The sequence below is a fragment of the Pseudomonas sp. ICMP 8385 genome (genome assembly GCF_002699915.1).
GTDB lineage: Bacteria > Pseudomonadota > Gammaproteobacteria > Pseudomonadales > Pseudomonadaceae > Aquipseudomonas > Aquipseudomonas gessardii.
In genome coordinates this window covers 1-48,692 of record NZ_LKBY01000118.1, presented here as the reverse complement: position 1 = coordinate 48,692, position 48,692 = coordinate 1, and the positions used below count along the sequence as shown (strand labels likewise).

Sequence of the window (48,692 nt, the reverse complement as noted above, 5' to 3'; positions counted from 1 at the left end):
CTCGGCGTCGGCGAAGGTCATCTGCTTCATCGGGAAACTCGGTGGGTGGGGTCGCGGTATTTTGCCAAATCAGAAAGTCTTTTTCAGAGTTTCCATAGGAGGAAAGATATGTATGCCAGTCACCCTTTCGCGCTTTGCCACCTCCAGCACGTCCTCCGCAACCTGCGGCTGTCGGCTTTCAATCACTGAAGTCCCACCGAAATACAGCGGCATCAAGATGTTGTACACGCCGTAGTCGGACGCCAATGTGGAATAGCTGAGGATCACGTCGTCTGGCGTGTTGTTCAGGTAGGTCGTAACACTCGTTGTCGCTGCGACCATGATGCGATGGTTGACGACCACACCCTTTGGGTTGAATGTCGAGCCGGAAGTATAGAAGATCGACGTGACGCAAGTGTCGTCCTGCAGCTCGGGAAGCGTCGTGTCTAGGGTTTGTAGCGCTGATACTGCTAGGTCAAGAGAGATGACCTTCGGGTGCTGCGTCTCTTCGTTACCGATAAGTATGATGCGTGTTAAATCGGTTTCCAGGCACAGCGTTTCCAGCGCCTCGAAAGGATGGGTGATCAGAACCCTGGCACCTGTGTGCTTGAGTTGATACACCAGTTTTTCGCGACTATAAGTCGGGTGTGTTGCGGCTGTAATCGCACCCACATGCAGTACTGCCAGGTAGGCAGCGATCAGGTCGATGCAAATAGGTGAATACAGTGCTACCCGATCGCCCGGTTGAACGCCGTTAGCCATCAGAACATGGGCAATTTTTAGTGTCCGAGCGTGAAGCTCCTCATAGCTGTAGTGGACCGCATCCAGGGCAATAGCACACTTGTCCGGATAGTTGATGGCATTCTTTTTGATGACGTCGTGATATAAGGGCATAAACGGCTATCCGTCTTCAAAAGCATGTAAAAAATAAAAAATGGTGCTATATAGCGAATGTTTGCATTAAGTGAGTGGCTTGTTAGTGAGGGTGTAGAGGAGAGCAGTTTGGTTGTGAGCGGTGGGTGTGCAGTGTCGCATGATATTAATTCCTTTGGTATGAAGTTTAAAGTTTGTTCGCGCATTGGCTTTCACCGAAAGCGCATGGGTGGTTTTATTGGTATTGCTGGGCTATCAAATAGTAGAGATGTTTTTTATCTGTCATTGCGGGGTGAAAATATAGATTGCGAGACAAATAAATGTTAGTGGTGAAATTTCCCAAGTTGCCGTGAGTGAATCCTGTCAGAAAAGTCTGCATTGAGTTGTCGCGCGGCTTGAGCATGTAGCGATTTGCCGGGTTAAAAAATATGAGCGAAATGTTAAAAACTTTTAAAATTATGAAGTTTTTTGAATGCTTCGAGAAAAGTAGATTTTCGCCGTGTGTATTAACTTTTCGGCCCCTATGCCATCTATAATACCCGCTCTTGAATCCGCCTCTACACACTGAGAAATTATGGAAAACTTGGGTCTTGGCAAGGTATTGCTCGTTGAGGACGATGAGAAGCTGGCAGGGTTGATCGCCCATTTCCTGTCCCAGCACGGTTTTGAGGTGTCGACCGTGTATCGCGGTGACCAGGCGCTGGCCGCCTTCCTTGCCTTCAAGCCCAAGATCGTCGTCCTTGACCTGATGCTGCCTGGCCAGAGCGGTCTGCATGTGTGCCGCGAGATCCGTAATGTGTCCGACACCCCCATCGTGATCCTCACCGCCAAGGAAGATGACCTGGACCATATCCTCGGCCTGGAGTCCGGTGCCGATGACTATGTGATCAAACCGATCAAGCCGCCGGTGTTGCTGGCGCGCCTGCGGGCCTTGCAGCGGCGTCAGGTACCGGAGCCAACCGTGCGTGGCGCCCTGGCGTTCGGCCGGCTGGCGATTGACCGCAGTTGCCGGGGGGTGAGCCTGGGTGACGAGCAGATCGACCTGACCACCATGGAGTTCGAGCTGCTGTGGTTGCTGGCCAGCAGCGCGGGCAAGATCCTGTCGCGCGACGATATCCTCAACCGCATGCGCGGGATCGCCTTCGATGGGCTCAACCGCAGTGTCGATGTGTATATCAGCAAGCTGCGCAACAAACTCAACGACAACCCCCGTGAGCCGGTGTGCATCAAGACCATCTGGGGCAAGGGCTACCTGTTCAACCCGTTTGCCTGGGAGGTCTAGCCTGATGCTGCGCCTGTTCCTGCGTCTGTACATCATCCTGGCCCTGGGCCTGGCCGGGGCGATCTGGCTGGTGAACTACACCTTCGACGAATTGCTGCCCGAGGCCAACGAAACCTACAACCGCGAAGCCATGCGCGGCCCGGCCTATGGCCTGGTGGAGCAGTTGCGCCCGTTGCCGGCTGGCGCGGCCCGCGAGGCACGCCTGGCCGAGCTGCAACAGCACTATGGCTTGCGCCTGGGCTTTATTGAGCGCAACGCGGCGGGCCTCGACCCCCGCGAGCAACAATTGCTGGCTGATGGCAAGTTGGTGGTACGCGGCGATTTCATGGAGTTCATCACCGAAATCGACGGTGGCGCGCAACTGCTCCAGGTCAAGCTGCCGGAGGAGCCGCGCTGGCTGTACCTGTGGGCCTATATCCTGTTGGGCCTGTGCCTGGCCATCGTCCTGTATTTCTGGGTGCGTCCGCATTGGCGCGACCTGGAGCATATCCGCCTGGCGGCCCAGCGCTTCGGTGACAATGACCTGGGCTCGCGCATCCTGTTGCCGCGCCGTTCAAGCGTGCGCGAGTTGGCCGGGCACTTTAACCAGATGGCCGAGCGCATCGAGCACCTGATTGCCAACCAGCGCGAGCTGACCAATGCGGTGTCCCATGAATTGCGCACGCCCATTGCGCGCCTGTCGTTTGAACTCGACCAGCTCAAGCAGGAAGCAGACCCACGCCAGAGCCGCGCGTTGATCGGCGACATGTACGCCGACCTTGGCGAGCTGGAGGAAATGGTGTCCGAACTGCTGACCTACGCCAGCCTTGAGCGTGGCGCGACACAGGTCACCCGCGAGAGTATCGAGGCGCAAAGCTGGCTCGACAGTGTGATCGGCAGCGTGGCCCTGGAAGCCGAGGCCGAAGGCGTGCAGTTGTCGCTGCGCACCTGTGAAGTCGATTTTATCCAGATCGAACCACGGTTTATGGCGCGCGCGGTGATCAACCTGCTGCGCAATGCCATTCGTTACGCCGAGCAGCGGGTGGAAGTGTCGTTGGTCAAGTTCGGCAGTGGTTATGAGGTACGCGTCTGCGATGACGGCCCCGGCGTGCCCGAGGAAGGCCGGGAGAAAATCTTCCAACCCTTTATGCGCCTGGACGCCAGTCGCGACCGCCGCACCGGTGGCTTTGGCCTGGGCCTGGCGTTGGTACAGCGGGTCAGCCAATGGCATGGCGGGCAGGTGCAGGTGTTGGATTCGCAGTGGGGCGGGGCGTCGTTCCGCATGACCTGGGCTTATGCCGACTGATCTTCTCAAAACCTGTGAAGATCAAAAAATGTGGGAGCAAGCCCACTCCCACATTTTTGATTGGGTTATCCAATCAGAAAGTGTAGTTCAACACGCCCATCACCGAGGTTTGCACCCGGCGCTCGACAATCGGGCTTTTACCCGCATCCCCCGACAAATATTGCACATCCAGCAAGGTCGAGAACGTTGTGTGGTCGCCCAACGGCACGCTCCAATCGAGGCTCAAGCCGCGGCTGACCATCCCACCCTTGGCGTCATACGCGCGAAAGCGGCTGCGCGCGGCCTGGCCAGGTGTCACCCCATACCAGGTCTGCACATAGTTGCGGTCGCCAAAGCGGCTGTTGAGGCTGGCGTCCACGGTGCCATAGTCGCCGTCATACAGGTGGGTGCCGATGCTCAGTTCCAATGAGGTAAAGGCCTTGCCGCTGTCTTTCTTGTCATCTTCTTCCAGAGCATGTTCCAGGGTCGCGCCCAGGATTGCCGCGCCCAGGGTATAGCTGGCACTGATCCCAAACTGCGGCCGGGACTTTATAGTGCCCATGCCCTTGAGTCGATCGGAGCCCTGGTGGCCGCTTTTCTTGCGGTCCTTGCGCCCGTCGCTGGCGCCGACATAGGCACTGAAACTGAGGGTGTCATCCTCATAACCCCAGCCCAACCCCGTGTCGGTATCGAGAAAAATCCCCCACGGGCTGACAATGTTTGCGCCAAGCACGGGCGCGGTCATCCGCTCAGTGCTGCCGCTGTAGCGCGGCAGGCTGGCCGCCCCGGCGTGCAGGCTGTATTGCCAATCTGTGGCGGCTGACAGTTGGGTGCCGGTGAGCAGGCACACAGAAGTGGCAGCGAGGTAGATCGTTTTTGAACGCATGATGGCCTTCGTCGTTCCAGGAAAGGCTTGAATCCTAGGGACGGCGTAGGCAGGGGTCTTTGACAGCTTTGTCAGGAAACTGTCAAAGACTGTTAAGCCGGTGGCCTCAGCGTCGCAATCAGTGCGCGGATCGCCCCCGGCAGGGCATCCAGTTCGCGTACCAGGATGCTGCGCTCGCGCACCGCCCAGGGTTCATCGAGCTTGATCGTCACCAGTTGCATGGTCCGACTGTGCCGCACGGCGGCGGACTCGGGGATGATGCCGATACCCACCCCGGCTTCGACCATCCGGCAGATGGCTTCAAAACTCGACATCTGGATACGCAGGGACAGTTGTTTGCCCAGGCGCTCGACGTGTTCACGCAAGAAACTGAGCAAGGTGCTGCCTTCGTGCAGGCCGATATGCTGATAGGCCAGGGTCTGTTCCAGGGTCACTGACGGCTGGTTGGCCAGGGGATGGCCCACCGGCACCGTCAGCACCAGGTGGTCGGTGCTGAAGTGCAAGACCTGCAAGCCCGGCGCCTGGACGGGGCCGGCGATGATGCCCATGTCGCTGGTGCCGTCGAGCACGCCGCGCACGATGTCACGGGACAGGCGTTCTTGCAGGTCCACCGTCACGCCGGGGCGCTGGGAGAGGAAGCCGGCGAGGATTTCCGGGAGAAACTCGGTGACCGCCGTGGTATTGGCAAAGATGCGGATATGCCCGGCGGAGTCGGCGCCATATTGGGTGAATTCGCTTTTCAGGTAATCGACCTGGCGCATGATCAGCCGGGCGTGATGCAGCAGTCGTTCCCCGGCCGGGGTGATTTCCACGCCACGGCTGTCGCGGTACAGCAGGCGCGTATCCAGCTGGCCCTCCAGGGCCTTGATCCGTGCACTGGCGGCCGCCGGCGAGAGAAACGCGCGCTTGGCGCCCTGGGTCAGGCTGGGGGATTCGGCGATATGGATAAACAGGCGCAGATCGGCCAGGTCGAAGTGCATGCAAGGCTCCCGGGTAAAGACAGCGGCGTTCAGCATAACCGAACGCTGGTTTATTGAAATGCAAATTCTCAGAACGGCCAGGCGCTTGCATGATCCGGGGCAGACACTCACTGCCCGAGGACCTGCCCCCGATGAGCGCCACTGATTGGATTGGCCGAAGCGAAACCGCCCACGACCACCTGAGCCGCAACCTGCTCAAACGCATCGCCGCCACCTTCGGCGAGGCCGTGCCGGACGACGGTGCGGCTCTACCGCCGCTATGGCAGTGGTGCTTTTTCCAGGACCCGCTGGCGGAAAGCGCCCTGGGCGCCGACGGCCACCCGGCCCGTGGCGGGTTCCTGCCGCCGGCCGATAACCGCAACCGCATGTGGGCCGGTGGGCGTATCGAGTTCCTGCAGTCCTTGCGTGCCGGTGAGGCGGCCACCCGCGTGTCGACCATCACCCAGGTCGAGGAAAAGACCGGGCGCAGCGGTTCGCTGCTATTTGTCACCGTGCGCCACGACTACGCCCAGGATGGCCGCCTGGCCATCCGTGAGGAACAGGACATCGTCTACCGCGAGCCCACGCCGCCCAAGGCTGGCAGCGGCGAGGCCCTGGCCCGGGGCGACTGGTATGAGGCGATCGACCCCACGCCAACCCTGCTGTTTCGCTACAGCGCCGTGACCTTCAACGGCCACCGTATTCACTACGACTACCCCTACGTGACCGGCACCGAAGGCTATGCAGGGCTGGTGGTACATGGGCCGCTGATCGCCACCTTGAGCCTGCGTGCTTTTTGCCGGGCACACCCCGACGCCACCTTGCGCCGTTTTGCCTATCGCGGCGTGCGCCCGTTGATTGCGCCGCAGCCGTTCGAGGTGGGCGGGCGGGTGACGGCGGCCGGTGTCGCCCAGCTGTGGGCCGGTAACGCTGACGGCCTGGCGCAGCAGGCTGAAGTGCATTTTGAATAATCCAGGAACAACAGGCGGAGAGCCGTTAATGAACCCCAATGACAACGAAGAACTCAACGCCATCCGCGAAGGCGTGCGCGCCTTGTGCGCTGAATTCGATGCCGCGTACTGGCGCAGAATCGATGAAGAAAAGGGCTTCCCCGAGGCTTTCGTCAAGGCCCTGACGAAAGCCGGCTGGCTGTCGGCGATGATCCCCGAGGAGTACGGCGGCTCCGGCCTGGGCCTGGCCGAAGCCTCGGTGATCCTCGAGGAGGTCAACCGCTGCGGCGGCAACTCCGGCACCGTCCACGGGCAGATGTACAACATGTTCACCCTGTTGCGCCATGGCAGCGCGGCGCAAAAGCGCTTCTACCTGCCCAAGTTGGCCAGCGGCGAATTGCGCCTGCAGTCCATGGGCGTCACCGAGCCCACCACCGGCACCGACACCACCAAGATCAAGACCACCGCGATTCGGCGCGGCGACAAGTACGTGATCAACGGGCAAAAGGTGTGGATCTCGCGGGTGCAGCATTCTGACTTGATGATCCTGCTGGCGCGTACCACGCCGCTGGCCGAGGTGAAGAAAAAGTCCGAAGGCATGTCGATCTTTTTGGTGGACCTGCGCGTGGCCATCGGCAACGGCCTGACCGTGCAGCCCATTGCCAATATGGTCAACCACGAGACTAACGAGCTGTTCTTCGACAACCTCGAACTGCCCCTCGACAGTCTGATTGGCGAGGAGGGTAAGGGCTTCAAATACATCCTCGACGGCCTCAACGCCGAACGCACGCTGATCGCCGCCGAATGCATCGGCGACGGCCGCTGGTTTATCGAAAAGGCCAGTGCCTATGCCCGCGACCGCGTGGTGTTTGGCCGGCCCATCGGGCAGAACCAGGGGGTGCAGTTCCCGATTGCCGAGGCCCATATCGAAATCGAGGCGGCGGACCTGATGCGCTGGCGTGCTTGCGAGGAATACGACCGCGGCGCCAATGCTGGGGCCAGCGCCAATATGGCCAAGTACCTGGCGGCCAAGGCGTCCTGGGAAGCGGCCAACGCCTGCCTGCAAACCCATGGCGGCTTTGGGTTTGCCTGCGAGTACGACGTGGAGCGCAAATTCCGCGAGACGCGCCTGTACCAAGTGGCGCCGATCTCCACCAACCTGATCCTGTCCTACGTGGCCGAGCATCTGCTCGAACTGCCACGCAGCTTCTGAGGGCCTGCGCATGAGCCATACCCAAGCCTTGTGCCGGTTCCTCGCCGAGTTGCATGACGCGCAATTGCCCGACGCGGTGCTGGCGCGTACCGAAGAGCTGTATCTGGATTGGCTGGCCTCGGCGCTGGCCAGCCAAGGCTCGCACCCGATTCCCTTGTTCGAGCGCTATGCGCAAAAAATGGGCCCAGCCACCGGGCCTGCGCAGATAATCGTCAACGGCGCCAGCAGCAGCGCGTATTTTGCCGCGCTGGTCAACGCCGCCTCGTCGCACCTGGTGGAGCAGGATGACCTGCATAACAGCTCGGTGCTGCACCCGGCGACCGTGGTGTTTCCCGCCGCCCTGGCCGCCGCGCAAGACCTCGGCAAGTCCGGCCGCGAGTTGCTGTTGGCCGCGGTGGCCGGGTATGAGGCCGGGATTCGCATCGGCGAATTCATGGGCCGTTCCCACTACCGTATCTTCCACACCACGGCCACGGTCGGCACCCTGGCGGCGGCGGTGGCGGTTGGCAAGTTGCTGGACTTTAACGAGGAGCAATTTATCAACCTGCTCGGCAGCGCCGGCACCCAGGCTGCCGGGCTCTGGGAGTTCCTGCGTGATGCCGCCGATTCCAAGCAGTTGCACACGGCCAAGGCGGCGGCGGATGGCTTGCTGGCCGCGTACCTGACGGCGGATGGCCTGAGCGGTGCGCGCAATATCCTTGAAGGCGAGCAGGGTTTGGCGGCGGGCATGTCCAGCGATGCCGAGCCGAGCAAATTGTCTGCCGGCCTCGGTAGCCGCTGGGCGCTGCTGGAAACCTCGTTCAAGTTCCATGCTTCGTGCCGCCATACCCATCCGGCCGCCGACGCGTTGCTGGACTTGATGCAGCGCGAAGGCCTGGGCGCTACGGACATCGCCAGGGTCGAGACCCGCGTGTATCAAGGCGCCATTGATGTGCTCGGCCGTGTGACCGTGCCCGTCACCGTGCACCAGGCCAAGTTCTCCATGGGCACCGTGCTCGGCCTGATTGCCGTGCATGGCAAGGCCGGGCTTACCGAGTTTCATCAGTGGGCCCTGAGCGATCCCGCCGTCGCGGCGTTCCGCGACAAGGTCAGCATGACCCTCGACCGCGCCGTCGATGACGCCTATCCGCAGCGCTGGCTGGGCCGCGTCACCGTGACCTGCGTCGATGGCCGCACGTTGCACGGTGCGGTTGACGAGCCCAAGGGTGACCCCGGCAACACCCTGGACCGTGGGCAGTTGGCGGACAAGTTCCTGCGCCTCTGCCAGTTCAGCGGCGCCCGCACGCCGGCCCAGGCCCGCGCCTTGATCGAAAAAGCCTGGAACCTGCGCAACGCCGCATCCATGGCCCATTGGCTTTGAGGAATTGTCATGACTGCTAATCAACGACCGCTGGACGGCATTACCGTGGTCAGCCTGGAACATGCGATTGCTGCACCGTTCTGTACCCGCCAACTGGCTGACCTGGGGGCGCGGGTGATCAAGATCGAACGCCCGGGCAGCGGTGATTTCGCCCGTGGCTACGACGAGCGCGTGCGCGGCCTGGCCTCGCATTTTGTGTGGACCAACCGCTCCAAGGAAAGCCTGACCCTGGACCTCAAGCAGGCGGAGGCCGGCGCGATCCTCGACACCTTGCTGGCCGAGGCCGACGTGCTGGTGCAGAACCTGGCACCCGGTGCCGCAGCCCGGATGGGGCTGTCGTTCGAGGCCTTGCAGGCGCGCTTTCCACGGCTGATTGTCTGCGATATTTCCGGCTACGGCGAAGGCGGGCCCTATGAGAAAAAGAAAGCCTATGACCTGTTGGTCCAGAGCGAGGGCGGTTTTCTTTCGGTGACCGGTGGCCCGGGTGAAGATCAGATGGCCAAGGCCGGTTGCTCCATCGCGGATATCTCCGCCGGCATGTACGCCTACAGCGGCATCCTGTCGGCACTGCTGCTGCGCGGCAAGACAGGCAAAGGCAGCCGCATTGACGTGAGCATGCTGGAAAGCCTGGTGGAGTGGATGGGCTACCCGATGTACTACGCCTTCGACGGTGCCCCGCAGCCACCACGGGCCGGCGCGGCGCATTCGACGATCTACCCCTACGGGCCGTTCCCCACCGGCGACGGCGGCACGGTGATGCTCGGTTTGCAGAACGAACGCGAATGGGCGGCGTTCTGCGACAAGGTACTGCTCACCCCTGCGCTGGCGACGGATGAACGCTTCTCGGCCAACTTCAAGCGTTCGGCCAACCGCGAAGGGCTGCGCCAGATCATTGTCGACAGCTTTGCCCAACTGGACGCCGCAGCCGTGATCCAGCGCCTGGAACACGCGCAGATCGCCAGTGCGCGGGTCAACGATATGCAAGGCGTGTGGGACCACCCGCAACTCAAGGCCCGCGACAGCTGGCGTGAAGTCGACAGCCCGGCGGGGTCGCTGCCGGCGCTATTGCCACCGGCGCGCAATGCCGCGTTTACCCCGCGGATGGATGGCGTACCGGGGCTGGGGCAGCACAGCCAGGGGATTCTCCAAGCGCTTGGCTACTCGGGTGAAGCCATCGACAGCCTGCGGGTACGCGGCGTTATCTAATCAGGAGTGCAGTGATGTCGTTGATTCGTTCTGCCTTGTTCGTGCCGGGCAGCCGCCCCGAGCGCTTTGCCAAAGCGCTGGCCAGTGGTGCCGATGCGGTGATCGTGGATTTTGAAGACGCGGTGGAAGAACCCCTCAAGCGCCAGGCCCGGGACAACCTCGGCGGGTTTTTAACGGCCAACCCCGAGGCCTGCGTGTGGGTACGCATCAATGCCCCGGAACACGCCGAGCACTGTGCCGATGTGGCGTTTTGCAAAGCCCACGGCAATGTGGCCGGGGTGCTGCTGCCGAAGGTGGAGAGCGCCGCCCAGGTGGCCGTGGTGGCCGCCGCCGGCAAACGCATCTGGCCGATTATCGAAAGTGCGCGAGGTTTGCTGGCGGTGGCTGAAATCGCCCATGCTTCGCAGGTCGAGCGCCTGTCGTTCGGTGGCCTGGACCTGGCGCTGGACCTGAACCTGAGCAGCCCCTCGGCGGCGGCGAATTTTGCCCTGGATCAGGCGCGCCTGGCGCTGATCGTGCACTCGCGCGCCGCCGGCCTGGTGGCACCGCTGGACGGCGTACACCCGGCCATCGACGACCCCGAGGGCCTGCGCCGCTCGATCCGACATGCCTATGAAATGGGCTTTGCCGGGGCGCTGTGTATTCATCCCAAGCAGGTGCCGGTGATCCATCAAGCCCTGGCGCCGAGTGCGGCGGACCTGGCCTGGGCCCAGCGGGTGGTGGAAGCCGGCGCCCATGGGGCTGGGGCCTACCAGATCGATGGGCAGATGGTGGATGCGCCGGTGTTGCTGCGGGCCCAAAGGCTGCTGGCAGCACAGCCCTGACAGACCACGCCAGCTCGCACACGGGATAGGCATGGCTCCCAAGGCTGGTGTTCGGCTTGGCCGAACGCAGGGTTTAAAAATTTGAAATTCACTACACGCCTCACATCAGGCACCTTGCCTGACACCACCACAACAATAAAAAGGTGATACCCATGCTCAAGCTTTCTCGGGCGCTGTTGTGCGCCGCCACGTTGTTTGCCGCAGGTCTGGCCCAGGCGGCCGATCCGATCGTCATCAAGTTCGCCCATGTGGTAGCGGAAAACACCCCCAAAGGCCAGGGCGCGCTGCTGTTCAAGAAACTTGCCGAAGAGCGCCTGGCGGGCAAGGTCAAGGTCGAGGTGTACCCCAACTCGTCGCTGTTCGGTGACGGCAAGGAAATGGAAGCGCTGCTGCTGGGCGACGTGCAGATGCTGGCGCCGTCCCTGGCCAAGTTCGAGCAATACACCAAGCAGGTGCAGATCTACGACCTGCCGTTTTTGTTCAACGACCTGGCTGCCGTCGACCGTTTCCAGGCGGCCGAGGGCAAGCAACTGCTGACGTCGATGCAAGACAAGAACATCCTCGGCCTGGCCTATTGGCACAACGGCCTCAAGCAACTGTCGGCCAACAAGGCCCTGCATGAACCCAAGGACGCCCGCGGCCTGAAGTTCCGCGTACAGGCCTCCAGCGTGTTGGAGGAGCAGTTCAAGGCGATCCGCGCCAACCCACGCAAGATGAGTTTTGCCGAGGTCTACCAGGGCTTGCAGACTGGCACGGTCAACGGCACCGAAAACACTTGGTCGAACTATGAAAGCCAGAAGGTCAACGAGGTGCAGAAGTACTTCACCGAATCCAACCACGGCCTGATCGATTACATGGTGATCACCAACGCCAAGTTCTGGAACGGCCTGGCGCCGGAGATGCGTAGCGCCCTGGAGCAGATCATGGGCGAGGTCACCGTCGAGGTGAACAGGCAGGCCGAAGCGCTGAACCAGTCGGCCAAGCAGAAGATCATCGACGCCAAGACCAGCGAAATCATCGAATTGACCCCCGAGCAACGCCAGCTCTGGCGCGAAGCCATGCGCCCGGTGTGGCAGAAGTTCGAGGGGCCGATTGGCGCTGACCTGATCAAGGCCGCGGACGCGTCCAACCACTGATCGCCTGCGCGACCCCGACCCAATGTGGGAGCGGGCTTGCCCGCGATGGCGGCGTCTGAGCCCGCCGAGAGGCCGTTGATGCCCCATCGCGGGCAAGCCCGCTCCCACATGTTGCGACCCCTTTCCCTGTAAGCGAGGTTTTGCCATGCAATCCCTAAGGCGCGTCTGGGAGCACCTGGAGGAGGGTTTTATCGCCTTCCTGCTGGCCGCCATGACCCTGGTGACGTTTGTCTACGTCATGCTCAACAACATCTACACCCTGTTTTTTGCCCTGGCCGACAAGTGGGCCTGGAGCAGCAGTTTTTTCAACGCCCTGGGCGACGGCACCATGACCTGGGCCCAGGACATGACCTGGAGCGTCGCCCTGACCAAGGCGATGTTCGGCTGGCTGATTTTCTTCGGGATTTCCTATGGCGTGCGCACCGCCGGCCACCTGGGGGTCGATGCCCTGGTGCGCCTGACGCCGCGCCGGGTCCAGCGCCTGCTGGGAATGCTCGCGTGCCTGTGCTGCCTGGCCTACGCCGGGTTGTTCATGGTGGCCAGCTACAAGTGGGTGAGTGCGGTGCTGGTGGCCGGGATCGGGGCCGAGGACCTCGATCATTTCGGCCTGGAAGTGGGGCATATCGCGCTGATCGTGCCGATCGGCTTTGCCCTGGTGTTGATCCGCTACCTGGAAATTTTCTACCGCCTGTTTACCCACCGCCAGGTCGGGTTGGGGCTGGCCGACGAAGCCGGTGAAGCCAGCAAGTTGGCCGGTAGCCATGAGGAGCGTGACTGATGGCCGTTCTCTGTCTGTTTTTACTGCTGTTGGTGTTCATGTTTCTCGGCGTGCCCATCGCGATTTCCCTGGGGTTGTCGGGGGCGATGTCGATCCTGATGTTCAGCCAGGACTCGTTAAGCTCTCTGGCGATCAAGTTGTTCGAAACCAGCGATGCCTACACCTTCCTGGCGATTCCGTTCTTCCTGCTGTCGGGGGCGTTCATGACCACTGGCGGCGTGGCGCAACGCTTGATCGATTTTGCCAACGCCTGTGTCGGCCATATCCGTGGCGGCCTGGCGATTGCCGCGGTGCTGGCGTGCATGCTGTTTGCCGCGCTGTCCGGTTCATCGCCGGCGACGGTGGCGGCGGTGGGGTCGATTGCCGTGGCCGGTATGGTGCGCTCCGGTTACCCCAAGGAGTTTGGCGCCGGGATCATCTGTAATGCCGGGACCCTGGGCATCCTGATTCCGCCTTCCATCGTGATGGTGGTGTACTCGGCGGCGACGGAAACTTCGGTGGGCAAGCTGTTTATGGCGGGGGTGATCCCCGGCTTGCTGCTGGGCCTGATGCTGATGATCGCGATCTACATCGTGGCGCGGATCAAGAAGCTGCCGGCACAACCCCGGGCGACCTTTGCCCAGTGGCTGGGCTGTGCCCGTCGCGCGTTCTGGGGCCTGTTGCTGCTGGTGATCATCCTCGGCGGTATCTACAGCGGCATGTTCACCCCCACTGAAGCAGCAGCGGTGGCGGCGGTGTACTCGGCGTTTGTCGCGCTGTTTGTGTACAAGGACATGCGCTTGAGGGATTGCCCCAAGGTGCTGCTGGAGTCTGGGCGCCTGTCGATCATGCTGATGTTCATCATCGCCAACGCCATGCTGTTTGCCCATGTGCTGACCACCGAACAGATCCCGCAGGAAATCACGGCCTGGGTCATCTCCGAAGGGCTGACGCCGATCGGCTTCTTGCTGATGGTCAACGTGGTGCTGTTGATTGCCGGCAGCTTCATGGAGCCCTCGGCCATTGTGCTGATCCTGGCGCCGATCTTCTTTCCGATTGCGATGAAGCTGGGCATCGACCCGATTCACCTGGGGATTGTGATGGTGGTGAACATGGAGATCGGCCTGGTGCATCCGCCCGTTGGCTTGAACCTGTTCGTGACCTCGGCGGTGACCGGCCTGACCCTGGGCCAGACCATCCGCGCGGCGATGCCCTGGCTGATGATCCTGCTGGCGTTCCTGGTGCTGGTGACGTACGTGCCGTTTATCTCACTGGCGCTGCCGCAGTGGTTGGGCATGTAGCCCAGCGCCCAAACGCCGCACCGCCTCCAGACTTGATTTCAATCAAGGGCTCACTGGCCACCTGCCACCTACCATCGACTTCATATTCCGGCCGTTGAAGTCAGTGAGCCCATGAACCGCCCCAAGCCCTCGACCCTCGCTACCCTGGCTGCAAGTCCCGTTACCTGGCTGGTTGTCCTGGTGCTGCTGTTCAGCCTGGCCGGCCCGGCCCAGGCCAAGTCCTATGGGGCGATCGAACAGCAGCGCATCGACAAGATCTTCCCCCAGGCCGACGCCATTTCCGCCGCCAAAGGCCCGTTCAAGGTGCGCACGCTGTCGGCCAAAGGCGCGGTCATCGGCTATGTGTTCCAGAGCCTGGATGTGGTGGACATCCCCGCGTACTCCGGCAAACCGATCAATACCCAGGTGATCCTCGACCCGGCCGAGGTGATCCGTGATGCCTATGTGCTGGAGCACCACGAGCCGATCCTGTTGATCGGCATTCCTGAGGCCAAGCTGCATGACTTCACCGCCCGCTACAGCGGGATCAACGTCAAGCAGCGGGTGGTGGTGGGGCATTCCAGTGACAGCCAGGCGGTGACCGTGGATGCGGTGGCCGGTGCCACGGTCACGGCGATGGTGGTCAATGAGGTGATCATGCGCGCCGCCCACGAAGTGGCGGTGTCGCTCAAGCTGATCGAGGACAAGGCCAGCACCGCGCAGAAAGTCGCGCTGGTGCGCGCTGACCTGTTCGAGCCGGCCAACTGGGCGCAGTTGACCGGCAATGGCGCGGTGCGCCGCTTGCACCTGACGCGCGGCCAGGTGGATGCCGCCTTCAAGAGCACCGAGGCCGAAGGCGTGGACGTGGCGGGGGCGGGGCAGGTCGACGAGACGTTTATCGACTTGTATGTGGCCGATCTCAACGCGCCGACCATCGGCCGCAACCTGTTGGGCGAGGCGCAATACCGCGTGCTGATGCAGGGCCTCAAGCCCGGCGAGCAGGCCATCGCGGTGCTGGGACGCGGGATTTTTTCGTTCAAGGGCTCGGGCTATGTGCGCGGCGGGATTTTTGATCGGGTGCAGTTGCGTCAGTTTGGCAATGTCATCAGCTTCCGCGATATGGACCACCAGCGCCTGTACGACGTGTTCGCCGAGGGCATGCCCGAATTTGATGAAATGTCGGTGTTTATCGTGCGCCCCCAGGCCGGGTTCGACCCTGGCTCGGCGTGGACCCTGGAGCTGCTGGTGCGGCGCCAGACCGGCCCGGTCAGCGGCACCTTTACCAGTTTTGAATTGCCGTACCAGATGCCCGAGGCGTACCTGGAACGCCCGTTGCCGACTGCCGCCGAACAGGCCGCCATCGACGAAGCCAACCGGCCGATGTGGCTGACGATCTGGTACCAGAAACAGTGGCAGGTCCTGGTGCTGGGCGCGGCCCTGGTGCTGTTGACGGTGATTCTGTTTTTGCAGGACAGCCTGGCCCGGCGCCCGCGCCTGTTGCATTGGGTACGCCGTGGCTACCTGCTGTTTACCGTGGTGTTTATCGGCTGGTACGCCCTGGTGCAGTTGTCGGTGGTCAATGTGCTGACCTTTGTGCATGCGCTGTTCCAGCAGTTCCGCTGGGAGCTGTTCCTCACCGACCCGCTGATCTTCATGCTCTGGGTATTCACCGCCGCCAGCATCCTGCTGTGGGGCCGGGGTGTGTTCTGTGGCTGGCTGTGCCCGTTCGGAGCGTTGCAGGAGTTGCTCAACGAGGCAGCGCGCACGCTCAAGGTGCGCCAGTTCGAGCTGCCGTTTGCCGTGCATGAGCGGCTGTGGGCGATCAAGTATTTGATCCTGCTGGGGCTGTTTGGCTTGTCCCTGGAGTCGATGGCCACTGCCGAGCGGTTTGCCGAAGTGGAGCCGTTCAAGACCGCGATCACCCTGCATTTCGACCGCCAGTGGTGGTTCGTGCTGTACGCGGTGGCACTGCTGGTGATCAACCTGTTCACGCGCAAAGTCTACTGCCGCTACCTCTGCCCGCTGGGCGCGGCGCTGGCGATCCCGAGCAAATTCAGGCTGTTTGACTGGCTCAAACGGCGCAAGGAGTGTGGCGATCCGTGCCAGTTGTGCGCCAAGGAATGTGAGATCCAGGCGATCCACCCCGACGGCCATATCAACGCCAATGAATGCCACTACTGCCTGGATTGCCAGATGACCTGGCACAACGACCACAAATGCCCGCCCCTGATCAACCAGCGCAAGAAACGCAACAAGGCCGCACCCACCCCTGGGCAATTGATCCCGGTGGTGCAGGTGGCGGTGCCTGAATGACGGCCTTGGGCACTCACTTTTCCCATCTGGAGCACATCATGAACGACAGCGAAGCGAAAAAGCCCGGGGCCACCCCGGAACCTGAAGGCATGAGCCGGCGTGGCTTCCTTGGCACTGGCGCCGTCACCGGCGCGGTGCTGGCAGGGGCCTCGGCCATCGGCGGTACGGTGTTTACCCGCGAGTCCTTTGCGGCAGCGGCCAAGGAGGCGAAGTCGAAGATCCATGTGGGCCCAGGTGAGCTGGACCAGTACTACGGGTTCTGGAGCGGCGGCCACCAGGGTGAGGTGCGGGTACTGGGTGTGCCGTCGATGCGTGAATTGATGCGTATCCCGGTGTTCAACGTCGATTCCGCCACCGGCTGGGGCCTGACCAACGAGAGCAAGCGCATCCTGGGCGAGGGCGCGAAGTACCAGAACGGCGATTGCCATCACCCGCACTTGTCCACCACCGATGGCCGCTACGACGGCAAATACCTGTTTATCAACGACAAGGCCAACACCCGCGTGGCGCGGATCCGCCTGGATATCATGAAGTGCGACAAGATCGTCACCGTGCCCAATGCCCAGGCGATCCACGGTCTGCGCCTGCAAAAGGTGCCGTATACCAAGTATGTGTTCTGCAACGCCGAGTTCATCATCCCGCACCCCAATGACGGCCACACCTTCGACCTGCAAGACAAAAACAGTTTCACCATGTTTAACGCCATCGACGCCGAGAAGATGGAAATGGCCTTCCAGGTCATCGTCGACGGCAACCTCGACAACGCCGACATGGACTACACCGGCAAATACGCGGCGGCCACCTGCTACAACTCGGAGAAGGCCTCCGACCTGGGTGGCATGATGCGCAACGAGCGCGACTGGGTGGTGGTGTTCAACATCCCGCGCATCGAGGCGGCGATCAAGGCCGGCAAGTTCATCAACCTCGACGGGGTCAAGGTGCCGGTGGTGGATGGGCGCAAGGGCGACGATGGCAAGGACAGCGAATTCACCCGCTATATCCCGGTGCCGAAGAACCCCCACGGCTGCAACACCTCGCCGGATGGCAAGTACTTTATCGCCAACGGCAAGCTGTCGCCGACCTGCACCATCATTGCCATCGACAAGCTCGACGACCTGTTCAGCGACAAGATCAAAGACCCGCGTGGCGTGGTGGTCGGCGAGCCGGAACTGGGCCTGGGCCCGCTGCACACCACCTACGACGGCCGGGGCTTTGCCTACACCACGCTGTTTATCGACAGCCAGGTGGTCAAGTGGAACATCGCCGAAGCCATCCGCGCCTACGGCGGCGAGAAGGTCAACTACATCAAGCAGAAGCTCGATGTGCATTACCAACCCGGCCACAACCACGCCTCGCTCACCGAAACCCGGGATGCCGACGGCCAATGGCTGATGGTCCTGAGCAAGTTCTCCAAGGACCGCTTCCTGCCCACCGGCCCCCTGCACCCGGAAAACGACCAGTTGATCGACATCTCGGGCGATGAAATGAAACTGGTCCACGACGGCCCGACCTTCGCCGAACCCCACGACTGCGTGATGGCGCGGCGCGACCAGATCAAGACCAAGAAAATCTGGGAGCGCAACGACCCGTTCTTCGCCGAAACCGTGGCCATTGCGGCCAAGGACGGGATCAAGCTGGAGACCGATAACAAGGTGATCCGCGACGGCAAGAAAGTGCGGGTGTACATGACGTCCATGGCACCGACCTATGGCCTGACGGAGTTCACCGTCAAGCATGGCGATGAGGTCACGGTGACCATCACCAACATCGACCAGATCGAGGACGTGACCCACGGCTTTGTCATGACCAACCATGGCGTGAGCATGGAAATCAGCCCGCAGCAGACCTCTTCCATCACCTTTATCGCCGACAAACCGGGGCTGCATTGGTACTACTGCAGCTGGTTCTGCCATGCGCTGCATATGGAGATGGTGGGGCGGATGTTGGTCGAGCGCACTTAACGGCGAGCACCAACCAATGTGGGAGCGGGCTTGCTCGCGATGGCGGTGTGTCAGCCAGGAATTACTTGACTGATCCACCGCCATCGCGAGCAAGCCCGCTCCCACACCAGATTTGTGTCGCTCCACAGATTGGGCTTTGATCAAAAGGAATACTCCGTGGCTCGACCCCTTACGTTATTGATCGGGTGTGTGTGGCTGCTGTCTTCGGCCACAACCAGTGCCGCTGTAGTGCCCATCACCGACTTGCCGTTGGTCGCCGCCGGCCCGCAGCACTGGCGCCTGCCCGCCGGCGACTACCAGGGTTCCTACAGCATCGACCAACCCCTGCAACTGACCTGCGAACCCGGTGCGGTGATCCATAGCCAGGGCCAGGGCAACAGCCTGTTGATCAACGCGCCCGACGTCACCGTCGAGGGCTGCACCTTCCTCGATTGGGGCCACGACCTCACCGCGATGAACGCGGCCATCTTCATCCAGCCCAAGGCCCACGGCGCGCTGGTCAAGAACAACCGCTTGCGCGGCCAGGGTTTTGGCGTGTGGGTCGATGGCACGGCGGATGTGAGCGTGATCGACAACCAGATCCAGGGCGACCCGGCCATGCGCTCCCAGGACCGGGGCAATGGCATCCACCTGTACGCGGTCAAGGGCGCGCGGGTGATCGGCAACCAGGTGCGCGATGCCCGCGACGGCATCTACATCGACACCTCCAATGGCAACCTGCTGCAAGGCAACACCCTGGAAGACCTGCGCTACGGCATCCACTACATGTTCGCCAATGACAACCAGGTGCTTGGCAACATCACCCGCCGCACCCGCACCGGCTATGCCCTGATGCAAAGCCGCAAGCTGACGGTGATCGGCAATCGCTCCGAGCAGGACCAGAACTACGGGATCCTGATGAACTACATCACCTATTCCACCCTGCGCGACAACGTGGTCAACGACGTGCGCGACGGCACCACCGGCGACACCATGATCACCGGGGCCGAAGGCAAGGCGCTGTTTATCTACAACTCGCTGTTCAACAGCATTGAACACAACCACTTCGGCCGCAGTGCGGTGGGTATTCACCTTACGGCAGGCTCCGAAGACAACCGGCTTGCCAACAATGCCTTTGTCGGCAACCAGCGCCAGGTCAAGTACGTGGCCACGCGCCTGCAGGAATGGTCGGCGGATGGCCGCGGCAATTACTGGAGCGACTACCTGGGCTGGGACCGCAATAACGATGGCCTGGGGGATGTGGCCTACGAGCCCAACGATAACGTCGACCGCCTGCTGTGGCTGTACCCCCAGGTGCGCCTGCTGATGAACAGCCCCGGCATCGAGTTGTTGCGCTGGGTGCAGCGGGCGTTTCCGGTGATCAAGTCGCCGGGGGTGATGGACAGTCATCCGCTGATGAAAGACCCCACGCTTTCCCTGCTCAAGGAGCCCGCATGATGCCTGTCGTCGAAATCGAAGGCGTGACCCAGCGTTATGGGCCCGCCACTGTGCTGCATGACTTGAGCCTGAGCCTGGCGCCCGGGGAGGTGCTGGGGCTGTTCGGCCATAACGGTGCGGGCAAGACCACCAGCATGAAACTGATCCTCGGTTTATTGCAGGCAAGCAGCGGCCAGGTACGGGTGTTTGGCCGCGCGCCCAGTGATCCCCAGGTGCGCCGGATGCTCGGCTATCTGCCGGAAAACGTCACGTTCTACCCGCAACTCAGCGGCCTGGAGACCTTGCAGCATTTTGCCCGGCTCAAGGGCGCGCCGATGAGCCAGGTCTTGACGTTGCTGGAAGACGTCGGCCTGACAGCGGCGGCGCGGCGGCGGGTCAAGACCTATTCCAAGGGCATGCGCCAGCGCCTCGGCCTGGCCCAGGCCCTGCTGGGCGAGCCGCGCCTGCTGCTGCTCGACGAGCCCACCGTGGGCCTCGACCCGATTGCCACCCAGGACCTGTATCGCCTGCTCGACCGCCTGCGCGGGCAGGGCACCAGCATCATCCTCTGCTCCCATGTGCTGCCGGGCGTGGAGGCCTATATCAACCGTGCAGCGATCCTCACCCAGGGCCGCCTGCTGGCCCTCGGCACCCTGGCGGCCTTGCGCGAAGAAGCCGGGCTGCCAACCCTGATCCGCAGCAGCGGCCTGCAACGTGCGGCGCTCTTGCAAAAACGCTGGAGCGAGGCCGGCCACGTGACCCAGCGCTGGGGCGCGCAAGGGCTGCAAGTGGCGGCGTTCAATGGCAATAAACTGGACCTGCTGCGCCAGTTGCTGGACCAGGACAGCCCCAGCGATGTGGAAATCGTCGTGCCGTCCCTGGAAGACCTGTATCGCCATTACATGGATAGCCCTGTGGAGCGTGCCCAATGACGCCGATCTGGAACATGGCCCGCAAGGAGTTCAGCGACGGCCTGCGCAACCGTTGGTTATTGGCCATCAGCCTGCTGTTTGCGGTGCTGGCCATCGGCATTGCCTGGCTCGGCGCGGCGGCGTCCGGGCAACTGGGCTTTACCTCGATCCCGGCGACCATCGCCAGCCTGGCTAGCCTGGCGACTTTCCTGATGCCGTTGATTGCGCTGTTGCTGGCCTATGACGCGATTGTCGGCGAGGACGAAAGCGGCACCTTGCTGCTGTTGCTTACCTATCCCCTGGGGCGCGGGCAGATCCTGCTCGGCAAGTTTGTCGGGCATGGGCTGATCCTGGCGCTGGCGACTTTTATCGGTTTTGGCTGCGCCATGCTCGCCATCGCGCTGCTGGTGGATGACGTCGAATTCAGCCTGCTGCTCTGGGCCTTTGGCCGCTTCATGCTGACCTCGACTTTGCTTGGCTGGGGCTTTTTGGGGCTGGCGTATGTGTTGAGCAGCGTTTCGGCGGAAAAGTCCACGGCGGCTGGGTTGGCCCTGGGGGTGTGGTTCTTTTTTGTCCTGGTCTTTGACCTGGCGTTGTTGGCGCTGCTGGTGCTCAGCGAAGGCCAGTTCAGCCCGACGCTGTTGCCCTGGCTGCTGCTGTTCAACCCGGCGGATGTGTACCGGCTGATCAACCTGTCGGGCTTCGATGCCGGCCCCGCATCGGTCGGCGTGATGGCCCTGGGTGGGGACCTGGCGCTGCCGGGGGCGGCGTTGTGGTTGTGCCTGGTGGCGTGGGTCGTCGGGCCGCTGGCCTGGGCCTATTGGCTGTTTGGGCGGCGCGCGGCATGATTTTTTTATCGGTGGAGCAAATAAGCATGAAAATGGGATGGGTGTTGCTGTTGAGCCTGCTGCTGATGGGGTGTGACAAACCGGTAGCGGCGGGGGCAGGGGATGGGCCGGTGGCGTTCCATCCAGCGGATGAGTGCCATGTGTGCGGCATGGTGATCAGCGAATTCCCAGGGCCCAAGGGCGAGGTGGTGGAGCAGGGCGCGGCGAAGAAATTCTGCTCGACCGCAGAAATGCTCGGCTGGTGGTTGCAGCCGGAAAACCATCATGCCCCGTCAAAACTGTATGTGCATGACATGGGGCGCAGCCACTGGGAGACCCCGGACGATGCCCATCTGATCGATGCCAGGACCGCGTACTACGTGCTCGGCACCGGGCTCAAGGGCGCCATGGGCGTGGTGCTGGCCTCGTTTGCCGAGCAGGCGGTGGCGCAGAAAGTCGCGGCCGATACCGGCGGGCGGGTGCTGCGCTTCGAGGAGATAGACCTGGCACTGTTGCAGCAGCCAAGTGGCATGGCCCATAGCGGTCATTGAGACTGCCCCGCTCCCACAGCCTATCGGTTGACCAACTTCGCCGGCAACGCAATCACCAGCAAACAACTGAGCAGCAGGCTGGCGGCAAAGAACCACATGGCCCCGGCGCTGCTACCGGTGATGTCGATGGCCAGGCCCATCAACGAGTTGCTGACCAGCCCGGCGATGTTCGCCAGGGAGCAGGCCAGGGCAAAGCCGGTGGCTGCTGCGGTGCCGGTGAGGAAGGTCGCCGGCAGGCTGAAAAACACCGGCACTGCGCCGAGGATCGCCGCCGACGCCACGGCAAACAGGGCCACGGTAGCGACCACGTTATGGGTGAAGAACGTGCTGCCGGCCATGGCCACGGCGCCCACCAGGAACGGCACGATAATGTGCCAGCGGCGCTCGCGGTATTTGTCGGAACTGGCGCCGATCAGCAGCATGCCGGCCAGCGCCGCCAAGCTGGGCAGGGCGGTGAGCAGGCCGATCTGGAAGGTGTCGCTGATTCCCGCGTTGCGGATCAGGGTCGGCATCCAGAAGCCCATGGCGTAGGCACTGAGCAGGATCGAAAAGTCGATCCCGCCGAGCATCCACACCTTGAGGTTGAAGAACCCATCGTGAAAGCGCCGTGGGCTGTGGCCGGCCTGGCTGTCATCGGCGTGCAACTGCTGTTGCAGCAGGGTCTTTTCGGCGTCAGACAACCATTTGGCCTGGTGGTAGGTATCGGGCAACGCCCAGAGCGCCAGCACCCCCAACAGCACACTGGGCAGTGCTTCAAGCAGGAACAGCCATTGCCAGCCACGCAGGCCGCCCATTTGGTCGAAGTGGCCCATGATCCAGCCGGACAACGGCCCGCCAATCACACTGGACAGTGGCAGGCCGATCATAAACAGTGCAATCACCCGCCCGCGGCGATGGGTGGGGAACCAGGTGGTCAGGTAATACAGCACCCCCGGTAGGAACCCGGCTTCGGCGACGCCGAGCAAAAACCGCAGCACATAGAACTGGGTGGTGGAGGTGACCAGCAGCGTGCAGGCCGAGAGCAGGCCCCAGGTGATCATGATGCGCGCAATCCAGATCCGCGCGCCGACGCGCTCCAGGATCAGGTTGCTGGGCACTTCAAACAGGATATAGCCGACAAAAAACAGGCCGGCGCCCAGGCCGAACGCGGTTTCGCTGAACTGCAGCTGGTCTTGCATCTGCAGCTTGGCAAAACCGATGTTGATGCGGTCCAGGTAGGCCGCCAGGTAGCAGAAACACAGGAAGGGAATCAGCTTCCAGGTGATCTTGTGGTACAGCGCGTGGATGGGGTCGGCGACCGTGGGCATCGGTGTATCTCAGGGCAAGGAGGAGGGCGGGGCGAATATAGCATTCCGTCACCGACACGCTCTGTCTGAAAAGCGCCACTTGGCTGGGGTTGGTGTGCGAAAGAGGCTACGTTTAACGCTTCCAATAAACAGAGTATCCACGGATGAACTACCAACCCTTTACCCGAACCTTGATCGCGACGGCCCTGGTCCTCACATTCAGCGGTGTGCAGGCGGCCTCCCAAGCCCCGGTGGCCGGTGAAAACGGCATGGTGGTGACGGCCCAGCATTTGGCGACCCATGTGGGCGTCGATGTGTTGAAGGCCGGCGGCAACGCTGTGGATGCGGCCGTGGCCGTGGGTTACGCCCTGGCGGTGGTCTACCCGGCAGCGGGCAACCTCGGCGGCGGTGGATTCATGACCGTGCAACTGGCGGACGGGCGCAAAACCTTCCTCGACTTCCGCGAAAAAGCCCCGTTGGCGGCCACCGCCGATATGTACCTGGATAAAGACGGCAATGTCGTCCCCGGCCTCAGCGCCAAAGGCCACCTGGCGGTCGGCGTACCCGGCACCGTCTCCGGCATGGAGCTGGCCTTGAGCAAATACGGCACCCTCAAGCGCGCCCAAGTAATCGCGCCGGCGATCAAGCTCGCGGAAGATGGCTTTGCCCTCGACCAGGGCGATATCGACATGCTGCACAGCGCCACCGAAGAGTTCAAAAAAGACCAGGACCTGCGCGGCATCTTCCTCAATAAGGGTGAGCCACTGCAGGTCGGGCAGAAGCTGGTGCAAAAAGACCTGGCGCGTACCCTGCGGGAAATTTCCGCCAAGGGCACCGATGGCTTCTACAAAGGCTGGGTGGCCAAGGCCATCGTTGACTCCAGCCAGGCCGGCAAGGGCATCATCGCCCAGGCCGACCTGGACAACTACCAGACCCGCGAACTGGCCCCCATCGAGTGCGACTACCGCGGCTACCACGTAGTCTCGGCGCCACCACCCAGCTCGGGCGGCCTGGTGATCTGCCAAATCATGAACATCCTCGAAGGCTACCCCATGGCCGAACTGGGCTACGGCTCGGCCCAGGGCACCCATTACCAGATCGAAGCCATGCGCCACGCCTACGTGGACCGCAACAGCTACCTGGGCGACCCGGATTTTGTAAAGAACCCGGTAGCCCACCTGCTGGACAAGGACTACGCGGCCAAACTGCGCGCCGCCATCGACCCGCAAAAAGCCGGTGACTCCATGGCCATCAAGCCCGGCGTTGCGCCCCATGAAGGCAGCAACACCACCCATTACTCCATCGTCGATAAATGGGGCAACGCGGTGTCGGTGACCTACACCCTCAACGACTGGTTCGGTGCTGGCGTCATGGCCAGCAAGACCGGGGTCATCCTCAACGACGAAATGGACGACTTCACCGTCAAGGTCGGCGTGCCCAACATGTACGGCCTGGTCCAGGGCGAAGCCAACGCCATCGCCCCCGGCAAGGCGCCCCTGTCGTCCATGAGCCCGACCATCGTCACCAAAGATGGCAAGGCGGTGATGGTCATCGGCACACCGGGCGGCAGCCGCATCATCACCGCCACCTTGCTGACCATCCTCAACGTCATCGACTACAAGATGAACATCCAGGAAGCCGTCAACGCCCCGCGCTTCCACCAACAGTGGATGCCCGACAGCACCAACCTCGAAACCTTCGCCCTGAGCCCCGACACCCAGAAAATCCTCGAAAGCTGGGGCCACAAATTCGCCGGCCCCCAAGACGCCAACCACCTGGCCGCCATCCTCGTCGGCGCCCCGTCCCTGGACGGCAAGCCGGTGGGTAACAACCGCTTCTATGGCGCCAACGATCCACGGCGCAATACCGGGCTGTCACTGGGCTACTAAGCGCAGACAGGGCAGGGGCCAGCCGCCCCTGTTCTGCTTCATAGAAGAATATTTTTTGAAATCAAGGGCTTGCCAGCCTCGGCAAATCAGTACATAATTGCCGCCATCGAACGCACTGAGGTATAAAAAACTTCAATGTTTTCAATGAGATAGAGTAGAGGCAAGCTTACATAGCCCACTCAAGTTTATAGGCGGTGAATGTCAGTGGTTTTGGCATTGATCGTTTGAGGCCGAGTAGCAAAATGGTTATGCAGCGGATTGCAAATCCGCCTACGCCGGTTCGATTCCGACCTCGGCCTCCACTCTTGAAAGCCCCGTAGATTAACGTCTACGGGGTTTTTTATTGGCTGTTGGAAAGTGCGGGCGTACCAAAACATTTGGGCTTGCGTACCAAAACTTTTCTATTTCGTAGGTGTAAGCGCGCGTCGGATTTGGCACCGCTTGACGGGTGATTTGGCACTGCCTGACACCGTCCAGGCTATGAAATTGCGCGAGATGTTTGGCACTCGCACTGTCTCAACCGTCTTATTCAGTTTGACTAGCGAGCCAGTTGGGTGGATTTGGGCGCAGACCGACGCTTGGAAAACCGTCTACTGTCGGCCTCTCAGGAGAGGGGGGCAGGGTGGGCGGTTACAGTCTGCTTGCAGGCGAAGGACTGGTGGCAGCTACTGTCTGAGGATTAAGGGGCACTGCTGAGGATTCGTACAGGGCGGTTTAATATGATCCTACTGAAATATCACACAGCATATTTCAGGCGATACTCAGTTGGTGTCAGTCCTAGCTCCCGGCGAAAGGCTCGACTAAAAGCTACATCAGAGTCATAGCCCAGATCTTCCGCTATTTTTGATACTCGTTGGTTTGAAGACCTGAGGCGTTTTCCTGCGAGCTGCATTCTCCAGCGAGTCAAGTATCGCATCGGTGAGTCTCCAACCATCCGGCCAAATTTATTTGCAAAATTTGATCGCGATTGGCCGACCTCAAGAGCGAGTTTTTCTACAGTCCAATCTGCTCCAGGCTCTGAGTGCAGTAATGCAAGGGCGTGGCCGACCATTGAATCGCGTAATGCCGCAATCCAGCCCGTGATCTCGGCAGGAGCGGTGAAAAGCCAATTTCGGATTGCCCAAATAAACATCAGGTCAATGATCCTAGACAACATAATCGCACTCCCTATTGACGGGAGCGCCATCTCTTTTTGCATCGCTGCGACCGTCAGCGCCAACCACTCTTTTGATCCAAGCGTGTCAGGCTCAATACTTGGTCTGCTTGATACATGCAAAAATTTTGGTAGGCCCAACATCAACGCTTGGCCACCTACGCTATCAAACTTGAAAAATCCACTCGTGATTTTTTTAGTAGGTTCTGGACAAGCGTGTTCAGCGTTCTCCGATGAAACGCCTTGAAACTGGATGCAGTGACTGATGCCACTTGGGGCGAAAATTATGTCCCCCGGGGAGAGGGAGATCGGCTCCTTGGTATCATGAGGATAAAGCAGAAAAACTCCGTGATGGACTATGTGAAAATAAGCGATTTCTCCATTAAATATCTGTTTTTCATCGGTTTTATATTGTCGATCAGGAAGCAGTTCACTGCACATTTCAGCTTTGCTGAATATATCAAAAAAGACATCGGCAGCCGGGTCTCTAATGTCCTTTTTGAAAGGTACGGAGTCATGGCGTTTTAGCACGTTCTTTGGCGTTTTAGTCATGGTAAATAGTTTCCTCTCGCCATAATAATCCTCCGGCCAAGAGAGTATAGCGAAGGTCAGCGGCTGATTTGGGCTGCTAAACCGATCCAGAGTGCCTCTGGCGTTGATTGATGGCGTATCACGCCATTCTATGCGCTTCCGCTATGCGGATGTTTTTACTGACAGGTAGAGGGGTCGAGCAATGAGTGATAAACCTACGATTTTGCTGGTACACGGCTTTTGGGGCGGTGCAGCACATTGGAGTAAGGTAATTGTTGAACTGGCTCGCAAAGGTTATACGTCCATACATGCAGTTGAAATGCCTCTGACTTCCCTCGCCGAGGATGCTGAGCGTACTCGCAAGATGATTGCCCAACAAAAGGGGCCAGTTTTGCTTGTGGGACATTCGTACGGCGGTGCTGTTATTACTGAAGCGGGTGATCAGCCTAACGTGATCGGGCTCGTTTATATTGCAGCATTCGCTCCTGATGCGGGTGAGAGTCCTGGTGAAATTACGCAGCGAAACCTGCCTCAAGCAGCTGCCAACCTTGAGCCTGATAGCGACGGTTATCTGTGGGTAAAACCGGATAAGTTCCATGAGAGCTTTTGCCAAGATCTATCAGACAGTGAGGCCTTGGTCATGGCGGTGACCCAAAAAGCACCACTGGCTAGTGCCTTCGGTGACAAAGTTACGGCCCCCGCATGGAAGAAAAAGCCATCGTGGTATCAGATTTCCAGCGAAGACAGGATGATTGATCCCGTAAATCAGAGATTAATGTCAGCAAAGCTCAATCCAAAGAATCTGATTACTTTAGCGACCAGCCATGCTTCGTTGGCGACAAGACCCTTTGAGGTCGCCTCGTTCATTGATGACGCCGCAGTGGCAGCGTCGAACCTATAACTTTAAGTGAAAAGGGGCAGATTTATTTATCTCTGATAAATCTGCCACAATTTCTCTCACTGCCGCCAACTCAAGGCCAAAAACTACTTACTCCCCCTATTGCAGCGGAACATAAATATCCGTTTGCCATTGATCCATCGGCGTCTGGGGATAGGTGCTCAGGTAGTTGAAAAACAGTGGCTGGTCACGCAGTTCCTCTCCACTGGTAGGAAGCCAGTCGCGGTAAATCGGGTAGATCGTTTCGCCAATATGATCCGGTGACCCCGCGTGTCGCACCACAACGCAGCGCCCGCCAGGAATGACGAGCTCGTGCACGCCGAACTCATTCGGCGCCACCGCCTCATGAATCTCGCCGCAGATTGCGAAGCGGAATGCTTGGGGAGGTGTTGTGTCGGGGTTGTTATAGGGAATGCCGAAGGTACGACTCGATGCCTGCGGCGACTGACCGCTCTGGATTCGCCATTCGATGAACTTGCGCACACTCTCATTGACGAGCCCGGGAGGGCCGCAGTGCTCAAGCGCTGCTACTTTGACCTCGGGGAAATCCACGATTCTTACTTGCATGATGATAGTCCTGGAAAAGTGAGGGATTGCGAAGACCGTATTCCAGACCTGCCAGTTCGGTTCCTTGCTAAATGCACTCGGTGTCATGCCGATCGCCCGCTTGAACGCCCTGCAAAATGCCTCGGGGCTTTCAAAGCCGGCATCGAGTGCCGCGTCCAGCACCGAGTGATCCGCAAGGGCCGCCAGGCGATGTGCCGCGCGGCGTAGGCGCATCAGTTGCACATAACGTGAGACCGGCACGCCAACGAACGCGGTGAATTGGCGGTGGAAGTGAAATGCCGAAAAGTTTGCCACACGGCTCAACGTCTTCACCGACAGGTCACCTTCGAGATTGCCATCAATGTAGGCGAGCACGGCGTTGAAGCGTTTTGTGTAAGCGCAATGGGGCGGCAGGTCAGACACTGGAAAAGCTCCTGGAAGTACGGTCGCCAATAGAGTCGACTATAGCGACGTAAGGGGGCCTAGCCGAGTTTGCTCAAGGCATGAGGCTGGCCCACCGTGGCGGGGACGTCGAACAGCCTACGCAACAGGTACTGGATGTGTTGTGGGGGGAGTACGTGTCAAAGACAGGAGCGTTTCGACCCAAAGCCTTCAGTCGACCTGAGGGCATGGGTTGAAGAGTATGTACCAGTGGGCTGCGGAGTCGAGATGGATGTGTTTCTGCTTTTGAGGCAAGAAGGGTGTATCAAGCGTGCCCAGTGCTATTGAAACCCAGTTGGCAAACTCGCCTTGAGACCGTGACCAGAACAATGCCGACCCGCACTGCGTGCAAAACTCGCGTACTACCGTCTTTGACGATGCATAAGTTTTGATATGGACGGAGCCACCAACTATGCGCAGCGCGCTATGCGGAACACTGCCGTAAGAAGCAAATGCTGCCCCATGACCTTTGCGGCACTGGCTGCAATGACAATGAATCACTGCTTTCGGTGTGGCGGATAGCTCGTAACTGACGGCTGTGCATAGGCAGCTTCCCTGGTACACCTTTGTCATACGCTCTTCCATTGATGCGAAAAACGCCAGCGTAACCGGCGCAGTCTAATCAGTCGACTGACCGCTTTCTTCCGATTTTATTGAAGAGGTCGTTCCCCTGTGTGGCTTGCAGCAAAATCTCTTCATTGTCCGGCGGGAGCTTACACAGCATGATGGGGGCGAGGAGCGACTGTTTTACTCATGCAACCTTGAAGATCGCATCCCGGCTAATACGGTGAAAATGCAACAGAGGGACATAAGGGGGGGCGGATTTATTTATCGAAAAAAGTGGCCTGTTCTCCGAAAATAAATCTGTCCCGTTTTTATAGTCCCGTTTTTATACAGCCTCCAGAGCATTTCATCTGGCTTAGATCCTTCCTCGCCACTCTGGCGGGACGGCCTGGAGGGAATTAGCTCGAAGCCGCTCCAATAGCGACGGGCCTCACGGGAGATTGAGCACCCCCTTTGATCTTCAAGGGCAGGACTATTGCGCAAGATGACCAGACCTGGTTTTCTGCCAGTTCGTCCAGCTTGGCGTTCTGGATCTGATAGATGCCCGCCTGAGTCAGATTGTTATGGTGGATAGCGAAGGGGAGCCCCTTAGGTGTTCCCTCCGGTTGTTTCGTGCCGTCGAGCATGCCTTTTGGAGCTGGGTCAGTGAACGGGTTATCCAAAGCGACTGCCACGATTTCATGCTGCTGCAAATAAAGCGCTGCGTCATAACCGAGCCCCGGGCCCTGGGTGTAATACTTTGCTGGAGCTTCATCCCAGTTCTTACCCCAGCCTGTGTAAATCAGCAGCATATCTCCGGGCAGGAGACCTCGTTTGGCCAGCCCTTGTGCTTTTAGCATGCCTTCGATATCAGCCTGGCTGATAATCTGATTGTCGTTGAGACGCTTGCCATTATTCAGGTAGCGAGCGGCATCCAGCAAGATGGCGGAGGTTACAATGGGCGGGACTTTTTCGATTCCCAGGGCTTGGAGCCTTGAATCATCGGTAGGTTTGATCTGCTGATGTGTCCAGCCTCCGTAGTATTTGAGTTTGTCTTTTGGAAACTCACCCTTGCCATCCCATATGAATGGAAGATACCCGAAGTGGCCAAGGGCATCGATCTGAGTGCCTTGCCCCCCGATATTTCCTTGGACCGATTCGGTGTTGAAGCCGTGGCGAGTATTAGGTAGGCCATGCGGGGCATCAAAGCGATACTGTTCGTTCTCGGCGAACTTCGCTTGTGGCATCTCATTGGCCCGCTCGTGAGAGAGTTCAAAAGCTTTGGCGCCTGGTTTTTCTAACTCAAGCGCGCAACGCGCCCAAGTAGCAGTACCGAGATGACGGGCCATGCCGATCTGATCTTTTAGGTTTTCGGCCAGAGCGGGTGTCGATATTATTGGAAGAATAGACAGCCCCAGCCCCCAAACTGAGATGCCAAACTTCCTCTTTACGCTGCTCATGACGATCTCCTCTAGGTGAGTCGCCAAGGTAGACAAAAATACTCAGGAAAAAAATAACAATAAACTTAATTATGTTCTAAAGATTTCTTATTAATTGATAAACAACTGCCCCGGATGCGTGTCTCAAATTCGCCGACCAGGAGGGAGCTAGTTTCCTTGCGGAGATTATGGATATACCATCTTACGGGGTCTTGTAGTAACCTTTTAAATGACGATAGAGTTTTGCCAAGTTTAAAGTCTTTAATTTTATTAATTTAACTGCCGCTAGGAATTGAATGGCAGCGTTGATTTTTTTGTCGCCGACGATGGCGAAAATTTTGATTTCGTCTTTGTGGTTTTTATATCAAAAAGGAATTCTCATATTCCTTTAAGCTATAAGACGGAAGGTTGATATTTTGGGGTTGACGAGCTTTCCTGGAGGAATTACGTTTGGCGTAATTCGATTACGAAAATGAAAAAGGCTGTTTAGATTAAAAACCTGTAAGCGATTTCACCCGTCCCATGCCATGCGGTAACCCTAAAAAAATAAAAGGTACCTTGCGATGCAGAATCAGATTGTCAGTTTTCGTACTGCGCTTGGCGCTAGTCCGATGTCCCGTTACCAGCTTGTTTTGCTCCTTCTTCTGCTTTATTCCGGTCGCGTTATTCATTTTGAAAGTCCGATCCTCTGGAGAGAAACCTACTGAGGAAGGCGTGCTCGCGCCCTTATCGCTGGAATCGACAAAACCCTGCCCCGACTCATACCGTACAACTTGATGTTATTTGGATGAGTATTCCGTGTATTCGCATGTTGTTCGGGATGCGGCCATTTTTATCGCTTGATCGTCGAGAATAAAAACAATGACCTTCTTTCGTTGTGTATCTGCGCGTCCGCTTACTTTGCTGATAACCCCGTTGTTTTTTACCCTGACGGTGCCTCAGGCCTTTGCGGATTTTATCAGTGACAGTAAAGCCAGCATCGATATGCGTAATTTCTACTTTAACCGCGACTTTCGCCAGCCGACTGCCACACAATCCAAGCAGGAGGAGTGGGCACAGGCATTTACATTGCGCTATGCCTCCGGTTACACCTCGGGCCCGGTGGGTGTGGGGCTCGATATGATTGGCCAGTTGGGCATCAAGCTGGATTCGAGCCCAGATAGAGCCGGCAGTGGACTACTTCCTCGGGGGCGCTCAGCACCGCGTCGAGCGCCTGACGATTTCGGACGCTTAGGGCCCACCATCAAGTTGCGTGCTTCAAACAGTCAATTGAAGGTCGGTACGCTGATTCCCAGGCTTCCCACTGTGCTGGCCAACGACACCCGCCTGATACAGCAGACCTATCGGGGGGCTCATCTGAACAGTTCTGAGATTGATGGACTGACGTTGGATTTTGGCCGCCTGGACAGGGTCAGTCAGCGCGACTCGTCGAATGCAGAAAAGATGACCATCACCACGGGAGGAGCCAAGGGGATTGTGGTAGGCAAGAGCAGTGATCGTTTCGACTTTGCAGGGTTGACCTACCAGTGGCAGCCAAGGCTCGCAACGGGGCTGCACTATGGCCGGTTGGAGGGGCTCTATGAGCAGAAGATTATCAATCTGGTGCATACGTTGCCCATTGCCCAGGGCCAGGTCCTGAAAACCGACTTACGCTATGCTTGGGCCAAGAATGGGACCAACAGCAACGTTGATAACCGGGCTCTGGGTGGGATGTTTACTTATACTTTGGATAGTCATGCATTTACGGTTACCTTCCAGAAAATGAATGGGAAAACGGGGTATCCCTATCTGGGTAATGGCGATCCATTCTTGGTTAACCTCGTGCAAATATCTGAGTTCGCCAACCGTAATGAACGTTCGATGCAAGCCCGCTACGAGTATGACTTTACCGCCCTGGGGGTTCCTGGCCTGACCTTTATGACTCGTTATGTGAAAGGGGATAGCATTGAGTTGGGGGGCGGTCTTCCCGAGGGTTCGGAGTGGGAGCGCAATACCGACCTGGGTTACGTGATTCAAAGCGGTCCAATGAAAAATGTGGGTATCAAATTGCGCAACGCAACCGTGCGTTCCCGCAATTTTGGTAGCGATATAGATGAGAACCGTTTGATCTTTAACTATACGTTGGCGCTGTGGTGAAACTGATCACGTGAAAACGTGTTGATTTTTTAAAGAGTGAAGACTGCCCCCATGCTGATGAAAACGTGTCGATCAGCAAGCGGGTCGCAACGGATGTCACGAAAACCCATAAACGTCAGCCCACAGCCTGCAACCATTCAAGCAGTTTCATTTCCACGCTACCCGGCTTAGGTGCGGTAGGCGAGAGTAGGCAGTACTGCGAGCCATCTTCAACAAATCCCAATGGCGCGGCTAACACACCGCTTTGGATATCGTCGCGCACCAAGTGCCACGGGCCAATGGCCACTCCAAGGCCTGCAACAGCCGCCTGGATGCTGAAGTAAAAGTGCTCAAATGGTTGCATGTCCATGGCCGGAGTGGGCAGTCCTTTTGCACTGGCCCACTCTTGCCAAGCCGTAGGCCGGCTCGTCGTCTGCAGCAGCGGGGCTGAGGAGAGCAGGGCTTGCCTGCGTTTGCCAAACCACTGCTCGGCCTTTTCCGGCCGGCACACTGGGCCGACCTTCTCTGGGAATAGGGGCTCGGCATGGTAGTCGGCAGGTCGGGGGAAGTCGTCCCGGCGAATGGCCAGGTCGATCCCCTGGTTGAATGAGAAGGGGCCACCGCCGGCAACCAGGTGAATGTCCAGCCCTTGATGATGGGCCTGGAAGTCGCTCCAACGAGGGATCAACCAGCGCATCAGCAGCGTTGGCTCGCAGGACAAGACCAGCTGGCGGGTTCGCCGGGCATCGGTGCGTATCCCGCGCACGGTCTGGTTTATCAAGCCAAGCCCTTCACTGACCGCTTTTGCCAGGCGTCTTCCGGCCTCGGTCAAGAACACCCTTCGGCTGCGCCGCTCGAACAGATCAACGCCCAAATCCTCTTCCAGCAGGCGCACTGCGCGGCTAATGGCACCAGGGGTCAGGTGCAGTTCGTCAGCCGCACGGGCGAAGTTTTCGAGGCGGGCGGCTGATTCAAAGCAGCGCAATGCAAGCAGAGACGGCATGCGGCTCTCAGAAATCAGTGAGTTGCAGTCACTATTTCCTTCAGGAATCATCGTTATTACCCAGGCATAAGATCTGTAAATATTGCGTCATACGACCAATAGATCAAAGGGTACAACATGGGCGAATGGATAGCAGTAATCACCATCACACTCCTTGCATGCATCAGTCCGGGGCCAGATTTCGCCATGGTATCGCGCAACGGATTGCTCCTGTCTCGACGGGCAGGGGTGTTCACCGCTGTGGGAATTGGCCTGGGGGTGCTTGTCCACGTGGGCTACACGCTGCTTGGGCTCGGGGTGGTGCTGCAACAGACACCTTGGTTGTTCAATGTATTGAAGCTGGCTGGAGCGGCCTATCTCGTCTACTTGGGCATCAAGATGCTTCGCTCCAAGCCGGCCCTTGAACCGTTGGACGCCGCGCCACCGGCTATGTCGGATCTGGCAGCGCTGCGTACGGGGTTTCTGACGAATGCGTTGAATCCGAAAACATCGATCTTCATCGTCAGCCTGTTCATGGGGGTAGTACGAGCAGACACCCCGTTGACCGTGCAAATGGCCTATGGGTTATTTATCGCTGGCGCGCATGTGCTGTGGTTCAGCCTTGTCGCGCTATGTTTCTCGGCCGGGATGGTGCGCGAACGGTTAATGGCCGCGCGACATTGGATTGATCGCATCTTTGGCGGCCTGCTTGTGGGCTTCGGGATCTTACTGACAGTGACCCAGCGTTCCGGTTGAGTTGGATGGAACTTGGGGCTTGAGAAGCGCGGCCATTATTCGCAGCGGTCTGGCCTTTATGCCGTGGCCTGGAGATCGCCGCGATGCACGATATGCACTTTGTTCCCGTCCGGGTCCCGCAGATAGGCGCCATAGTAACCGTCGCCATAATGCGGGCGTGGGCCGGGCTCGCCGTCATTGAGTCCACCCGCCAGCACTCCGGCGGCATAAGCCACATCGACGGCATCGGGAGAGGGGGCAGAGAAAGCCACCATGCTGCCATTGCCCGCTGTGGCGTCCTGGCGGTTGTAAGGGGAGTAGACATAGAAACGTGGCATTGGGCTGCCTGGGGTGATCCAGCAAGCGGAAGAGGGCCCGTCATCCGGGGTCACAGGGCGGCGGCACAGGCCCAGTGGGATCAATACGGCATCGTAGAATGCGGCGGCTTTATCCAGGTCGTTGGTGCCTACGGTGATGTGGCTGAACATGCTGACTCCTTGAGGGCTGTAGGTGCGCGACAGCCAGGGTTTTCAGATGACAGCACCATAGCAGAGCGGGGTTGAACCATCCAGAGTACTAGGCTCATCGCAGCAGCTCCCACATGGATCTTTATTGCAGGTTGTCAGCGGCCTTGAGTGGGGAACTTGGCGGAACACCCTCCAAATTGTATCTCTCGATCTACCCCTAGCTGTACGGGGCGAGGCGTCACAGAACGCTCTACTGTCAGGGCAACAATAATTTGCCCGGATAACGCCCCATGTTGATGTCCACCAGCCTGCTGTCGGCCTTTGCGCTGTTTGCCTTCGTCTCTTCGATTACCCCTGGCCCCAATAACACCATGCTGTTGGCGTCGGGGGTGAACTTCGGTTTTCGCCGTTCGATTCCCCATGCCCTGGGGATCAGCGTGGGCTTTATGGTGTTGGTGATTTCGGTCGGCCTGGGCCTGGGGGAGGTGTTCAAGGCATTGCCTTGGGCGTACACCGCGTTGCGTTATATCGGGGCGGCGTACTTGTTGTACCTGGCGTGGAAGATTGCGACCTCCAGCGCGATGTCAGACGACACGGACGGCAAGCGCAAGCCCATGACCTTTCTTGCCGCCGCGGTGTTCCAATGGGTCAACCCCAAGGCCTGGGTCATGGCGTTGGGGGCGATCACCACCTATACACCGGCTGAAGGTTACTTCACCAACGTGCTGGTCATCGCCGTGGTGTTTGCCGTGGTCAACCTGCCCAGTGTGTGCGTGTGGGCCGGGTGTGGCACCGGTTTGCGCAATATCCTGCGTGAGCCTCGCTGGTTGAAAATCTTCAACGGGTCGATGGCGGGGCTGTTGGTGCTGTCGTTGTACCCGATGTTTTTTGCCGGCTAAAGAGCCGAGGCCTTTGCGGGCCAGGGCTCAGACCGGTGAGATGGTGGCAAGCAGGCCGATCCCGATGGTCAGTGCCAGAAACCCAAACAGAAAAAGTGCCATCTTAGCCATGGGGCCTCCAAAAGGCAGAAGGGTGGCAGGAGGGTTCCTGCCGATGAGCCATTGTCGGGGTTGTGGGCTGTTCGGTACAGATGCAGCTGATAAAGAAAAAAGCGTATCAGATGCAGCTTGCAGGCTGGTGTGCCGGGGTTTGGGCTGGGGCCTGGAGGTGCTGATCAGACCGTCCGGGCCCCCTTGGGCGTTCTTGGGGCGGGCTCAGCGGCAGGCAGGATGTATTTGAGCCATTCCGTGCGGCGCGGGCCTGGCAGGTCCGGCGTCAGGTCGGCGCCCGTCGCTTCAGCCTCATCGATGGGGTAGCAATTGTCACTGCTGCGCCGGCCATCGGGGTAGACAATAAACCCCCCGCGCCCGCTGTCACAGTCGTGCAGATACACCGGCGACAGTTCTCGCTGCTTATCAATGCGCGCATTCAAATGCATGATATAGGCGCCCATCGCAATCGATACCCCCATAATCACCCCCAGGCATATCACCACCTGCCAGGTGTAACGGGTGCCGCTATCGGAAGGCATTGGCGCCACAGCACGGAGCTGCCTGCTCGATGCTCGTGCCCAGCAGAAACCGGCTGCCTTCCCCCCGATGCCCGCGAGCGGGCAGGACGCTGGCCATCAGGGCGAAGAGAATCAAGGCCAGCAGGACTCTTTTGACCATCGAGTAACGGTTCATGACGGTGATGACCTCTGGATAGGAAGAGGCCAGCTTAGAGAGTGGCGGGTTAACGCGAGGTAAACATCCACGGGAAATCGCGCGACTTCCGTTATCCTTCAACCCTCTGCGCAACACCTGTCCGAGGGGACGTTCCCGTGCATATTCATCTGTTGCTGGTCGAGGACAACCTTGACCTGGCCACGACCATCATCGAATACCTGGAGATCAGCGGCATGGTCTGCGACCACGTCAGCAATGGCCAGGCCGGTCTTAACCTGGCACTCGACCAGCATTACGACGTGATCCTCCTGGACATCATGTTGCCGCGCCTGGACGGCCAGCAAGTGTGCGAACGGTTACGCGCGCAAGGCAGCCAGACGCCGATCCTGATGCTCACTTCACTGGACGCCCTCCCGGACAAGCTCGCCAGCTTTGCAGCAGGCGCCGACGACTATCTGGTCAAGCCCTTCGAGCTGGCCGAACTGGTCGCCAGGATTCGTGCCCTGAGCATGCGCCGCAGCAGCCAGACCAGCCGCCTGCAAGTGGACGACCTGGTGATGGAGCTGACGACCCGCACCGTCAGCCGCGCCGGGCAGGTACTGCATTTGTCGCCCATCTGCTGGACCTTGCTGGAGTACCTGATGCGCGCCAGCCCTGAACCCGTGCCCCGGGAACGCCTGGAAACCACAATCTGGGGCGACGAACCGCCGGACAGCAATACCCTCAAGGTCCACATGCATCGGCTGCGCAAGGCGGTCGACAAACCCTTCAACCGGCCGTTGATCCACACCCTTCCCGGGGTCGGTATTCAGGTCAAACCCCATGCGTAACGGCCTGAGCCTGAAGTGGGTGATCAGCGGCAGCTTCCTGTTCCTGATTGCCGTGGTGTTACTGATCTACAGCCAGCTGCTGCCGGTATACACCGTGCGCGGCCTGCTCTACACCGCCAGCGCGATGATGGAAGAGGAGGCCCGGTATTTCGTCAGGCACTACGAGAAGGACCCGACCACGCCACCCCCGCACAATTACTTCTTCGAGTCCGTCATCGGCAAGGAAGCCTTGCCGGCCAGTGTGCGTGAGTTGCTCAAGGCACCGCCGAGCATGTCCTTCGGCGCGGTCCAGGTCTTTGGTGATACCGACTCCGATGACGACGACACAGAGGTCCGGGCGGTCCTTTCCCAGCCCCTGGGCGACGGCAAGACCCTGTATATGTATGACATCGACCATGATCACGAAGAGGGTGGCGAGGTCGAGACGCCGCTGTCCGACGCCTACTTTGACCAGGTCCTGCAAGGCGTCGTGTTTATCAGCCTGGCGGTGTTCGTGCCGGCGCTGATCATCATCGCCCTGTTGGTCTGGTGGCTGGTGCGGCCGCTGGGGCGCCTGGCCCAATGGTCCGGCACCCTGAAAAACCCTGATGCCATGGCCTGCAAACGCCCGGATTTCAGCTTCAAGGAGTTCAATACCCTGGCCGACGCCCTGGCCCAGAGTGTTGAGCAAGTGCAGGCCGCCAGCCAGCGCGAAGGGCGCCTGTTGCGCTACACCAGCCATGAACTGCGAACCCCGCTGGCGGTGCTCAAGGCCAATATAGAACTGCTGACCCTGCAGGCCGGCGGTGTCCTGCCACCCGCCCTGCAACGTATTGAGCGCTCGGTGCTGAATATGCAGCTTATCGCCGAGACCTTGCTGTGGATGAGCCGCGAGCGCCCCGAACCGTTGCCGCAGGAAGACATTGACCTGAGCGCGTTGGTGGGCGAGTTGATTGACAAACATCGCTACCTGATCGGCAACCGGGATATCGAGCTGCTTGTCGACATCCACAACGAACCCTGCCGACTCCCCCCCACCGCGTGTCGCATCGTGATCGGCAACTTCCTGCGCAATGCGCTGCAATACGCGGAAGAAGGCCAGGTAGAAATCAGCTTCGACTATCCCCGGTTGGTGATTGCCAATCACGTCCGGGAGGCCAAGCCGCGGGAGGAGTCCAATGATTTCGGTTACGGCCTGGGGCTGCAATTGATGCGTCAGTTATGCGCAAAATTGGGTTGGCAGATTGAGGTGATCCTTGAGCAGCAGCGTTTTACGGTGATTCTTGAGTTCACGAGTTTGCAGGGCGGAACAGGTAGTAAAGTTGTGGGGCGCACAGGTGCGTAACGCTGGGAACCAGGCCATCAATAGATGGGCGGCGCCGATGCGGTCGTGTCACAACGTGCTTGAGGGTAAGTTCTCACAGAGGTAAACCGTGTCATAGGTGTAGGCAACCGTTAATGGGTGCTGGGAGATGCCTTCTGCGACGATGACCTTGGTGGGTGGTTTGACGGAGTGTAGTTTCACGGCACCTTGACATACCGATTCGGCTTTTTGCTGACACGGGGTGGCGTCCGTAGGGATGCTGCTGGAGCAGATCACCGACACCCGTCGCGTGGCGTCTTGGCTTACCGTCTTGGGCGGTTCTTGAGCGCAGCCAGAAAGAGACAACGGTATCGTTGTCAGCAATACGCCCATTCTGGCAACGGTTCTGAAAAAACCAGGCATATTCCTCATGGTCAGCCTCACTGCGTTATCGTCATGCTTGCGGTGGCTCGGGTAGACCCGTAGCGAATCCGTGAGTAAACGGGATCGGCATAACTGAATTCAAGGACCGTGCCGATGAACATCAGATCCGCCCTTTGACTCGCAAAAAAGCTTGCGTAACTGACTTTTTTCCTCGGCATCAACCTCGGACGTGGCGTAGATCAACGGTGAAAGTGTTAGACCCAGTGCGCCCAGCATCAGCAGGTATGAGGCGTTCATAATCCATTCCTTTGATGAAGTGAGACCTGATGTGAACCTATCACTGACACTCGGCTGTTTTATGACAAAAGCTCGCGTGTTGCTACGCCGTACACGTGAAAAACGCTTGGCAGGACGCCGGATGATGGGAGTTGCAGAGAGGGGTCTAAAATTGCGCTGCGGAAAAGATAAGGGCCTGTATGAAGTTCATCATGCAAGCCGACGACCGAGACCTAATCCTACTCAAGGCCTGTCAGGCCTATAGGCGCGAAACAACAGTCTGAAAAGAAGTGAGCCGGGCGGATGCGTTAACATCCAGACCGGCTAGCCATTCGGGGCACTAGCCTAGGAAAGTATTAATATAGGTTCGGTAGTACTTGCTATTGATCTCAAAGGCTAACTTGACCTTTACTTACCGGCCTCTGCCTATTAGCTTGATCGTGACTTTGTGCAAAAACTTTTGAGGATATGGTAGTTGTGTGGTAAATGGTCACCGTAATAAGAGACCACATCTCCAACGACCATAAATGGTGTAAATCCTTCATAGCCACCTTCTGCGCCTTTATAATTTACATACCCACAGACTCCTTCATAGCTTTTACCGCTAGCGAAGCGCCCCTTGAATTTGTAAATAGTTTCAAATTTCGCGGAGTCAGGGTCTGATATACGTCTGAGCAGCTTTCTTTTTGCATCGGCGATTTCGGTCTTGCTTGCAATAGAGTGCTCGACTGTGGGGGGAGCGGGTGGCGCTGGGGGAGGAAGAAGTCCGCATCCTGTAAGTGCAAGAGTGAAACCAGCTATGGTTATTTTCTTTAACATTTTCCAGAATCCTTTTTCTAGTGCTTTAGCGCCGAAGCACATGGCCGCCTGTGTCACGATGGTATTGGCGTAGAAGTCTCTTATGTATAGTACGAATGTGCTAGGTGGCCCTTTGCCTCATGTCCAGGGTGTGAAGCTATTGTCTTCAAAAATAACGGCAAAGGACCGCCCCTATGATCGCTTTTACAAGGCATCTCCTACCTGTCGCATTACTGTGTAGTGCCCTCTCTGCCCAGGCGAGCGAAGTGCTGAAGGGCGACTTCTGGGTCGTTCACCACCAAGGTGCCTTGGGCAAGAATCAGGTGTTCATCGCAGACGGCGACCCCACTCACATCGTCAATCGCCCAGGTGGCGCGAAATCATTGGGTGTCTATCAACTTTACGAAGAGCCCGGTAAACCCAACTTCACCGCTTACGATGTCGAAATCGATTGTGCGAAGAACCGCGTGCGAATAATGGGGGCAGCGGATTTTCGCAGCGTGTTCAATGAGCTTCGCAATACGAAGTATTCCAGCCAATGGCAGAGCAAACCTGACGCCTGGTTGGTGCAAAGCCGTGACTTTGTCTGTAAGCCGACTGAACGCCAGGCCAAGAAGATGGAGCACTTGGGTGTGATGTCCGCGTCGCAAATGAGCAAGGCAGGGCCGCAGTTCTTCGAGATATTGAACCGCGAGGCCGCCAAGACGGCCATCATGCAGAAGATAGATGAAGGGTTCGCGCAGATGCCTGCCAAGTAACGCGACCTTCAGGGAGAAGACCTTATGAACCGATTGTTTATGTTGGCCCTGCTCGCCACCTTGCTCAGTGGCTGTGCATCATTGTCGGCCAGCAGTGCCTGGAAAGATCGCCCGGTGGGCGAACTGATCGACTTCTTCGGTGTGCCAAGGCAGATCATGGTGGCGCCGGCGGAAGATATGGTAGTGCTTAGGTATGTACGTGACAGTAGCTATGTCTCACGTGAAGCAGCGGGTACTTACACGGGGCCGCAGAACGGGCAACTTGTGCACGCAGAATACTGGGAAGACGTACAGCACTCAGGCAGTTGCGAGATCAATGTGTTCGTCAACAGAGCGCGGCTGGTGCAGAAGGTGCGGACGAAAGGGCGTTGTGTAGCGGTCGAGATGGCACCAGCAGGGTAGCGCATGGGCCACTGGCAAGAAGCCAACCCCACCGCACCAGGTCTGCGTGTAGCGTTTCATCTTGCTGGTGGAGCAGGGCGACTTGGGTGGTTGGTGCCACGTTGTAACGCTCAAGCGGTGCTTCACCCACTGAGTTTGCCAGGGCGTTTGGCTGGCGGCACGCCGTTTGCATCAGGGAAAATCCTCCTGGCCAGGTAATCGGCATGGCAATCAGATGGCGTTAAGTCCCGAGCAGTTACAGGCTCTGGTGGTCGGTCTTCCCTGGCAGCGGCTTGGGTCTGACGGAGCCATCCGTAACCATTAAGAGACATGGATGACAGACATCGATCAGCAGATCGGGCAGAGTCATCGCCATGATTCCTATGCCCCCTCTCGATCAGCTCGACACCGAACAACTGCGCAGCTTCGCTGCGCAACTGCTTGAGCATGTCGAACGCCTTGATAAAGAAGTGCTGCACCAAAAGACCCGCAACCAGCAGCTCATTCACGAGATAGCCCAGCTCAAGCGTCACCGCTTCGCCAAACGTTCCGAGTCCTTAAGCCCTGGTCAGGCCAGCTTGCTCGACGACCTGATTGAAGCCGACCTGGCCGCCATCGAAGCCGAGCTTGAAATCCTGGCCCCCAAACCCGCGCAATCACCAGCCCGTCAGCACCCCAAACGTACTGCTCTGCCTGACGAGTTTCCTCGCACACTAATTCATCACGAACCTGACAACACCCAATGCCCATGCGGCTGCGCCCTCAAGCATATCGTCGAAGACGTCAGCGAAAAGCTCGACTACACGCCGGGCGTGTTCAGCGTTGAACGGCACGTTCGCGGCAAATGGGTCTGCAACAACTGCGAAACCTTGATCCAGGCTCCGGTTCCCGCGCAAGTCATCGACAAAGGCATCCCGACTTCCGGGCTGCTGGCCCAGTTGATGATCGCGAAATACGCCAATCATTTACCGCTGTACCGCCAGGAGCAAATCTTCGGGCGGGCCGATCTTGCAACTCCTCGTTCAACCTTGGCCAGTTGGGTCGGTGTTTGCGGCGTGCAGTTGCAGCCGCTGGTCGATGCCCTGCGCGAAGTCGTGCTTGAACACAACGTGGTGCATGTCGATGAAACGCCGGTGCAGATGCTCGCACCGGGCGAGAAGAAAACCCATCGGGCTTACGTCTGGGGTTATGCGACAACGACAACCGCACCGATCAGCGCGGTGGTGTATGACTTCAGCCCCGGCCGCTCGGGCGAGTATGCCCGCAACTTTCTGGGAGATTGGAAAGGTAAGTTGGTCTGTGATGACTACGGTGGCTACAAAGCCAGTTTTGCACTCGGCGTCACGGAAATCGGCTGTATGACCCACGCCCGCCGCAAGTTATACAACTTGCACATCACAGGCAAAAGCGTGCTTGCCGAGCAAGCACTGCGTTACATCGCGGCCTTACATGAAGTTGAACGCGAAGTCCGCGATTTAGAACCGGATGTCCGACGACAAATACGTCAGGAAAAAGCAGCGCCTCTGATGGGCGCATTTCATGCCTGGATGATCGCCCTGCGCGAGCTTGTGCATGAAGGTTTGGGGATTACCAAAGCCTTGGACTACAGCCTCAAACGCTGGGTGGCGTTGAGTCGCTATCTGGATGACGACACGGTGCCGATAGACAACAATCACATCGAAAATCAGATAAGGCCATGGGCGCTTGGACGCAAAAATTGGCTGTTCGCCGGTTCCCTACGCAGCGGTCAACGTGCGGCGGCGCTGATGAGTTTGATCCAATCGGCCAAGCTTAACGGGCACGATGCGTATGCCTATCTGAAGGACGTTCTGACTCGCCTGCCGACGCAGCGGGCGAGTGAAATTGAGTTGTTGCCGCATCGTTGGCAACCGGCTTATCTATGCAAGATGGGATGCCTGACCGCTTACCGAAAACCGGCGTTCACTCTAATAGATTACGTTGGTTTTGGGTTTCGTTGCTCCCAGAATTCCGATACATCAAGCTGTTCTCATGCCAGGCTGTCACACCACTTGGAACGTAATCGGGACGGTGGCTCATGAATGATCAACAGATAATAGAAGAGATAAGAGAGTGGTTTACCAGTTGCCTGGGGTGTGCAGCCGGGCGACGGGAGTTCAGTAAAAAACGTTATATGTTGGCGATTGCACGGACCACGGATGAGGCCAGGGAGAGTTTTGAGGCGTATGTACGAGCCCTTGAGGCTCGAGAAGTAGTGGCCTGTTTGATCATTTGTCCGACCACTCACCCTGAGCAGAGCCAATACAGCGTGGCTCAGGAAGTACGGCGCTTGTCGGCGCTGTTCAGCCCGCTCAGTGAGTTCTCTGCCGAAGCATTGGCGACCGGCCATGCGCTGAATAAAAAGCTCTACCTGATGTGCCCGGTGACCAAGGCCAAGGTGTTATTCGAAGACTTTGATGCGGTGGTGTTTTGTCCACAATCCGATGACTTAGACGACGAACTTTATGACCCTTTGATGTCTGCACCGATTCCGGCAGTTAACTTCAACTCAGATGTTTATGCCTTTTCAATGTTCTGTCGCGACATGAGCGTGCAGAAGTTCAAACGCGAAGTATATGAGTTGACCCCTACAGAACGCGGACAACTCTACGAAGTGGTGTTACATGGTTGGCAGCGTCTTGCCGAAAAAACCTTGGGTAACTACATCGCCATGACCGATGTTGAAAAGTGCCCGGTGTACTTGCATGACAACAATCGGTACTGGTTCGCCAACCATCAGGACCCGGCGTTTGCCGAATCGGTAAAGGACTTGTATCGGCACGACATGCCGTTGATTTATGTGCCGAAGATCTTTTGTGAATGGGAGCAATATTTCGCCAGCGGGCGTATCCCGGACTTCAGTGAAACGTCCACGCCTGGCAGCCAGCACCTGGATACATCTGAAACGACTCTTGAGGCCATTTGAAATGAGCAAGGACGCAAATACTTCCGGCAAAAAGTGGGTATTCATCGGTTTCGGCTCGATCACCAAGGCGACCCTCGGGCTGCTGGTGAGCGCGCGTACAATCGAGCTTTCATCGGCGGTGGTGATCGCGCCGCAGATCGAGCAGCACCAGCCCTTTGTTGACCTCGGGGTGAGTTTTATCGATGTGGCGCTCACGCCCGAAAACCTTGGCTGTGTGTTATGCGATGTGGTCCGCCAGGGTGATTTGATCGTCAACCTGTCGGTGAATGTGAGCAGCGCCGACCTGATCCGATTTGCCCATGCGCACGGCGCGCTGTACCTCGATACCTGCATTGAACCCTGGGTCGGTACCTACAACGAACCGAGCCTGAGCACCTCGCAGCGTTCCAACTATGCGTTGCGCGACCAGTTGTTGTCGCTAAAAAGCGAGCTCGGCCCAGGTCCGACAGCGGTGGTGACCCATGGCGCGAACCCGGGCCTGGTGTCGCACTTCGTCAAATCTGCATTGTTGCAGCTCGCGGCGAAACTCGACGTGAGCGTCCCCGACGGCCAAGAAGGCGTGGCCTGGGGCGAGCTGGCAATGGCACTGAACGTCAAGGTGATCCACATTGCCGAGCGCGATACCCAGCGCTCATCACGCATCAAGACCGACGACGAGTTCGTCAACACCTGGTCCGTCGACGGCTTCGTCAGCGAAGCCGGGCAGCCTGCCGAATTGGGCTGGGGCTCCCACGAAAAAACCTGGCCGCCGTTCGCCCATCATCATCTGTTCGGTTCCAATAGCGCCATTTACCTGGAACGCCCCGGCGCCTCGGTGTCAGTGAAAACCTGGACGCCCAATGGTGGCCCCTGCACCGGCCTGCTGATTACCCACAATGAAGCCATCTCGCTACCTGACTTTCTGACCGTCAAAGTGGGCGAGACGCTGCTGTACCGGCTCACCGTGTATTACGCCTATCACCCTTGCGACGATGCGCTGTTGTCGGTGCATGAATATGTCGGCAGAGGCTGGAGGCTCCAGAACACCAAGCGGATCATGAACGACGAAATTGCCCCCGGTGGTGTCGACGCACTGGGCGTTTTGCTCATGGGCCACGCTCTGAATGCCTACTGGTACGGCTCAATCCTGAGCATCGACGAGGCGCGCCAGATTGCCCCGTTCAACACCGCCACCAGCCTGCAAGTGGCCACCGGCGTGTACTCGGGTATTATCTGGGCCATCGAAAACCCCGACCGTGGAATTGTCGAGCCGGAACAGATGGACCACCAACGCGTGCTGGAAATTGCTCTACCTTTCCTTGGCAGCCTCCAAGGCATCCAGACCAACTGGACGCCGCTGGACACCATCAATGCCCTGTTCCACAAGCCCGAAGGTGAGTTGTGCCCGTGGCAGTTTGAACACTTTACGGCGGTTTAACCCAGGTCGATCCCCCATGGAAAGTCCGAGCATCGAATACACCGACAAGCAGCGCTGGTTTGCCCTCACCAAGATCAACACCCTCTCGGCACTGTCGCAGATCGTGCAGATCGGCACCGTCACGCCGCTGCTTTCGCTGTCGCTGGAACAACAAGGCGTGGAGCCGGCCAAGGTCGGCGTGATCGTCAGCGCCTCGTGGCTGGCGATCCTGCTGCTGTACAAATGGGTGCCGCATTTGCTCGCCCATCTGGGGCTGGTCAAGACCAACATCCTCAGTGCGGTGCTGACCATTGGTGCGCTGATCGGCATGACCTTGACCCACCACCTGGGGCTGATTTTTGCGCTGAATTTTGTCCTCGGTATCGGCCTGATCCTGCGCTGGATCGCCTGCGATACCTGGATCGTCGCCGTCGCCTCCAAAGACGAACGCGGCCGCGCGATTGGCGTTCACGAAACCCTCATGGGCCTGGGTATCGCCGTCGGCCCGTTGCTGCTGGTGGTCTTCGGCGTCGGCAGCGCCGCGCCTTACTACGCCTGTGCCGTTATCGTCCTGCTCTCCGGCGTACTGGCACTCACCCTCAAACCCTACGACACCCAACCACAAACCCCGGCAGAAAAACGCCACGGCAAATTATTCAGCGTCATCCCCACCGCGCTCTGTGGCGCTTTTATCGCCGGCTTTGCAGAAACCTCATCCGTATCATTCCTGGCCGGCTACAGCCTCTCGGCCGGCTACCTGCTCACAGCTGCGACCCTGCTGATCTCAGTCTTCGGCATTGGCGGCACCCTGCTGCAACTGCCCATCGGCTGGATGGCAGACCGCAGCTCCTACAAAATCGGCCAATTGGTCTGCGGATTGATCCTGCTGCTAGGCACCCTCGCCATCCCATTCAGCCAGTCGCTTCCCTGGTTGGCGACGCTCATCGTATTCCTGTGGGGCGGTGCCATTGGCGGCATGAACACCCTGGCCGTGATCGAAGCGGGAGACCGGGTGGGGGAGCATCAGGTATCTACGGCCATGACGGCGATTGCGATGTTTTATACGTTGGGGAGTGTGTTGGGACCGATTGCTACGGGGGCGACGGTTTCTTATGTGAGTGGGCATGGGCTGATGATATCGGTGGGGGCGGCGGGGGTGGTTTTTGTGGGGATGTTGGTGTTGCGCAGAGATCCGGCGCGAGAGTGATTGGTGGCAAATTTCAGGTACAAAAAGGGGGCGCTTCAGAATTCGGAAAATAAAGCACGTTAAGCCAACTTCAGCAGCCGCAACAATGGCCGGCCGGGGTGTGCCAGAACCTTCACTGTGCTGCGTCAGAGATGATTTTGTAAGTCCGAGCTAGGGGCTGTACGCCCAAACCCCAGATTTTTTTGTCGGAGGTTAGATGCAGGTCCTCCAGAAAGCTTCGTCATTCCAGATCCATTCCTTCAATCATTATATCGAGGTCAATAAGCTTCCCTTCGCTGTTAAAGGTGTAGTGCCCGTTGAGCAGGATGTGTCGCCAGGCTGCCGGCGATATTGGGGTTTGGGGAGCAATGGAGCCAAAAACCAACGGTCGATTCCCGGGACCGATTGGCGAAATCATGAGGGGTAACCCCTTCATCCCGGTTTGCCTCTAAATACTCACTCCACCAATTCATGATCAGCCTACGCTCTTCAATAAATTCAGCCTTATGAATGTAAGCCGCCCGCACACTGTTTCGCTCTTTATGGCTCATTTGCCGCTCAATCGCAGTGACTGACCACATCCCAGACTCGACCAACGCACTGCAAGCCATTGTGCGGAATCCATGCCCGCAAATTTCGGATTGCGTGTCGTAACCCATTGTTCGAAGCGCTTTGTTGACGGTATTTTCTGATAAGGGCTTACGGGGATTGGCGTTGCCAGCGAACACCAGGTCGTACCCACCCGTAATAACCTGGATTCGTTTGAGTAGTGCAATTGCTTGGGAGGATAACGGTACTAAATGGATGTCGCCCTCCATTTTTGTACCCCGAGTTGAAAAGCTGACGCCTTCAAGGGCAGGTCTCGTATCGGGGATTTCCCAGACAGCCCCCTTGAGATCGAACTCGCTCCAACGGGCAAAGCGCAGTTCGCTGGAGCGAACGAAGAGATGCAGTGAGAGCATAACGGCCAGGCGAGTGAGTGTGCGGCCTTTATAGCTGTCGATGCGCTCCAACAGTTCGGGTAAACGTGACAAAGGCAGTGCAGGGCGATGAGTCACGCGTCGCGGTTTGATCGAGCCTTCGAGATCGTACGCGGGGTTAACGCTAATCAGGCGGCTGCGCTTGGCTTCTCGCATAATATTCAGCAGGTAGTTTTTTACCCTCAATGCAACGTCAATTGATCCCTTCTGCTTGATTGTTTCCAGAGGCTGGAGGAGATCGTGGGTGTCCAGCTCAACGATCGACCGCGCCCCGATATGTGGAAAGACGTAGGTCTGAAGACGGCGTAAAACGTTTTTTGAATGGCCTGGGGTCCACCTGGGCGACATGTCTCGATGCCAATCCAGTGCGACATCTTCAAAGGTTCGGCTTTTCACCTCAGCTTCTTTTTTGACGCTGCGCTTATTTTCAATGGGGTCGATACCTTGCGTCAGCAGGCGTTTGAGCTCCAAACGTTTGGCTCGTGCATCTGTCAGGCTGACAACAGGATAATTGCCGAACGCCGTGAGTCCTTGCTTGCCATTGGGTTTGGTGTATCGAAAGCGCCATCCCTTTCGGCCGTTAGGCTGGATTAGCAGAAAAAGACCATCACCATCGAACAGACCGTATGGGTGATCTTTAGGCTTGGCCGTACGGCAAGCAGCGTCAGTGAGGGGAGCAGTGGTACGTGGCATAAGTATACAACCCATTATCGAACTGGCTTGTATCTCTAAAGCTATACCTAAGGATGGTCTGAAGTAGCCATGTATTTCCCCGGCATACCACCTAGCGCAACTTTTAAACTCGCCAAATGATCAAAAAACAATCAATTCGACGAG

44 protein-coding genes, 1 tRNA gene and 3 pseudogenes are annotated in these 48,692 nt (G+C 58.7%); 31 read left to right on the top strand and 17 right to left on the bottom strand.

Going from position 1 to position 48,692, the window contains the following annotated elements; all coding sequences use genetic code 11:
- Window positions 1-69 precede the first annotated feature (69 nt).
- On the bottom strand, window positions 70-873 hold the full coding sequence (locus AO268_RS22990; protein WP_099169970.1) for an AMP-binding protein: 804 nt from the start codon (window positions 871-873) through the stop codon (window positions 70-72).
- A 553-nt stretch (window positions 874-1,426) separates the two neighbouring features.
- On the opposite strand from AO268_RS22990, the gene AO268_RS22985 reads away from it, so the two are divergent.
- Together AO268_RS22985 and AO268_RS22980 are read left to right on the top strand one after the other, a co-directional pair.
- Complete coding sequence (locus AO268_RS22985; RefSeq protein WP_076963986.1) at window positions 1,427-2,134, top strand: winged helix-turn-helix domain-containing protein; 708 nt, start codon at window positions 1,427-1,429, stop codon at window positions 2,132-2,134.
- Window positions 2,135-2,138: 4 nt separating this feature from the next.
- Entirely contained in the window at window positions 2,139-3,419 is a 1,281-nt protein-coding gene (locus tag AO268_RS22980) for an ATP-binding protein (protein WP_099169969.1), read from the top strand.
- Between the two features lie 73 nt (window positions 3,420-3,492).
- Here AO268_RS22980 and AO268_RS22975 read toward each other — a convergent pair whose 3' ends face one another.
- Together AO268_RS22975 and AO268_RS22970 are read right to left on the bottom strand one after the other, a co-directional pair.
- On the bottom strand, window positions 3,493-4,284 hold the full coding sequence (locus AO268_RS22975) for a MipA/OmpV family protein (protein ID WP_099169968.1): 792 nt from the start codon (window positions 4,282-4,284) through the stop codon (window positions 3,493-3,495).
- Window positions 4,285-4,376: 92 nt separating this feature from the next.
- A complete protein-coding gene (locus AO268_RS22970) occupies window positions 4,377-5,264 on the bottom strand; it encodes a LysR family transcriptional regulator (RefSeq protein ID WP_099169967.1) in 888 nt (295 codons plus the stop codon).
- 131 nt (window positions 5,265-5,395) lie between these two features.
- Here AO268_RS22970 and AO268_RS22965 point away from each other — a divergent pair, with 131 nt between their 5' ends.
- The 14 genes from AO268_RS22965 (at window position 5,396) to AO268_RS22900 (ending at window position 21,948) form a co-directional block, all read left to right on the top strand.
- On the top strand, window positions 5,396-6,214 hold the full coding sequence (locus AO268_RS22965; protein ID WP_099169966.1) for an FAS1-like dehydratase domain-containing protein: 819 nt from the start codon (window positions 5,396-5,398) through the stop codon (window positions 6,212-6,214).
- Between the two features lie 28 nt (window positions 6,215-6,242).
- A complete protein-coding gene (locus AO268_RS22960) occupies window positions 6,243-7,406 on the top strand; it encodes an acyl-CoA dehydrogenase family protein (RefSeq protein WP_099169965.1) in 1,164 nt (387 codons plus the stop codon).
- A 10-nt stretch (window positions 7,407-7,416) separates the two neighbouring features.
- Complete coding sequence (locus tag AO268_RS22955; RefSeq protein ID WP_099169964.1) at window positions 7,417-8,766, top strand: MmgE/PrpD family protein; 1,350 nt, start codon at window positions 7,417-7,419, stop codon at window positions 8,764-8,766.
- 9 nt (window positions 8,767-8,775) lie between these two features.
- Window positions 8,776-9,972 (top strand): CaiB/BaiF CoA transferase family protein, encoded by a 1,197-nt coding sequence (locus tag AO268_RS22950; protein WP_099169963.1) that lies wholly within the window; start codon window positions 8,776-8,778, stop codon window positions 9,970-9,972.
- Between the two features lie 14 nt (window positions 9,973-9,986).
- Entirely contained in the window at window positions 9,987-10,796 is an 810-nt protein-coding gene (locus AO268_RS22945) for an HpcH/HpaI aldolase/citrate lyase family protein (RefSeq protein WP_099169962.1), read from the top strand.
- 152 nt (window positions 10,797-10,948) lie between these two features.
- Complete coding sequence (locus tag AO268_RS22940) at window positions 10,949-11,932, top strand: TRAP transporter substrate-binding protein (protein ID WP_099169961.1); 984 nt, start codon at window positions 10,949-10,951, stop codon at window positions 11,930-11,932.
- A gap of 145 nt (window positions 11,933-12,077) precedes the next feature.
- Window positions 12,078-12,710 carry a TRAP transporter small permease gene (locus AO268_RS22935; RefSeq protein ID WP_099169960.1) on the top strand — a complete coding sequence of 211 codons (633 nt, stop codon included), beginning with the start codon at window positions 12,078-12,080 and terminating at the stop codon, window positions 12,708-12,710.
- On the top strand, window positions 12,710-13,990 hold the full coding sequence (gene dctM, locus AO268_RS22930) for a C4-dicarboxylate TRAP transporter large permease protein DctM (RefSeq protein WP_099169959.1): 1,281 nt from the start codon (window positions 12,710-12,712) through the stop codon (window positions 13,988-13,990). The genes AO268_RS22935 and dctM overlap by 1 nt, the downstream gene beginning before the upstream one ends.
- A gap of 111 nt (window positions 13,991-14,101) precedes the next feature.
- Window positions 14,102-16,282: a transcriptional regulator NosR gene (gene nosR, locus AO268_RS22925; protein WP_099169958.1), complete on the top strand. Its 2,181-nt coding sequence runs from the start codon at window positions 14,102-14,104 to the stop codon at window positions 16,280-16,282.
- Window positions 16,283-16,320: 38 nt separating this feature from the next.
- Window positions 16,321-18,243 (top strand): TAT-dependent nitrous-oxide reductase, encoded by a 1,923-nt coding sequence (gene nosZ / locus AO268_RS22920; RefSeq protein ID WP_099169957.1) that lies wholly within the window; start codon window positions 16,321-16,323, stop codon window positions 18,241-18,243.
- Window positions 18,244-18,420: 177 nt separating this feature from the next.
- The gene (locus tag AO268_RS22915) at window positions 18,421-19,680 is read left to right on the top strand and encodes a nitrous oxide reductase family maturation protein NosD (RefSeq protein ID WP_268944908.1); all 1,260 of its coding nucleotides are present in this window, start codon (window positions 18,421-18,423) and stop codon (window positions 19,678-19,680) included.
- On the top strand, window positions 19,680-20,591 hold the full coding sequence (locus AO268_RS22910; protein ID WP_099169971.1) for an ABC transporter ATP-binding protein: 912 nt from the start codon (window positions 19,680-19,682) through the stop codon (window positions 20,589-20,591). Before AO268_RS22915 ends, AO268_RS22910 begins: the two co-directional genes overlap by 1 nt.
- A complete protein-coding gene (locus AO268_RS22905) occupies window positions 20,588-21,418 on the top strand; it encodes an ABC transporter permease (protein WP_099169955.1) in 831 nt (276 codons plus the stop codon). Before AO268_RS22910 ends, AO268_RS22905 begins: the two co-directional genes overlap by 4 nt.
- A 26-nt stretch (window positions 21,419-21,444) precedes the next feature.
- Window positions 21,445-21,948, top strand: a complete 504-nt coding sequence (locus tag AO268_RS22900; protein WP_099169954.1) for a nitrous oxide reductase accessory protein NosL — start codon at window positions 21,445-21,447, stop codon at window positions 21,946-21,948.
- 20 nt (window positions 21,949-21,968) lie between these two features.
- On the opposite strand, the gene AO268_RS22895 is transcribed toward AO268_RS22900, so the two are convergent.
- The gene (locus AO268_RS22895; RefSeq protein ID WP_099169953.1) at window positions 21,969-23,255 is read right to left on the bottom strand and encodes an MFS transporter; all 1,287 of its coding nucleotides are present in this window, start codon (window positions 23,253-23,255) and stop codon (window positions 21,969-21,971) included.
- 143 nt (window positions 23,256-23,398) lie between these two features.
- Between AO268_RS22895 and ggt the strand changes: the two genes are divergently transcribed.
- Window positions 23,399-25,123, top strand: coding sequence for a gamma-glutamyltransferase (ggt, locus tag AO268_RS22890; RefSeq protein WP_076964004.1), 1,725 nt, complete (start codon window positions 23,399-23,401; stop codon window positions 25,121-25,123).
- A gap of 228 nt (window positions 25,124-25,351) precedes the next feature.
- Window positions 25,352-25,425: transfer RNA gene (locus AO268_RS22885), tRNA-Cys, on the top strand.
- A 434-nt stretch (window positions 25,426-25,859) separates the two neighbouring features.
- On the opposite strand, the gene AO268_RS22880 is transcribed toward AO268_RS22885, so the two are convergent.
- On the bottom strand, window positions 25,860-26,828 hold the full coding sequence (locus AO268_RS22880) for an AraC family transcriptional regulator (protein ID WP_099169952.1): 969 nt from the start codon (window positions 26,826-26,828) through the stop codon (window positions 25,860-25,862).
- A gap of 181 nt (window positions 26,829-27,009) precedes the next feature.
- Here AO268_RS22880 and AO268_RS22875 point away from each other — a divergent pair, with 181 nt between their 5' ends.
- The gene (locus tag AO268_RS22875; protein WP_076964006.1) at window positions 27,010-27,708 is read left to right on the top strand and encodes an alpha/beta hydrolase; all 699 of its coding nucleotides are present in this window, start codon (window positions 27,010-27,012) and stop codon (window positions 27,706-27,708) included.
- Between the two features lie 96 nt (window positions 27,709-27,804).
- Here the strand turns inward: AO268_RS22875 and AO268_RS22870 are convergent, their stop codons facing one another.
- The 4 genes from AO268_RS22870 to AO268_RS32805 form a co-directional block, all read right to left on the bottom strand.
- Complete coding sequence (locus AO268_RS22870; protein ID WP_099169951.1) at window positions 27,805-28,674, bottom strand: AraC family transcriptional regulator; 870 nt, start codon at window positions 28,672-28,674, stop codon at window positions 27,805-27,807.
- Window positions 28,675-28,863: 189 nt separating this feature from the next.
- Complete coding sequence (locus AO268_RS22865) at window positions 28,864-29,265, bottom strand: GFA family protein (protein WP_099169950.1); 402 nt, start codon at window positions 29,263-29,265, stop codon at window positions 28,864-28,866.
- A 389-nt stretch (window positions 29,266-29,654) separates the two neighbouring features.
- The gene (locus tag AO268_RS22860; protein ID WP_099169949.1) at window positions 29,655-30,695 is read right to left on the bottom strand and encodes a cyclase family protein; all 1,041 of its coding nucleotides are present in this window, start codon (window positions 30,693-30,695) and stop codon (window positions 29,655-29,657) included.
- 470 nt (window positions 30,696-31,165) lie between these two features.
- Complete coding sequence (locus AO268_RS32805; protein ID WP_169899145.1) at window positions 31,166-31,345, bottom strand: hypothetical protein; 180 nt, start codon at window positions 31,343-31,345, stop codon at window positions 31,166-31,168.
- A gap of 190 nt (window positions 31,346-31,535) precedes the next feature.
- Between AO268_RS32805 and AO268_RS22855 the strand changes: the two genes are divergently transcribed.
- A complete protein-coding gene (locus AO268_RS22855; RefSeq protein ID WP_076964664.1) occupies window positions 31,536-32,810 on the top strand; it encodes an OprD family porin in 1,275 nt (424 codons plus the stop codon).
- Between the two features lie 115 nt (window positions 32,811-32,925).
- On the opposite strand, the gene AO268_RS22850 is transcribed toward AO268_RS22855, so the two are convergent.
- Complete coding sequence (locus tag AO268_RS22850; RefSeq protein ID WP_099169948.1) at window positions 32,926-33,843, bottom strand: LysR family transcriptional regulator; 918 nt, start codon at window positions 33,841-33,843, stop codon at window positions 32,926-32,928.
- Window positions 33,844-33,909: 66 nt separating this feature from the next.
- On the opposite strand from AO268_RS22850, the gene AO268_RS22845 reads away from it, so the two are divergent.
- Entirely contained in the window at window positions 33,910-34,527 is a 618-nt protein-coding gene (locus AO268_RS22845; protein WP_099169947.1) for a LysE family translocator, read from the top strand.
- 56 nt (window positions 34,528-34,583) lie between these two features.
- Here AO268_RS22845 and AO268_RS22840 read toward each other — a convergent pair whose 3' ends face one another.
- Window positions 34,584-34,994: a VOC family protein gene (locus AO268_RS22840; protein WP_099169946.1), complete on the bottom strand. Its 411-nt coding sequence runs from the start codon at window positions 34,992-34,994 to the stop codon at window positions 34,584-34,586.
- Between the two features lie 269 nt (window positions 34,995-35,263).
- Here AO268_RS22840 and AO268_RS22835 point away from each other — a divergent pair, with 269 nt between their 5' ends.
- Window positions 35,264-35,872: a LysE family translocator gene (locus tag AO268_RS22835; RefSeq protein ID WP_076964668.1), complete on the top strand. Its 609-nt coding sequence runs from the start codon at window positions 35,264-35,266 to the stop codon at window positions 35,870-35,872.
- Window positions 35,873-36,147: 275 nt separating this feature from the next.
- Here the strand turns inward: AO268_RS22835 and AO268_RS22830 are convergent, their stop codons facing one another.
- Both AO268_RS22830 and AO268_RS32800 read right to left on the bottom strand, forming a co-directional pair.
- Window positions 36,148-36,504, bottom strand: a complete 357-nt coding sequence (locus tag AO268_RS22830) for a hypothetical protein (protein ID WP_232243949.1) — start codon at window positions 36,502-36,504, stop codon at window positions 36,148-36,150.
- Entirely contained in the window at window positions 36,491-36,658 is a 168-nt protein-coding gene (locus tag AO268_RS32800) for a hypothetical protein (RefSeq protein ID WP_169899143.1), read from the bottom strand. Before AO268_RS32800 ends, AO268_RS22830 begins: the two co-directional genes overlap by 14 nt.
- A gap of 137 nt (window positions 36,659-36,795) precedes the next feature.
- Between AO268_RS32800 and AO268_RS22825 the strand changes: the two genes are divergently transcribed.
- Window positions 36,796-37,470, top strand: coding sequence for a response regulator transcription factor (locus AO268_RS22825; protein ID WP_076964670.1), 675 nt, complete (start codon window positions 36,796-36,798; stop codon window positions 37,468-37,470).
- Window positions 37,463-38,794, top strand: a complete 1,332-nt coding sequence (locus tag AO268_RS22820; RefSeq protein ID WP_099169945.1) for a sensor histidine kinase — start codon at window positions 37,463-37,465, stop codon at window positions 38,792-38,794. The genes AO268_RS22825 and AO268_RS22820 overlap by 8 nt, the downstream gene beginning before the upstream one ends.
- 480 nt (window positions 38,795-39,274) lie before the next feature.
- On the opposite strand, the gene AO268_RS32795 is transcribed toward AO268_RS22820, so the two are convergent.
- Both AO268_RS32795 and AO268_RS32460 read right to left on the bottom strand, forming a co-directional pair.
- The gene (locus AO268_RS32795) at window positions 39,275-39,433 is read right to left on the bottom strand and encodes a hypothetical protein (RefSeq protein WP_169901875.1); all 159 of its coding nucleotides are present in this window, start codon (window positions 39,431-39,433) and stop codon (window positions 39,275-39,277) included.
- A 408-nt stretch (window positions 39,434-39,841) separates the two neighbouring features.
- Window positions 39,842-40,231: a hypothetical protein gene (locus AO268_RS32460; protein WP_141562839.1), complete on the bottom strand. Its 390-nt coding sequence runs from the start codon at window positions 40,229-40,231 to the stop codon at window positions 39,842-39,844.
- 173 nt (window positions 40,232-40,404) lie between these two features.
- Between AO268_RS32460 and AO268_RS22815 the strand changes: the two genes are divergently transcribed.
- Together AO268_RS22815 and AO268_RS22810 are read left to right on the top strand one after the other, a co-directional pair.
- The gene (locus tag AO268_RS22815) at window positions 40,405-40,968 is read left to right on the top strand and encodes a hypothetical protein (protein WP_076964672.1); all 564 of its coding nucleotides are present in this window, start codon (window positions 40,405-40,407) and stop codon (window positions 40,966-40,968) included.
- A gap of 24 nt (window positions 40,969-40,992) precedes the next feature.
- Complete coding sequence (locus tag AO268_RS22810) at window positions 40,993-41,370, top strand: hypothetical protein (RefSeq protein ID WP_076964673.1); 378 nt, start codon at window positions 40,993-40,995, stop codon at window positions 41,368-41,370.
- Between the two features lie 22 nt (window positions 41,371-41,392).
- On the opposite strand, the pseudogene AO268_RS33290 reads toward AO268_RS22810, so the two are convergent.
- A pseudogene (locus AO268_RS33290) lies at window positions 41,393-41,575 on the bottom strand (hypothetical protein); the annotation flags it as partial.
- Here AO268_RS33290 and AO268_RS33855 point away from each other — a divergent pair.
- The 5 genes and pseudogenes from AO268_RS33855 to AO268_RS22780 all read left to right on the top strand — a co-directional run bounded on the left by AO268_RS33855 (window position 41,537) and on the right by AO268_RS22780 (window position 46,896).
- A complete protein-coding gene (locus AO268_RS33855) occupies window positions 41,537-41,674 on the top strand; it encodes a hypothetical protein (protein WP_176561408.1) in 138 nt (45 codons plus the stop codon). The pseudogene AO268_RS33290 and the gene AO268_RS33855 sit on opposite strands and share 39 nt — an antisense overlap.
- A gap of 49 nt (window positions 41,675-41,723) precedes the next feature.
- A pseudogene (gene tnpC / locus AO268_RS22795) lies at window positions 41,724-43,241 on the top strand (IS66 family transposase); the annotation flags it as partial.
- Window positions 43,242-43,405: 164 nt separating this feature from the next.
- Window positions 43,406-44,293, top strand: a complete 888-nt coding sequence (locus tag AO268_RS22790) for a hypothetical protein (protein ID WP_141562838.1) — start codon at window positions 43,406-43,408, stop codon at window positions 44,291-44,293.
- A gap of 1 nt (window position 44,294) precedes the next feature.
- The gene (locus tag AO268_RS22785; RefSeq protein WP_099169943.1) at window positions 44,295-45,710 is read left to right on the top strand and encodes a saccharopine dehydrogenase C-terminal domain-containing protein; all 1,416 of its coding nucleotides are present in this window, start codon (window positions 44,295-44,297) and stop codon (window positions 45,708-45,710) included.
- A 16-nt stretch (window positions 45,711-45,726) separates the two neighbouring features.
- Window positions 45,727-46,896: an MFS transporter gene (locus AO268_RS22780; protein WP_076964676.1), complete on the top strand. Its 1,170-nt coding sequence runs from the start codon at window positions 45,727-45,729 to the stop codon at window positions 46,894-46,896.
- 377 nt (window positions 46,897-47,273) lie between these two features.
- Here the strand turns inward: AO268_RS22780 and AO268_RS22775 are convergent.
- Window positions 47,274-48,548, bottom strand: a pseudogene (locus AO268_RS22775) (tyrosine-type recombinase/integrase); the annotation flags it as partial.
- Window positions 48,549-48,692 lie beyond the last annotated feature (144 nt).

Excerpts from the sequence above, each read along its gene's own strand:
- AO268_RS22990 (WP_099169970.1), bottom strand. The coding sequence starts at position 873 with ATGCCCTTATATCACGACGTCATCAAAAAGAATGCCATCAACTATCCG.
- AO268_RS22985 (WP_076963986.1), top strand. The coding sequence starts at position 1,427 with ATGGAAAACTTGGGTCTTGGCAAGGTATTGCTCGTTGAGGACGATGAG.
- AO268_RS22980 (WP_099169969.1), top strand. The coding sequence starts at position 2,139 with ATGCTGCGCCTGTTCCTGCGTCTGTACATCATCCTGGCCCTGGGCCTG.
- AO268_RS22975 (WP_099169968.1), bottom strand. The coding sequence starts at position 4,284 with ATGCGTTCAAAAACGATCTACCTCGCTGCCACTTCTGTGTGCCTGCTC.
- AO268_RS22970 (WP_099169967.1), bottom strand. The coding sequence starts at position 5,264 with ATGCACTTCGACCTGGCCGATCTGCGCCTGTTTATCCATATCGCCGAA.
- AO268_RS22965 (WP_099169966.1), top strand. The coding sequence starts at position 5,396 with ATGAGCGCCACTGATTGGATTGGCCGAAGCGAAACCGCCCACGACCAC.
- AO268_RS22960 (WP_099169965.1), top strand. The coding sequence starts at position 6,243 with ATGAACCCCAATGACAACGAAGAACTCAACGCCATCCGCGAAGGCGTG.
- AO268_RS22955 (WP_099169964.1), top strand. The coding sequence starts at position 7,417 with ATGAGCCATACCCAAGCCTTGTGCCGGTTCCTCGCCGAGTTGCATGAC.
- AO268_RS22950 (WP_099169963.1), top strand. The coding sequence starts at position 8,776 with ATGACTGCTAATCAACGACCGCTGGACGGCATTACCGTGGTCAGCCTG.
- AO268_RS22945 (WP_099169962.1), top strand. The coding sequence starts at position 9,987 with ATGTCGTTGATTCGTTCTGCCTTGTTCGTGCCGGGCAGCCGCCCCGAG.
- AO268_RS22940 (WP_099169961.1), top strand. The coding sequence starts at position 10,949 with ATGCTCAAGCTTTCTCGGGCGCTGTTGTGCGCCGCCACGTTGTTTGCC.
- AO268_RS22935 (WP_099169960.1), top strand. The coding sequence starts at position 12,078 with ATGCAATCCCTAAGGCGCGTCTGGGAGCACCTGGAGGAGGGTTTTATC.
- dctM (WP_099169959.1), top strand. The coding sequence starts at position 12,710 with ATGGCCGTTCTCTGTCTGTTTTTACTGCTGTTGGTGTTCATGTTTCTC.
- nosR (WP_099169958.1), top strand. The coding sequence starts at position 14,102 with ATGAACCGCCCCAAGCCCTCGACCCTCGCTACCCTGGCTGCAAGTCCC.
- nosZ (WP_099169957.1), top strand. The coding sequence starts at position 16,321 with ATGAACGACAGCGAAGCGAAAAAGCCCGGGGCCACCCCGGAACCTGAA.
- AO268_RS22910 (WP_099169971.1), top strand. The coding sequence starts at position 19,680 with ATGCCTGTCGTCGAAATCGAAGGCGTGACCCAGCGTTATGGGCCCGCC.
- AO268_RS22905 (WP_099169955.1), top strand. The coding sequence starts at position 20,588 with ATGACGCCGATCTGGAACATGGCCCGCAAGGAGTTCAGCGACGGCCTG.
- AO268_RS22900 (WP_099169954.1), top strand. The coding sequence starts at position 21,445 with ATGAAAATGGGATGGGTGTTGCTGTTGAGCCTGCTGCTGATGGGGTGT.
- AO268_RS22895 (WP_099169953.1), bottom strand. The coding sequence starts at position 23,255 with ATGCCCACGGTCGCCGACCCCATCCACGCGCTGTACCACAAGATCACC.
- ggt (WP_076964004.1), top strand. The coding sequence starts at position 23,399 with ATGAACTACCAACCCTTTACCCGAACCTTGATCGCGACGGCCCTGGTC.
- AO268_RS22880 (WP_099169952.1), bottom strand. The coding sequence starts at position 26,828 with ATGACTAAAACGCCAAAGAACGTGCTAAAACGCCATGACTCCGTACCT.
- AO268_RS22875 (WP_076964006.1), top strand. The coding sequence starts at position 27,010 with ATGAGTGATAAACCTACGATTTTGCTGGTACACGGCTTTTGGGGCGGT.
- AO268_RS22865 (WP_099169950.1), bottom strand. The coding sequence starts at position 29,265 with ATGACAAAGGTGTACCAGGGAAGCTGCCTATGCACAGCCGTCAGTTAC.
- AO268_RS22860 (WP_099169949.1), bottom strand. The coding sequence starts at position 30,695 with ATGAGCAGCGTAAAGAGGAAGTTTGGCATCTCAGTTTGGGGGCTGGGG.
- AO268_RS32805 (WP_169899145.1), bottom strand. The coding sequence starts at position 31,345 with ATGAATAACGCGACCGGAATAAAGCAGAAGAAGGAGCAAAACAAGCTG.
- AO268_RS22855 (WP_076964664.1), top strand. The coding sequence starts at position 31,536 with ATGACCTTCTTTCGTTGTGTATCTGCGCGTCCGCTTACTTTGCTGATA.
- AO268_RS22850 (WP_099169948.1), bottom strand. The coding sequence starts at position 33,843 with ATGATTCCTGAAGGAAATAGTGACTGCAACTCACTGATTTCTGAGAGC.
- AO268_RS22845 (WP_099169947.1), top strand. The coding sequence starts at position 33,910 with ATGGGCGAATGGATAGCAGTAATCACCATCACACTCCTTGCATGCATC.
- AO268_RS22840 (WP_099169946.1), bottom strand. The coding sequence starts at position 34,994 with ATGTTCAGCCACATCACCGTAGGCACCAACGACCTGGATAAAGCCGCC.
- AO268_RS22835 (WP_076964668.1), top strand. The coding sequence starts at position 35,264 with ATGTTGATGTCCACCAGCCTGCTGTCGGCCTTTGCGCTGTTTGCCTTC.
- AO268_RS22830 (WP_232243949.1), bottom strand. The coding sequence starts at position 36,504 with ATGCCTTCCGATAGCGGCACCCGTTACACCTGGCAGGTGGTGATATGC.
- AO268_RS32800 (WP_169899143.1), bottom strand. The coding sequence starts at position 36,658 with ATGAACCGTTACTCGATGGTCAAAAGAGTCCTGCTGGCCTTGATTCTC.
- AO268_RS22820 (WP_099169945.1), top strand. The coding sequence starts at position 37,463 with ATGCGTAACGGCCTGAGCCTGAAGTGGGTGATCAGCGGCAGCTTCCTG.
- AO268_RS32795 (WP_169901875.1), bottom strand. The coding sequence starts at position 39,433 with ATGAACGCCTCATACCTGCTGATGCTGGGCGCACTGGGTCTAACACTT.
- AO268_RS32460 (WP_141562839.1), bottom strand. The coding sequence starts at position 40,231 with ATGTTAAAGAAAATAACCATAGCTGGTTTCACTCTTGCACTTACAGGA.
- AO268_RS22815 (WP_076964672.1), top strand. The coding sequence starts at position 40,405 with ATGATCGCTTTTACAAGGCATCTCCTACCTGTCGCATTACTGTGTAGT.
- AO268_RS22810 (WP_076964673.1), top strand. The coding sequence starts at position 40,993 with ATGAACCGATTGTTTATGTTGGCCCTGCTCGCCACCTTGCTCAGTGGC.
- AO268_RS22790 (WP_141562838.1), top strand. The coding sequence starts at position 43,406 with ATGAATGATCAACAGATAATAGAAGAGATAAGAGAGTGGTTTACCAGT.
- AO268_RS22785 (WP_099169943.1), top strand. The coding sequence starts at position 44,295 with ATGAGCAAGGACGCAAATACTTCCGGCAAAAAGTGGGTATTCATCGGT.
- AO268_RS22780 (WP_076964676.1), top strand. The coding sequence starts at position 45,727 with ATGGAAAGTCCGAGCATCGAATACACCGACAAGCAGCGCTGGTTTGCC.